Here is a 57,671-nt window from a genome sequence, read left to right on the forward strand (position 1 = left end):
AAAGGCTCGGCGCACGCGCCTCGCACCTCGACCATCGGGGGAAAGTCCTCGACCAGCGCGGGTGAGGGCCTGGACCAGCGCGGGTGAGCGCCTGCACCATCGGAGGCAGGCGTCCGACCACTACCGGGCGCGAAGTGACAGCGCCACCACCAGTCGGGTGGCGGGGTCGTCGAGGTCCATGTCGGTGAGGTCGCGAATGCGACGGATGCGGTAGCGCAACGTATTCGGGTGGATGTGGAGTGCCTCGGATGCTGCGCGGACGTCGCCGAAATGATCGAGATAGGCGCGCAGTGACGCGGTGAGATCGCCGCCGGAATCGGTGTCGCGGTCGGCGAGTTCGACGACGCGTCTGTCGATCAGGTCGGGGTTGGCCGAGAGCAGCGCGACGATCTCGCCGAGCAGCACCCCGGTCTGGGACGCCGACACCGTCGTCACCGGGTCGATGAGGTCGGACTCTCGTTGTGCCGCATCGAGAACCCGATCGGCAAGTCGGCGTAGTTCGGGGACTTCGGACAGTCCTGCTGCCGGTCCGGCGACGACGGCGCGCACCGATGTCTGAAATTGCCGGTCGGCGGCCTCGACCGCCGAATGGGCCCACGCCAGGACCGAGTCGACGCCGGGCCCGTTTGCCTCCGGCCCGTCGCCCGGCAGCACCACGTAGGCACGTGCCCCGAGGGTGGTGGTCACCGACAGCGGACGCAAGGCGCTGGCGTGCAACGTCAATGCCGACACGACACCCGCCGGAATGCCCGAACCCGCGACCTCGTCGACGCTCGGCCCGCGGCCGGCGAAGCCGACAACGATCACCGGTGCGTCGGACGCGATGCCGAGTTGCGCCCCCAGATATCCCGCGTCGATGCTCTCGCCATGTGCGCCGAGGAGCCGCCGAACGATCTCGTCGTGACCGGTCCCCGCCGCCCGGCGTTGCGAAATCACCCGTGCCGCAACGGCAGCGGCCCCTCGAAGGATGGTCTCGGCGTCGGTGGCGAACTCCGAGTCGCCCTGCTGTAGCCAGACGACTCCCAGGAAGTCCGGACCGGAGCGGATCGGTGCCGCCATCCGCGGCCGTAGACCCAGGTCGGTGCGCGCGGCCACCCGCACGACCCCGTGCGAGGTACGCAGGGCGTCCATCACACCCCACTGGCGCAGCCACGCCAACATCTCCGGTGGCCCCTCGCGACCGAGAATCGACAATCGCCGTAGCTCGTCGGCCTCGTCACCGGCGCGACTGTAGGCCAACACGTGTGAACGTTGATCCTCGATGCTGACCAGGCCGTGAGTACGTCGGGCCACTTCGGCGGCGAGTTCGAACAGGTCGCCGCTGGTGCCCGACGCCCACGCCCCGGACGCCAATGCATCGGGGTCTCCGACACCTGCTGCGGTGTCGAGGACGCGAATCAACAACTGGTAGATCCGCTCCCACCGTGCGTGCGGGTCGACGTCGATGACCGCGATCCCCGCTGCGGCGAGCGCCTCGGTCACCCCCGAACCCGGGGATTTGAGCATCACCGCAATCGGCGGTGCGGCAGTGATCGTCGGAAGCCAGTGCACCACATCGGCTTCCGATACACCGACCATCAGGAACACGTCGGCGCCGCGCGCGGCCGCACCCAACGGCAGACGCAGGTCGTCGGGGTCGAGCAAAGCCACCGATCCGACGGTGACGTCGAGACCCCGTGGTGCCTCCACCAGCGTCACGAGCGTCGCGTCGAGGGCGAGCACCAGCCGCCCCAGCCCGATCCGCGCCTCGTCCATAGCTCGAATCTACGGCCCGGCCGATGAATACACACGTGCCCGCCGAGAACGAATCCCGGCGGGCACATGCGGGGCTGCAGAGTGGATCGGTACGAGGTGGATCGGTACTAGGCGATCACAGGATCGTGAGCATCTCGTTGTAGGTGGGCAGCGGCCACAGATCGTCGGCGACGATGGTCTCGAGCTTGTCCGACGCGGTCCGGACCTCGGCCATCGGCGGGATCAGCGAGGTGAGCGCGTATTCCGACTCTGCTTCGACGGTGTCGCCGTGGAATCCGGCGATGGCCTCCTCGAGGGCGTCCATCTTCTTGTTGAGCGCCTTGACCGAGGTGGTCATCGTCAACAACGCCGGGGTTTCCATGTCGATGCCCGCGGCCTTCAGACTCGCCGCGGTGGACGCCAACTCGCCCATGTAGCGGGTCGCGGCCGGCAGGATCATCGTCTTGGCGATCTCCAGTGTTTCCTTCGCCTCGACCAGCAGCGCAAGCGCGTACTGCTCGAGCACGACCTCCTTGCGGGCCTTGAGTTCCCGCTCGGACAGGATGCCGTACTTGGACATCAACTCCTTGATCTCCGGCTCGTCGAGCTGTGCCATCGCGTCGACGGTGGTCCGCAGGTTCAGCAGACCGCGAGCGGCTGCCTCCTCCTGCCAGGCATCGGAGTAGCCGTCACCGTTGAACACGACCTTGCCGTGATCGGTGACGATCGCCTCGAGCAACTTCTGCACTGCCGCATCGAACTTCGTACCCGCTGCGGTCTCCGTCTCCAGGAAGGTGCACACGTAGTCCAGCGAGTCGGCGAGCATCGCGTTGATGGCGACCATCGGGTCGGCGATCGACTGGTTGGAGCCGGGCGCACGGAACTCGAAACGGTTGCCGGTGAAGGCGAACGGGCTGGTGCGGTTGCGATCGCCCGCGTCGGCCTTGAGCGGGGGCAGAGTGTCGACGCCGAGTTCGAGGACGCCGGTCTGCTTGCTCTCCTTGGCGCCGCCCTTGGCGATCTGGTCGAAGACGTCGGCGAGCTGCTCGCCGAGGAAGATCGAGATGATCGCGGGCGGTGCCTCGTTGGCGCCGAGGCGGTGGTCGTTGGACGCCGAGGCGACCGACGAACGCAGTAGGCCACCGTATTTGTGCACACCGCGGATGATGGCGGCGCAGAACACCAGGAACTGCTCGTTCTCGTGCGGGGTGTCGCCCGGATTGAGCAGGTTGCCCTGATTGCTGTTACCCAGCGAGAAGTTGACGTGCTTGCCCGAACCGTTGACGCCGGCGAAGGGCTTCTCGTGGATCAGACAGACCATGCCGTAACGTTCGGCGACCTTCTTCATCGTCGTCATCATCAGCTGCTGATGATCATGGGCGAGATTGGACTTCTCGAAGACCGGCGCCAATTCGAACTGGCCGGGCGCGACCTCGTTGTGCCGCGTCTTGGCCGGGATGCCCTGCTTGAACAACTCGCGGTCGAGCTCGATCATGAACGCCAGCACACGATCCGGGATGGATCCGAAGTAGTGGTCGTCGAACTCCTGGCCCTTGGACGGCTTGGCGCCGAACAGGGTGCGGTTGGCGGTCATCAGGTCGGGTCGGGCGAAATAGAAGTGACGGTCGATCAGGAAGTACTCCTGCTCGGCTCCGGCATAGGAGACGACGGTGTCGACGTCTTTGTGTCCGAACAACTTCAACAGCCGCATGGCCTGCTTGCTCATGGCCTGCTGGCTGCGCAGCAGCGGGGTCTTCTTGTCGAGGGCCTCACCGGTCCACGAGATGAAGATCGTGGGAATGCACAGCGTGTTGCCGTTGGGGTTCTCGAGAATGTAAGCGGGGCTGGTGACATCCCACCCGGTGTAGCCGCGGGCCTCGAAGGTGCCGCGCAGACCGCCATTGGGGAACGACGACGCATCCGGCTCGCCCTGCAGCAGCGTCTTGCCCTGGAATTCGGCGAGCGAACCGTCGGAACCGTCGGGCTCGAGGAACGAGTCGTGCTTCTCGGCGGTGAACCCGGTGAGCGGGTAGAAGACGTGGGCGTAGTGCGAGGCGCCCTTCTCGATCGCCCAGTCCTTCATCGCCGAGGCGACGTAGTCGGCGAGAGTCGGGTCCAGCGGCGCGCCCTTGTCGATGGTGGCCGAGACGGCCTTGAACACGTGCTTGGGGAGACGCGATTTCATCACCGACAGGGTGAAGACGTTGCGGCCGAAGGTGTCGGCCAACGGCTCGGGGAAGCCATCGGTCTCCATCTCGTAGGTGGTCACGGCCTCGATGGCCTGACGGCGCGACATGCTGCCACTCATGGGGTACTCCTGGGTTCGTGCCCCGGATCGTCGACTGGGTGTCGTGGTCGGGCCGGGGCGTTGTACGAGCGATACGAAGCTATGAGTGACAGGTACCCGCATCGTTGCGCCAATGTGACGTACGTGAAAACTCGGTTCAGTTTCCTGTTGTGTGCAGGTCACGCGAGGTGATGGCGAGCGCGGCGACCACGATTCCCACGACGATGCCGATGCCGGTGTCGAGTACTCGATCCACCGCCATCTCCGGTGACAAGCCCGCGCCCAGCCCGGTGAGCAGCAATGCCATCGGCGTCACCGCCAGTGAACAGATCGCATAGTTGACGGTGGAGAAGACCTCCGCGCAGGTCTGAAGGACCACGATCGCCGCCACCGCGCCCCAATAGCCGAGGGGCAGCGCGAGCAACACCGCAGCGATCGCCGCGCCGCCGATGTTGCCGAGTAGCCGGGCCACCCCGCGACTGACCGTGTGGTGATAGCTCACGCCCTGCATGGCGGCCATTGCGCCCATCGCGGCCCACATCGGGTGCGCGAGCCCGGCTGCCGCGGCGCCGCCCGCCGCCGCCGCCGCGGCCACCGTGATGCGTGCCGCCCAGATCAGCAGATGGCGTCGGGTGTGCGAGGAGTGACCCCCGGCCAGTTGCGTCCACAGCGATTCCCGTGTGGCCGATCCGGTGATCCCGGCGCGGCCCCGAAGAGTCGACATCGCGATCAGCCAGGGTGCCAACGCGGCGAACATGCCGATCACCGAGCCCAGGGCGGTGGCCGCGACAGCCCGGCCGACATCGGTGAGGTCGCCCGCGAAGCCGGCCGCGCCGGTCGCCGCGAAGACGAAGATGATGCCTCCCGGGCCGACGATGTGCAGTGCCGACACCAGATAGGCGGCGGCTCCGGCGAGGGCCGAGATGACGCCGATCTCGACCAGCAACGGCGCGGAGAATGCGCCGAGCGCGGCGCCGATGCCGACGGCCGTGGTGATCGCAACGGCAAGCACGCCCAGCCGCCCGGCGCGCACCGGATAGGGATCGGGCCGGCAGAACGCCGAGATCAAGGTGCCGAGGGCGGCGAGGCCGGCGATGTCCCGATGGCCGGTCAGCCCGCCGATCACCAGGACCACTCCGACGGCCATGCCCACCCGTAGTGGAGCGGCATAGCCGATCCGGCTGGTGTCCATCGACAACGCGTCCCGCCACGCCCGAACGCTGACCGCATGGCGCAGTGCGGCCCGGCGAGAGGGACGAGCGGGCAGGTCGAGATAGGGGGAAGCCGTGGACATGGAACTACTTTATCACTATTTTACTAGTGAAATATGTGAGCGGGGCTACGATGAGCCGCGTGACCGATGCCGCAGACGCCGCGCGGGATGCGGGTCCACGCGACCTGGTCGACCGGATCATCGACGAGTGGGCACAGGCCTTTCCCGGCATCGACGTCGCGCCCATCGGCGTACTCGGTCGGGTTCAGCGCATCGCCGCGATCTCCAACGCCCAACTCGACCGCAATCTCGAGGAGCACGGGATCGGTCGATCGGAGTTCGACGTCCTCGGTGCGCTGGTGCGCGCCCGGCGGCCGCTGCGTGCCAGCGAGGTCGTCTCGACGACGACACTCAGCGGTGCGTCGATCACCAAGATCAGTGAAAGTCTTTCTCGGCGTGGACTCTTGGAGCGCAGGAAGTCCGAGCGGGACGGGCGGGTCGTGCTGCTGCGGCCCACCGAGGCCGGCCGCAGGCTCGTCGATGCCGAGTTGCCACGCCGCCTGCGTGACGACGAGGACGCACTGGCGGCATTGACCGAGCGGGAACGAGCGACGCTCGCGGCGTTGCTGCGCAAGATCTCACTCGTCGTCGGCGGCTGACCGCCGCATACGCGCGAGTTCTTGACACAATCGGGAATCACTGTCTAGTTTTCTCGAGATACTCGACGACGCCGTTCGACAGGGGTTTCATGCGCACATTCTCTCGCCGTCAGGTGCTCACCGGTGCCGTCGGCGCCGGGGTCACCGGGGTGATCGCCTCCACCGCAGGGGTCGGCCGCGGCTTCGCGACGCCGGGCCGAGCCGTCCCGACCACTCGCGAGGAACACCGCGTCGTGGTGATCGGCTCCGGATTCGGTGGGGGAGTCACGGCCTTGCGGCTGACCCGCGCCGGGGTGCCGGTGGTCGTCCTCGAACGCGGACGACGCTGGCCGACCGGACCGAACTCGACGACGTTCCCGAGCGCGACCCATCCCGACAAGCGCATCCTCTGGCACCAGTCGACACCACAGGTCTTCGGTCGTCCGCTGTCGGTGGAACCCTATGTGGGACTGTTCGAATCGATTGCCGGACAGAACATGACACCCATGGTCGCGGCCGGCTGGGGCGGGGGCTCACTGGTCTATCAGGGCATGACCCTGCAACCGTCGGAAGAGGTGTTCGGCGCGCACTTCCCCGCCGGCCTCGACTGGCCGTCGATGAACGGCACCTACTACCCGCGGGTCGCACGCATGCTCGGTGCGCAGGTGGCCCCCGACGCGCTGATCCGCACCCCCAACTACCGCGTTGTTCGCGAGTTCGCCGCCCATGTGCGGCGCGCCGGCCTGCCGCTGCAGAAGATCCCGATGCCGATCGACTGGAACTATGCACTGGCCGAGGTCGCCGGGAAGATGCGCCCCTCCTACACCAACGGCGACGGCGCGATCGGCGTCAACAACGGCGGCAAACACAGCGTCGACGTCACCTATCTCGCGCAGGCGCAACAGACCGGACTCCTCGACGCCCGAATCCTGCACGACGTCACCGAGATTCACCGCGAACCGACCGGCCGCTGGCGCGTGACGGCGAACCGGACCGATGAGACCGGACGGGTCCTCGAGACCGTGATCATGTCCACCCCGGCGTTGTTCCTCGCCGCCGGCTCGATGAACACCACCCGAATGCTGGTGCGCGCCGGGGCAACCGGAGCGATCACCGACCTCCCGGACGCCGTCGGCACCGGCTGGGGCACCAACACCGACCGGATCTACATCTGGAACGCCCCGACCGCCGATTTCGGTGCGGCACAAGGAGGCCCGGTCGTCTACGGCAGCCTCAACTGGTCCGACCCGCAGCACGCGTTCACCGTGATCCAGGCGTCCATCCCACCGATCCCGGTCGACGCCCACTCCACGATGATGGTCGCCTACGGCGTCAGCGCCGGGCGCGGGCACTTCACCTACGACGGCACCACCGACCAAGCGGTCCTGCAATGGCCGCACGAAGGGGACTCGGTCCTCCAAACCCGCCACATCACCCCGGCGGTGAACCGCATCGCCGGGCCGGACTCCACCCTGATCGACACCAACGCGGTGTTCCCGTCGACCTGGCATCCCCTCGGCGGCGCATCCATGGGCACCGTATGCGACCTGGAAGGTCGGGTACACGGCCAGCGCGGACTCTACGTCGTCGACGGTGCGCTGATGCCCGGCACGTGCGCCGCGTGCAACCCGTCGATGACCATCGCCGCAGTCGCCGAACGCGCACTGGACCGCATCGTCGCCGCCGACGTCGGCTCACTCATCTGAGGGCGCCGACGCCGCCGCGGCGGGCATGGCCTCGAGGGCGGGCCGCAGCCAGCGGTCGAGGAACGTGCGCAATTCGGCATCGGTGCGGTCGGCGTCGTCGACGACGACCAGCGACAGACTCAGCAGGGCCGTCATGTCGACGATGTCATCGACATGCGGTGCGTACTGCGGCGCCGCGACGATGATCGGCTGCAGGATCTGCGCGGCGACCTCGCGGGTCCTCGACATCGCGCCGGAGTCGAAGAACGGATGGCTTTCCTGCGAGGTCATGAGCATCGACAGAGCCGGATCGGCCGCGGCCATCGAACGGCCCGCGACGATGAACTCGACGAGATAGTCGGTCAGATCGGTGATGCCCTCGAGCCGCGCGTGAATGGCACCCATCGCGGTGATCGCGAGTTCACCGAGCGCCTGGGAGACGAGATCCTCCCGGGAACCGAAGATCGAGTACACCGTCTGCCTCGACACGCCCGCCGACGCGGCGACGGCCGCGATACTGGCCCCGGCAAAACCTTCTGCGGCAATCAGGCCGAGCGTCGCGTCGATGATCTTCCCTCTCGAACGCATGCCCTCGATTATGACGTCGCGTCCACACCCGTCTGCCGCGCCACGCTGGGCCGGTGGGCTGTGTGCCGGGCCTGCGCGCCGACCGCCTACTGTGGGCTGCACGACCTGCCGCCGTCGGCGGGTCGCGGCTCACGTCGACAGGGGAGGTTCAACAACGATGAGTGTGGTGCGTCATTCGTCCACGATCGAGGTGGCACGCGATCGCGTGTTCGCCTACATCAACGACTACGAGAACGTTCCCGAGTACATGTTCGGGATTCACAAGTTCACCCCGCGGACAGATCAGACCAGCGGTAAGGGGTCGGTCTTCGACGTCGCGATCAAAGCGGGCCCGAAGACCCTGAAGTCCACCATCGAGACCATCGAGTGGGTCGAGAACGAACTCATCGTGCTCAAGGCCATCGAGGGCTTCCAGGCCAACACCACCTGGCGCTTCGCCGACCTCGCGGACGGCGGCACCACGGTCGACGCCGAATTCGAGTACATCCTGCCCGGCGGCCTGGCCGGAAAGGCGCTGGGCGCGATCATGGATCCGTTCGCGGCCCAGGCGATCAAGCACACCGACGCCAAGCTGCGCTCGGCGCTCGCGGGGTAGGCGCGCGTGGTGGATGTCGCCGCGGCGCTGTTCGACCTGGCGCAGCGGCGGTCGCTACTGCCGGGTGCGGTGGAGAACGTGGTGTCCGGACCCGGTCGCGACGTCTCCGGCCTGGCCGTGCTGGTGACCGGCGCCTCGGAGGGGATCGGGCGGGAGGCGGTCCGTGCGCTCACCGCGCGCGGCGCCCATCTCGTCGCCGTCGCCCGACGCTCCGACGAACTGCGGTTGCTGGCGTCGGAGACCGGGTGCGACCACATCGTCGCCGACCTGTCCGACGAGGCCGGCGTGGCGGCGCTTCTCGACGAACTCGGTGATGCGCGGATCGACGTCCTGGTGAACAACGCGGGCCGCTCGATCCGGCGGTCGATCCTCGACTCCACCGAGCGGCTGCACGACTATCAGCGCACGATGTCGCTGAACTACTTTGCCGCCGTCCAACTCTCGCTGGGCCTGCTGCCCGGCATGGTCGAACGCGGATCCGGTCAGATCGTGAACATCTGCACCTGGGGCCTGATGGCGGGGACGTTCCCACGTTTTTCCGCCTACGCCGCGTCCAAGAACGCCCTCGGGATCTTCGGACGCAGCCTCAACGCCGAACGCCCCCACCCGGGCGTCTGCGCCACCAACGTCTACTACCCCCTGGTGCGGACCGAGATGATCGCTCCCACAGCGGAATACGACGACCTCCATGCGCTGGATGTGACCGAGGCGGCGAACTGGATCGTCCGCGCGATCACCCACCAGCCCGAGGAGGTCGCGCCCGCGGCCCTGCGAGCGGTGCTGCCCGTCCTCGACTACCTCTCACCGGCGGTCGCCGACCGCGCCATGCGCGCCCTCACCTGAGCCCGAGTTCGACAAAGTCCTCGCGCCGGGCGTCGTCGTGCGCTAACCTCGGCAGTGCGACTGGCGCAGCCGGAATCGACCGGCAAGGAGCACGTTCGGAGACATCGTCCGCCTGGGTGTCGATCCCCGACAAAGGAACGTGCCATGGCCCACTCACAACCCACCGATGCCGCCCACTCCACCGCTGCCGCATCCTCCGCGGAGACCGGCCGCCACCGCGTGGTGATCATCGGCTCGGGCTTCGGTGGGCTCGCCGCGGCCCGGCGACTCGCCCACGCCGATGTCGACGTCACCGTCATCGCCCGCACCACCCACCACCTGTTCCAGCCGCTGCTGTACCAGGTGGCCACCGGCCTCATCTCGCAGGGCCAGATCGCCCCGCCGATCCGGGTCATCCTGCGCAATCAGCGCAACGCGCGGGTCGTCCTCGGCGACGTGGAGAGCATCGACCTCCAGCAGCGCAGGGTCACCTCACGCCTCCTCGACCGCGAACTCATCACCGGTTACGACAGTCTGATCGTCGCCGCGGGTGCCGGCCAATCCTATTTCGGCAACGACCATTTCGCGGAATTCGCGCCCGGTCTCAAGACCATCGACGACGCCCTCGAACTCCGCGGACGGATCCTCGGCGCCTTCGAACAGGCCGAGTTGTCCACCGATCCCGACGAGCGCGCCCGCCTGCTGACCTTCGTGGTGGTCGGCGCCGGTGCCACCGGGGTGGAGATGGCCGGGCAGATCGCGGAGATGGCGGCCAAGACGCTACGCGGCGCCTTCGACTCCATCGATCCGACGCAGGCGCGGGTCATCCTGCTCGACGCCGCGCCGTCGGTGCTTCCGCCGTTCGGGCGCAAGCTCGGGGGGCGGGCCGAAAAGCGTTTGCGGTCACTGGGAGTCGACGTACAACTGGGATCGATGGTGGTCGACATGGATTACGACGGGCTGGTGGTCAAAGACCCCGACGGCACCACCCGACGTATCGAGAGCCAGTGCAAGGTGTGGTCGGCGGGTGTCGCGGCCAGCCCACTGGGCCGCCATCTCGCCGAGCAGAGCGGAGCCGAGACCGACCGCGCCGGCCGGGTCCGGGTGCAGCCCGATCTCAGTCTGCCCGGCCACGCCGAGGTGTTCATCGTCGGCGACATGATGGCACTCGACGGAGTGCCGGGGCAGGCCCCGGCGGCCAATCAGTCCGCGCGGTACGCCGCCGACACCATCACCGCCCGCCTCAACGGCAGCCTGCGCGCCCGAAAGCCGTTCTCCTACTGGGACAAGGGATCGATGGCGACGGTCTCGCGGTACTCGGCCGTCGCCAGCGTGCCGATCCCCGGCACGTCACGGCACATCGAGTTCTCCGGTTACCTCGCCTGGCTCGGATGGCTGTTCCTGCACCTGATCTACCTCGTCGGATTCCGCAACCGCTTCACCACGCTGATCGACTGGCTCTTCGCGTTCACCTCGCGCAGCCGCAACCAACTCGCGGTCACCGAACAGCAGGTGTTCGCGCGCACCGTGATCGACCGACTCGAGGAGATCGAGGAACGCGGCGCCGCCTGAGGCGGCGCGGGTCCGGCGCGTCTACAGTCTCGCCAACGCCGGCGTCAGCTTGTCGACCGCCCACGGCACCGAGTAGATCGTGGGCGCGCTGAACGCCGCCGCGGTGTCGTTGGTGAGGAACACCGTCGTGCCGCGGCGCACCGCGGGCAGCGAATCCCAGCCGGGGATCGCATCGAAGGCCTCGGGCCCGCCGACCAGCGGCCAGAAGATCAGCAGGTCCGAAGCGAAGATGTCGATACGTTCGGGAGACACGACCGTGCGTGCGCCACCGGGCGCGAGCCCCTTGACCGCCGGGTCGAGAACCAGTCCGAGCTCGGCGAGCAGTTTCGCGGAGGGGTCGGTGTCGCTGGTCACCACACCGAACTGATTCTGCGGGGTCAACTGTCCGAAGGTGAACGTCTTGCCCTGGCTCGCCGGGTATTTCGCCTTTGTGGTCGCGATCTGCTGCTCGACCTCGGCGACGGCCTCATCGGCCTGCTGCTGCTTGCCGAAGATCCGGCCGGCCGTCGTCATCACCTCCTGCCAACTGTCGGTGACGGTGTTCTTGGCCATCACCGGAATCGTGGGGGCGATCTGCGTCAGGCGGTCGTAGGCCGCGCGGTCGGGCAGGTATCCGGCGAGGATGACCTGCGGGGCGAACCGCGCGATCGCGGCGACGTCAGGGGGACCGGCCTCCACGTCATAGGTGACGATCGTCGACGAGTGCTCCGGCGTCCAGGCGAAGCGATTGTTCGGGCCCGAATACCCCTGCGCGAGGAACTCCGCCGTGATCGGGACCCCGAGGCGGATCAGCGAATCCGACCACGCGCCGCCGAATGTCACGACCTTGGTCGGATCGCTCGGAATCGTCGTCGATCCGTACTGGTGCTCGACGGTCACGATCTCACCCGTGGATCCGGCCGGGTCGTCGGGGGACGAACATCCGACAAGGGCGACGAACACCAGGGTCAACAGGCCGGCGAGGACTCCACGAACACGCATTTCGTTAGGTTAGGCTAAATCGCCGGTATCGGACAAGACCGACGTGGGCGTTCCGACGACGCGGCCCGTCATCGACGCCGTCCGGGCGTCCGGGTTAATCCCACGGTGACCGAAAGTCTGTGCCGCATACACGCCCGGACGCCGTCGACGTACCCGGGTGACTCCTGACTTTCTTGCCGTGCGCCGCGCCGTCGACCTACCGTGAATCGACCATCTGGAGCGACCGAGAGACCCGGCTCGTCGACGTCGCAGCAACCCCCAGAGGAGGGTGCTAACGCCGGGATCGATGGGAGTCGGCTCGTGCCATTTCATGACCATGCCCCGTTGTCGGTGCTCGACCTCGCACCGATCAGTGAGGGCTCCAATCCTGCTGCCGCACTGGCCAATACGATCGGCCTCGCGCAGCACGCCGAGCAGTGGGGCTATCGCCGCTACTGGGTCGCCGAACATCACTTCGTCGCGGTGGCCGGCTCCAACCCGGCCGTCCTGATCGGTCAGATCGCCGGTGCCACCACCACCATCCGGATCGGGTCGGCGGCGGTGCAGGTCGGCCAGACGACCGCGGTCTCGGTCGTCGAGTCCTTCGGACTGCTCGACGCCTTCCATCCCGGCCGCATCGACCTGGGTCTCGGACGCTCCGGTCAACGGCGCGCGGAAGCGGTCACGGCGACCCCGAAGGCTTCGACATCGACGGCTTCGGCACCTGCGGTGACCCTGCCGAGCATTCCCGGCCCGAGTCGCGTCGTCGACGGTGTGGTGCTCCCCGAACCATTCGATGTGTCGGCGCTGCTGGCGAATTCGCGCCTGGCGCGCGGCTTCGAGGTACTCACCCAACCCGGTGCGCAGACCCCGGACTTCGCCGAGCAGGTCGCCGACATCGCCGCACTGCTCGAAGGCACCTATCGCAGCCCGTCCGGTCTCGAACTGCATGCGGTGCCCGGTGAGGGCGCCGACGTCGAGCTCTGGATCTTCGGCAGCAGCAAGGGCCAGAGCGCCCAGGTGGCCGGCGCGCGCGGACTCCCGTTCGTCGCCAACTACCACGTGAGCCCCGGGACCACGCTCGAAGCGGTGCAGGCCTACCGCGCCGCCTTCCGGCCGTCGGCGGTGCTCGCCGAACCGTACGTGGTGGTCTCGGCCGACGTGGTGGTCGCCGAGGACGACGACACCGCACGCCATCTCGCCTCCACCTACGGGCACTGGGTGTACAGCATCCGCAGCGGCCACGGCGCCGTCGAGTATCCGGATCCGGCCACCGCGCCACCACTGGCCGACGAGCAGCGCGCACTGGTCGCCGACCGCCTCGAGACCCAGTTCGTGGGCAGCCCCGACACGGTCGTCGAGCGTCTCGCCGCACTCGGAAAACTCACCGACGCAGACGAACTCGTCATCACCTCGGTCACCCACGATCACGGTGACCGGCTGCGCTCGCACGAACTCCTCGCCAAGAAATGGGGCCTCATCTGATGCGTGGCATCACCACCACCGTCGCCCGTACCGCGACGGCAACCGTTGCCGCGCTGGCCGTCTTCGGTCTCGCCGCATGCGGCGGGGGCTCCTCACAGTCCGAGGACGCCGGTCCGCCGGTCTCCGGCGGCACGCTGCGCTACGGCCTCTCCGACGCGCCCACCTGCTCCGACCCCGCCCAGAGCGCCACCAACCAGACGATCTACGTGACCCGTCAGATCGTCGACTCACTGACCGACCAGGTACCCGGAAGCGGCGACCTGAAACCGTGGCTGGCGCAGAGCTGGGAGGTCAGCCCCGACGCCAAGACCTTCACCTTCCATCTCAAGCCCGACGTCACCTTCAGCAACGGCACCCCGCTGACCGCCGACTCGGTCAAGAAGAACTTCGACGCCATCGTCACCACCCTCGGCGGCGCCAAGGCGCCCTTGGCCGCAACCTATCTCAGCGGCTACACCGGCACCACCGTCGTCGACCCGTCGACCGCACGGGTCGAGTTCTCCGCGCCGAACGCACAGTTCCTGCAGGCGACCTCCACCCCGCAGCTCGGCATCCAGGCCGACGCGACCGTCGCCGCCACACCCGAACAGAGGTGCCAGGGCACCAACATCGGCTCCGGGCCGTTCGTGTACTCCGCATGGCAACAAGGCCGTTCGGCCGCCCTGCGCAAACGCACCGGATATCAATGGGGCTCGGCGGTGTTCACCCACACCGGCGACGCCTACCTCGACGGGATCGACTTCACCGTCGTCCCCGAGTCGGGTGTGCGCACCGGCTCACTGGGCTCCGGTCAGCTCGACGCCATCAGCGATGCCCTCCCCAACGACAAGGCACAGATCTCCTCGGCCGGTGGCAAGGTACTCACCGCGGTGAACCCCGGCGTGCCATTCGGCCTGCAGCCCAACGTCTCCCGTGGAGTGCTCGCCGACGAGCAGGTCCGCACCGCACTGCTCCCGGCGATCAACCGCACCGAACTCGTCGACACCGTGCTCGACAAGGACTTCCACCCGGCGACCGGGGTGCTGGCCGCCAACACCCCGGGATTCCATGCCGAGACCGCAGCCCTGGCCTTCGACGCCGCCAAGTCCCGGCAGCTACTCGACGCCGCCGGCTGGCGGCCCGGCGCGGACGGCATACGCGTCAAAGACGGCCGGCGCCTGTCGTTCTCGGTGCTCTACAGTCCGGTGTTCGCCGGCAACCAGGCGATCCTCGAACTCGTCCAGCAGCAGCTGAAGAACGTCGGCGTCGACATGGCGCTCGACGTGGTGCCCGCAGCCGAGGCCACCGTCCGACAGAACTCCGGCGACTACGACGCGATCTACTACAACGTGACACGCGCCGACGGTGACATCCTGCGTACCCAGTTCGGGTTGACCACCCGAAACCTGAACCGGCGCGGGCCGATTCCCGCGCTGGATACCGCACTGGCGCAACAGCAGAGCACCACCGACACCGCCGCACGCAACGCGGATCTTGCCACCGCCCAGACCCAGATCATCGAGCACGGACTGTTCCTGCCCACCATCGAACTCTCGCAGGCCATCGGTACCGCGAGCACCGCACACCAGGTGTCCTTCGACGCCTCGGCACGCCTGCAATTCCACGACACCTGGCTCTCGGGTCGGTGACCGGCGATGATCCGCTATCTCGCGATCCGCATCGCCTCGGCCATCGGGGTGCTGTGGGCGGCGTTCACCGTCGCCTTCATCATCCTGATCCTGCTGCCCTCGGATCCGGTGTCGATCGCAACCTCGGATGCCTCGATCCCCGCCGACCCGGCCGCCGTCGCCGCCCTCAAAGCCCGCTATGGCCTGGATCGTTCGGTGTGGCAACAGTATTGGTCGGCGCTGACCGGCGCGCTGCACGGTGATTTCGGTCTGTCGATCTCCCAGGGTCGCCCGGTCACCGAGGTGATCGCCGACGCCCTGCCCGGCACCGTGGCGCTCACGCTCACCGCGGTGGCGCTCGCCGTCATCGGCGGGGTCGGACTCGCGGTGCTCGCGACCTGGACCCGCTCGATACTGCTGCGTCGTGTGCTCCTCTCCATTCCACCGCTGGTGGTGGCCCTGCCCACGTTCTGGGTGGGACTGGTCCTGTTGCAGGTCTTCGCCTTTCGCCTGCCGTGGTTCCCGGCATTCGGCGACACCCGGCCCGGGTCGATCGTGCTGCCGGCGGTGACGTTGGCCATCCCGTACGCCGGGGTACTCGGACAGGTCCTCGTGACCAGCATGACCGCCACCGATGCGGCGCCGTTCGTGCAGACGGCCACCGCGAAGGGTGCGAGCCGCGGGCGCGTCATCACCCGACACATCCTGCGGGTCTCGTCGCTGCCGGCGCTGACGGTGGCCGGCGTCGTCGTCGGCAACCTCCTCGGCGGGGCGGTCGTCGTCGAGACGGTGTTCTCCCGGCCGGGTGTGGGCAAGCTCGCCCAATCCGCCGTTCTCGCACAGGACATCCCTGTCGTGTTGGCGCTGGTGACCCTCTCGGCGCTGGTTTTCGTCACCATCAACCTGCTCGTCGACGTCGTCTACCCGTTCCTCGATCCCCGCATCCTCAGCGGTGCACGCCGACGGAAGCCGACGGTGCGCGACAACGATTCCCGGACGGAGCTGATCAATGTCTGACTCATCCGACACCGGTGTGTCGGTGCCGTCCTGGTCGTGGAGTCCGGAGGCGGTGCGGCCAGCGGCGGTGTGGGCGTGGCTGCGGTCCAATGCGGCGGTGACCCTCGCGGTGATCGTCCTGGCGCTCGCCGTCGGATTCGCCGTGGCCCCGGGCTTGTTCACCGGGCGAGACCCGCTGCTGGCCGTACCCTCGGAGAAACTCTCACCACCGAGCGCGTCGCACTGGTTCGGCACCGACAACCTCGGCCGCGACGTCTACGCGCGATTCGTTCACGGGGCGGGTCTGTCGCTGACGGCGACCATCGGTGCCGTCGGGGTCGCGCTGCTCATCGGGGCGATCCTCGGGTTGGTCGCGGGTACCGCAGGCGCCATCGCCGACGGGGTGATCATGCGGGCCATCGACGTGATGCTCGCGGTCCCCCAACTGTTGCTGGCCCTGGCCATCGTCGCGGCCCTGGGGTTCGGCACCACTAAGGTCGCGATCGCGGTGGCGGTGGTGCTCATCGCGAGCTTCGCGCGGGTCATGCGGGCCGAGGTGCTGCGGGTCCGCCACGCCCCGTTCGTCGAGGCGTCGCGCGCCTTCGGGGTCCCGGCCCCGGTCGTGCTCGTGCGGCACGTGTTGCGCAACTCCTCCGCCCCGGTGCTCGCGCTGGCGGCAGCCGAATTCGGGATGGCGATCCTGCTCATCTCGTCACTGTCGTTCCTCGGCTTCGGCGCGACCCCGCCGACCCCCGAATGGGGATCCCTGATCTCCGACGGCCGTGACTATCTGGCCACGGCCTGGTGGATGACCACGCTGCCGGGACTGGCGATCGTGGCCGTCGTGCTCTCGGCACACACCGTCGGACACCGTATCTCGGCAGGAGATCACCGATGAGCCCCGTGTCCACCATCCCTGTCCTCGACGTGACCGATCTGCATGTGGCATACCGGATCAACGGCGCCGAGACCGAGGCGGTCCGCGGTGTCGATCTCACGGTGGCGCGGGGCGAGACCGTCGCCGTGGTCGGGGAGTCCGGCTCCGGGAAATCCTCGGTGGCGCACGCGATCATCGGACTCCTGCCGCGCACGGCGCACTCCACGGGCCGCGTGCACCTCGGAGATCTGCGGATCGATGAGCTCGGCTCCCGCGCCATGAACCGGATTCGGGGCGCACGGATCGGCCTGGTCCCGCAGGATCCGGGCACCGCGCTCAATCCCGTGCAACGCGTGGGCGATCAGGTCGCCGAAGTCCTGCGAATCCACGGTCGCGCCGCCCGCAAGACGGCCCGCATCCACGCGCTCGAGCACCTCGCCGACGCCGGCATCGACGATCCGGAGGTGCGTTACCATCAACTACCGCACCAACTCTCGGGCGGACAACGGCAACGTGTGCTGATCGCGATGGCGATGGCGTGCGAACCCGAGCTGATCATCGCCGACGAACCCACGAGCGCCCTCGACGTCACCGTACAGCGCCGCATCCTCGATCATCTCGCCGCCCGCGCCGCCGATACCGGCACCTCGATCCTGTTGATCACCCATGACATCGGGGTGGCCGCCGACCGCGCCGATCGGCTCGTCGTCATGTCCGGCGGACAGATCGTCGAAAGCGGCTCGACCGCACAGGTTCTCACCGAGCCTCGCCATGCCTACACCCGGCGACTGATCGCCGACGCACCGGCACTCACCTCGGGCACGCTGGCCCCACCCCGCGACGACGATGCACCGGTCGTCGCACGTGCCGAACACATCTCGAGGTCGTTCCGGATCGGTCGCGGCAACGGGTTGACCGCCGTCGACGACGTGTCGCTGGCGGTACGCGCCGGGCAAACCCTGGCGGTGGTGGGGGAGAGCGGGTCGGGCAAGACGACCACCGCCCGCATCCTGGCCGGTCTGGAGACCCACGAATCCGGCCTCGTCGAGGCCGGTGATCGTCGCGGCGATGTCGGCTTCGTCTATCAGAACCCCTTCTCGTCGATGAACCCGAAACTGACTGTCGAACAGATCATCTCCGAACCGTTGCGTGGGGTCCCCCGAGCACAGCGCCGACATCGCGTGGACGAACTCCTCGCGGCGGTCGCACTCGAACCGGGTCATGCGCGCCGCCTGCCCACCGCGCTGTCGGGTGGGCAGCGGCAGCGGGTGGCGATCGCGCGTGCCCTGGCCACCACCCCGAAGCTGCTCATCCTGGACGAGCCGGTCTCCGCGCTCGACGTCACCATCCAGGCGCAGGTCCTGCGACTGCTCGCCGATCTCCAACGCCACCATGGCATCGCCTATCTGTTCATCTCGCACGACCTGGCCGTCGTCCGGCAGATCAGTCACCGGGTGGCGGTCATGCGTGCCGGCCGCATCGTCGAGGAGGGGACGGTCGAGGAGGTCTTCGACGATCCGCGCCACGACTACACCCGTGCGCTCCTCGCCGCCATCCCCGGAGCGGGCCGTACCCCCGGTTCCGCCACCAACCTCCCCAAGGAGTCCGCTCATGCCTGATCAGATCCACCTGGCCGTCGCGTTGTCCGATGCCGGCTGGCACCCCGGCGCGTGGCGAGAACCCGGTGCGCGCCCCACCGAACTGTTCACCGGTCGCTACTGGGCCGATCTGGTGCGCGAGGCCGAATCCGGTGCCCTCGACCTCGTCACCATCGACGACGGACTCGGATTGCAACGCGACGACCATGTGCGCCCCGACGACCGGACCGATCGGGTCCGTGGCCGGGTGGACGCGGTACTCGTCGCCAATCGGGTGGCGCCCACTACGCGTGCGATCGGCGTGATCCCCGCGGCGATCACGACCCATACCGAGCCGTTCCACACCGCCAAGGCGATTGCCACCCTCGACTACGTCGCGCACGGACGTGCCGGGGTGCAACTGCGAGTGGACGGATCGGCCGCCGATGCGCGGCTGTTCGGCCGTCGTACGCTGCCCGACCTGGTGCCCGGAGATCCCGACCCGGTGATCATCGAGGCCCTGTTCGCCGAGGCCGCCGACTACGCCGAAGTACTGCGCCGACTGTGGGATTCGTGGGAGGACGACGCCGAGATCCGCGACGCCGCCACCGGTCGCTTCATCGATCGCGACAAACTGCACTACATCGACTTCGAGGGCGAGTACTTCAGTGTGCGGGGACCGTCGATCACCCCGCGCCCGCCGCAGGGGCAACCGCCCATCGCCGCACTCGGACACAACAGTTCGGCCTACGACCTGATCGGCCGGGTCGCCGACCTCGGATTCGTCACCGCGTCCGACGCGACCGCAGCGGCTGCGACCGTCGCCGAGATCGACGCCGTCCGGGTGTCGGCGGGGCGCGCCGATCCGGTGCGGGTGTTCGACGATCTACTCGTCATCCTCGGCGACACCGACGCCGAGGCGGCGGGCCGCGCACAACGACTCGACGAACTCGCCGGAGCCGAATTGCGCAGTGATGCACCGATCTTCGTCGGGACCGCCACCGGGCTCGCCGACCTCATCGAGGAGCTTGTGCCCACCGACGCCGACCCGGGGCGAGCGCTTGCCGGGGTGCGGCTGCGCCCAGCCGTGCTGCCCGACGACCTGCTCGCGATCACCGGCCACCTGGTTCCGGAGTTGCGTCGCCGCGGGCGTTTCCGCACCGGGTACACCGCAACCACCCTCCGCGGACATCTCGGACTCACCCGCCCCGCCAACCGCTACGCAGCCTGATCGGAGACCGCCATGACCGCACCCCGCAAGGAAATCCATCTCGCCGCGCACTTTCCCGGCGTCAACAACACCACGGTGTGGAGCGATCCCGCCTCCGGCAGTCACATCGAGTTCGAGTCGTTCGAGCATTTCGCCCGTACCGCCGAACGCGGCAAATTCGACTTCCTGTTCCTCGCCGAGGGGTTGCGGCTACGGGAGCAGAACGGTCTCATCTACGACCTCGACGTCGTCGGGCGGCCGGACACGTTCTCGATTCTCGCCGCACTCGGTGCCGTCACCGAGCGGCTCGGTCTGACCGGCACCATCAACTCCACCTTCAACGAACCCTACGAGGTGGCGCGGCAATTCGCGAGCCTCGATCACCTCACCGACGGGCGTGCGGCCTGGAACGTGGTGACCTCGTGGGACGAATTCACCGGGGAGAATTTCCGCCGTGGCGGATATCTGGCGAGCTCCCAACGCTATTCGCGTGCCAAGGAGTTCCTCGACACCGCGATCGAGCTGTGGGAGTCCTGGCGTGGCGACGAGATCGTCGCCGACAAGGAGTCCGGCCGGTTCCTGCGGGACGGCGCGGTCGGCGAGTTCGAGCACCGCGGTGAGCAATTCGACATCGAGGGACGATTCTCGGTGCCACGTAGCCCGCAGGGTCGGCCGGTGATCTTCCAGGCCGGTGACTCCGAGGACGGACGCGAATTCGCCGCGGCGAAGGCGGATGCCATCTTCTCCCGGCACAGCGCCTACGAGGAGGGGCGTGAGTTCTACCGTGACGTCAAGTCCCGACTGGCCAGGTACGGGCGTCGGCGTGAGCAGCTGCTGATCCTGCCGGCCGCCACATTCGTGTTGGGCGACACCGACGCCGAGGCGGCCGACCTCGCTCACGAGGTGCGTCTCGCACAGGTCAGCGGTGCCACCGCGCTGCGTTTCCTGGAACAGGTGTGGAACCGGGATCTGTCCGACGTCGACCCCGACGGTCCACTGCCGCAGTTCGATCCGGTGGTCGGCGAGCACACCATTGCCCGCGGACGGGCCAGCGTGCGCTCCTACCGTGATCCGCTGCAGACCGCGCGCGAATGGCGCGAGCGCGCCGAGGCCAACAATTGGTCGATCCGCGAGCTCATCATCGAGGTGACCGGCCGGCAGGCCTTCGTCGGCAGCGCGCAGACCATCGCCGAGCGCCTCGACGATTCCGTGCAGAACGATGTCAGCGACGGTTTCATCCTGGTCCCGCACATCACGCCCGGCGGGCTCGACCGCTTCGTCGACGAAGTGGTGCCCATCCTGCAGGAGCGCGGGAGTTTTCGCGCCGACTACACCGGTACGACGCTGCGCGACCATCTCGGGATCGACCGCGTCGCGCAGGGGTCGGGGCGCGCCGCGTCCTGAAGGAACTCAGGGGAGGTCGAGCAGTTCCTCGCAGAAGCCGCCGAACCGGCGATCCGGGGTCACGAGGTGCACCTCGAGAATCCAGTGGCATTGTCGGCCGGCGCGGTCGGTGCGACGCATCGGCCCCTCGGAACCGGGGGCGATGTAGCTCTCGATCTCGGCGGCGTCGATGTTCTCGTGCGGGAACTCGCCGACGAGATGCCCGGCGATGTCGCCGCCGAACTCCCAGCCTGCCTCGCGGGACAGTTCGACCACGCGGTCGTAAAGCTGCGCTCCGGTGATGTCGGGGTGGGTGCGGAAGTGCTCGCGGCCGGCCTCCCACACCTGGCTCAGCGATGCGCGCAACGCATGTTTTGTCGGGTCATCGCCGAGGACGAACGTGCGGCCGAAGTCGGCCTCCCACTCCTCGAAGATCGGACCGAAGTCCAGGAAGAGGATTTCGTCGTCGGCGAGGATGTGGTCCGGCGGATTGGCACGGTAGGTCTGCAGGGTGTTCTCGCCGGCGCGCACGATCCGTTTGTGCCAGTGCCGGGTCACGCCGAACATGTCGGCGGCGAGGTCGCGGATCTCGTTGGACAGTTCCCGTTCGCCCACACCCGGTCGGATCATCCCGCGATCGGTGATCTCGGCGAAGAGTTGCTCGGCCTTGGCCTGGGCGTCCAGAAGCCGACGAACCCTGGCGTCCTCATCCGGGGAGTCGCCGAGTTCGGCGGAGGCGTCGACTGTCGTCACCCGTCCATGCTCGCACACCCAGGCAACTCTTGGTCGTGAGCGACTCATTCCCGTTCCGCTGCCCATTGTCCCGATGGTCTCGATGCTCGCCGCACGCGGCTCGGACCTCAACCAGCGGGGGGTGACGATGCTCTCGAAGGATGCCCCGCTCTTCCCATACCCGCTGGCACTTCCCGCCCGACGGCCGTCCCATCCCGATGGTCGAGGTGCCGAGGAGCGCCAGCGACGAGCCTCGAGACCCCTTGTGCGGACAGGCTTCCGGGCCACCGTGACCCGAATCCAGCGCTGCCGCTGGCGGTCTCGAGGCTCGCCGCACGCGGCTCGCACCTCGACCAGCGGGGGAAGACGATGTCGCCGAAGGATGCTCGCGTCTTTCCCCGCCTGCTGACGCCCTTCCCACCCGGTGGCCCATCCCACCCGGTGGCCGACCACACCGGCGACCCTCCCCTTCCGATGGTCGAGGTGCCGAGGAGCGCCAGCGACGAGCCTCGAGACCCCTTGCGCCGAAAGGCTTCCGGGCCACGGGCACGACACCTCGACCATCGGGTGGGATTTCTCTATGGAGTTCTCAAAGATCAGATGCGCTCCAGCCAGGCCGGGTGCGGGAATCAGGCTGCCACGTCGTCGAGTCGCATGGTGCGTCGGTGATACGACGGTATCGGTCGTCGTTGCGGATCGACGCTGGCGGGTGGGATCAGCCAGGGGTGCCGGTCGAAGCCGATGATGATGTCCCACCCGTGGTGGTGCACATCGTCGTGACAACTGCTGCAGAGTAGGCAGCCGTTGTCGAGGTCGGTGGGACCGCCATCGGCCCAATGGTGCACATGGTGTGCTTGGCAGCGTCCGGCGTGTGCACCGCACTTGATACACCCACGATCACGCACCAACAACGCTTTGCGTTGTCCGGGGGTGAAGAAGCGCTCTTTGTGTCCGACGTCGAGGGGCACGCCCTCGGTGTTGAGAATGATTTTGGTGATGGTGGTGTCGCACGACAGCAGTTTCGCGGTGGCTTCGGTGATGGCACCCATATTCTGCAGATCCCCACCGAGTGCCGGGTTGTCCGCCGACCACGTCCACAACAGACCGTTCGTCGGTTTCGCCGAGAACGTGGTGTCCGCCAGGCCTTGTGCCGCCAACTCCACGATCGTTTCGAACGCGGCAGCGCAGATCTGTTCGGGTGTCCGAGGATCGGGGGATCCGTCGGGCTGGGGCTTGGGCGCCGACAAGGTTTCCATCAAGGTGCGGGTTTTCTCGCCGGCGATGATGTCGAGGTTCGCCGAGATTTCCAACCGTCCGTCGTCGGTGATGCGGTCGCTGTAGGAGTTGATCGACTTGTCCTCCGCCGCTGGTAACCCACCCGGTGTTTCGGCCGCCAACTCGTTACCCAACTGCCGCGCGTAGAGGTTGATCTCGGCGGGGGTGAATCCGGCGAAGTAGTGCGACAGCAGTTTCCGCAGGTATTCGCAGCGTTGGACAGTGTCGAGGGATTCGGGGGAGCGGGTGTCGATGTGCGCCAACCCACGCACAATGGCATCGGTGTGTTCGGAGGAGATGGACCCGTCGGCGGCGTGCGCCAACAACAGATCAATGTCGGTGGTGGCGGCGACCCGCACATACCGTGAAGCGATGGCGGGTGCGAAACCCATGCTGATCAACAGTTCTCGAAGTCGGGTGGTCTTGTGATCGGCGACGCCCAGCCGGTCCATTTCACCGGTGAGGGTGGTGGCGTGGTGATCAACCAGGTTCCGCAGTAGCAGGACTTGTTTCATCGCACCGAAGGCTTGTGATCCGGTCATCTCCGGATTCCATTGCAGGTCGCTGAGTCGGCTGACGATGTCGGCGAAGAGTGCTTCGGCGTCAACGTCTTTGATGTCAAGAGTTGCGGTGGTGTCGATCATGGGCCCCTCCCCGGTGGCTGATCGGTATGATGCCTCCATCGTACTCGAACATATGAATGACGGCAAGGATGTTCGATATTTCTGGGGAGGGGAAGATGCTTGTGGACAACGGGTTTCAGTGGCGGGTCGGCGGCAGTTTTCTGTCGGTGGGGTGTGGTAGAGGTGCGGGTTCCGTGACCTGAGTTGCCGATATGGTTGGGACGCTTGTTGCCTCTCGCTACGCGTACAGCCGAAGCGCGCCGGGCGCGTGGTCGGGAACAGTGGGATGCTGCGGTGCCACAGCGGTGATCCGGCGATACGGTGCGCCGAGCGGCGGTCGCGGGTCGGCCTCTCCGGCGTTGGGCCAGAACGCCATGGCGCGTTCGGCCTGGGCGGTGATGGTGAGCGACGGGTTCACGCCGAGGTTCGCCGAGACCGTGGATCCGTCCACGATGTGCAGTCCCGGATGACCGAACGCGCGGTGATAGGCGTCGACGACGCCGTCGTCGGGATCGTCCCCGATGGCGCAGCCGCCGAGGAAGTGGGCGGTCATCGGGATGTCGACGAGGTCGAGGATCGACCCACCCGGATCGCCGTCGATGCGGCGCGCCGCGGCCCGGACGGCCGTGTGTCCCTCGGGAATCCATCGTGGGGGCGGATCTCCACCGCCCGGTCGGCTCCGGAGGATCGGGCCGAATCGTCCTCTCCGCGCGTGTAATTCGATCGAGTTGTCGACGGTCTGCATCACCAGCGCGATGATGGTCCGCTCCGACCAGCGGTGCACCGACATCGAGCGGGCGGCGGTGATCGGGTGCGCGAGCATGGTCAGAACCGCGCGCAGCAGCCGTGGCATGCGTCCGCCGCCGTCGACGAGAACGGCCTGCAGGAGTCCGATCAGGTTGCTGCCCTTGCCGTATCGGACCGGCTCGATGTGGGTGTGATCGTTGGGATGAAACGACGACGTGATGGCGACACCCTCGGTGTAGTCGACGTCGGTGGTGTGGGCCGTCGCGGCGAGGACGGCCTCGGAGTTGGTGCGCACCACCGTCCCGAGGCGGGGCGACAGGTTCGGCAGTCGGCGTGAGCGTGCCATATCGAGCAGTAGTTTGTTGGTGCCGTAGGTACCGGCGGCCATCACGACCTGGTCGGCATACAGCGTCCGGCGTCCTCTCCATGGAGCGCCGGTGCGGTGGGTGCTGACCTCATAGCTGCCGCCGCGCTGGTGGAGGCCATCGACCATCGTCATCGGGATGATCTGCGCGCCGGCCTGTTCGGCGAGGTACAGGTAGTTCTTGACCAGGGTGTTCTTCGCGCCGACACGACATCCGGTCATGCACGCGCCGCACTGTGTGCATCCGGTGCGTTGTGGTCCGGCTCCGCCGAAGTAGGGGTCGGCGACCGTGACGCCGGGCGTCCCGAAGAACACCCCGACCGGGGCCGCGACGACGGTGTCGACGACTCCCATCTCGTGGGCGACCGACCGCATCACGCGGTCGGCGGGGGTGACACCCGGGAAGCTCGTCACGCCGAGCATGCGGGAGGCCTGGTCGTAGAAGGGGTCGAGCTCGGCAGCCCAGTCGGTGATCGCGCTCCAGTGCGGATCGTCGAAGAAGGCCGCGGGCGGGCGGTAGAGCGTGTTCGCGTAGTTGAGCGATCCGCCGCCGACGCCTGCGCCGGCCATGACCAGCACGTCGCGGAGCGGATGGATGCGCTGCACGCCGAACAGGCCCAATGCCGGCGCCCAGACGTAGTCCCGGAGTCGCCAACTGGTCGTGGGCAACTCGTGGTCGGCGAATCGGCGTCCGGCCTCGAGGACGCCGACGCGATAGCCCTTCTCGGTGAGTCGGAGTGCGGCGACCGAGCCGCCGAAACCCGAGCCGACGACGAGGACGTCGAAGCGTTCGGGGTCGTGCGCGGGTGCGTCGGGAGGCGTCATGGGATGTGATGCTAACGACAATCATAGAAACAGTCCAGACTGCTTGTAAGCCCGACCTGAACCGGACAAGTGCGACATCGAGGCTGTCCGGTCGGGTAGGTGGTGGCCTGGTGTGGTGGCCCTACTGTGTCCGAAGTGCGCGATTCGCTCTTGCGGCGCAGGGGATCTGTGGAGAACAGTCGGATCTCGCTCGCCCGAAACGCTCACGTCCGGGCAATTCATCTGTTGAGATGAACAGATCATCTGATGAGGAGTTCGGCTGCATGGCAACGCAATTCGCTCAACAAGGACAAACCGGACGTCCGACGTTCGGTGGTCGACTCGCTCAGCTCCGCCGGTCGCTGACCCCGGCGGAATGGGCCAGTATCGGCGGCATGGTCGCCGTCGTGGCGGCCCTGCACATCATCGGATGGGTGACCCTGATCGTCTTCGTGGCACCGCACGACTTCAGCGTCGGGCAGAAGACCCTGGGCCTCGGCGTCGGGCTGACCGCCTACACCCTGGGGATGCGTCACGCCTTCGACGCCGACCACATTTCGGCGATCGACAACACCACCCGCAAACTCCTCGGCGACGGACAGCGGCCGATGACCGTCGGATTCTGGTTCTCGTTGGGGCACTCCACAATCGTCTTCGGGCTGGCGTTGTTGCTGTCTTTCGGTGTGCGGGCACTCGCGGGGCCGGTCGAGGACGACTCGTCGGCGCTGCACCACTACACGGGTCTCATCGGCACCACGGTCTCCGGCGGCTTCCTCTACCTCATCGCCGCGATCAACATCGTGATCCTGTTCGGGATCGTCAAGGTCTTCCGCGCGATGCGTCAGGGCGACTACTCCGAGGACGAACTCGAAAAGCACTTGAACAACCGGGGTTTCATGAACCGCATCCTCGGTCGCTTCATGAAGTCGGTGACCAAGCCGTGGCAGATGTACCCGATCGGGGTCCTGTTCGGGCTGGGCTTCGACACCGCGACAGAGGTCGCCCTGCTCGTCCTCGCCGGCAGTAGCGCCGCCGCCGGACTGCCCTGGTACGCGATCCTGTGCCTGCCGGTCCTCTTCGCCGCGGGTATGAGCCTGTTCGACAGCATCGACGGCACGTTCATGAACTTCGCCTACGGTTGGGCCTTCGCCAACCCCGTGCGCAAGGTCTACTACAACCTCACCATCACCGGACTGTCGGTCGTGGTCGCCTTCGTCATCGGCACCATCGAGATCCTCGGACTTCTGGCCGACGAGTTCGGCTGGAGCGGCCCGTTCTGGGACGACGTCTCCGGGATCGACCTGAACATCGTCGGCTACGCCATCGTCGGTCTGTTCATCGTCACCTGGCTCGTCGCCGTGGTCATCTGGCGCGTCGGGCGAATCGAGCAGCGGTGGGCGCTGGCGCCGGCGACCGTGGCCGAGCGCGTCGAGTAGTCGCGGTGCAGCGGGTCCGGTGAGGTTCGGTGCGTCGCCCCACGAGCGCTGACGTAGACTTCCCGTGGCGTCGACCGCTGCGTCTGGGTGTCGCCGCCCGCCTCAGTAGCTCAGGGGATAGGCGGAAGTCCCGTCGCCCGTAGGGAGGGAAATGGCGGGAGGGGCCGAGAATCGCGATCAAGCATAGCGGTAACGTATCTGCGACGAGTGGCATCGACGATTTTCCCCGCTTCCAGGCGCATTCCACACAAACCTCGAGATTGTGGCTCAGCGTCGTCGAGGTGGTTAGCGACAATCGATCGACAAGCGATCCGCTGAGATCTGAACAGCGTAAACGACCTCCGACAATCTACTACGGTCTGGAACAACCGTAGCCCCATTTGTCTGGATCAAGATCGCGAGGACATCCTCAAAGGCGAGTCGTCAACTAACCAATTTCAGAAAAAACCACCGGAAAGTGCGCGCCACCCGGACGAACGTGCATAGAACCTGAGGACTTCAATCTTGTTGCAGGGTGTGTCAGGGCGAGGTCGACAGCGTCAGCCTGTGGACTCATTTCCACTGGCCGACCCGCGACCCATTCGGCCAAATATTTTGTCTGGTGGGGAAACCAAATCCTCATTCGGCGTGCTCCATACGTACAGCATTGCCTTCTTCGGTACTGCGAAATCAAGGTGAAGGGACGCAGATTCGCCGGGCTCCGCCGCCTCCGAGCGGTTCTCACCTACGCGTAGCTCGATCACTTGACCCCAACGTGCAGTGGAAGCGCTTACGGGCGTCCACACGAAATCTCCGCACTCGATCCTGCAGGTCAGGTCTACCAATGCCACGCGATTGTTGATGTATCGCCGCGTGACGGTTCCGATGGGAATGCTATCACCGTGTCGAGATGACGCATCGAGAATCTGTGCGCTCAGAGTGGCGACTAGTCCCAGAGAGATAGCCTCAATGTACTCGACCTTCTCCAGCAATTCGTCGCGAGAGAGGATTTCGATTGGGATGCCGTTGTGTGCGAGGTCGTTCCGTCGCTCGACTAGGTCCTCAAGCTCCGCTGTCAAGCTGCTCTCAGAAACTTTGGCGCCAGCAGTTGACCACGCAGCGACCGCGTCGGCACAAGCGACTCTTGCTGTAAGGTCGGGTATCGCCCAGTTAAACATCTCTTTGATAGTGGGCCATCGTACGTTTGCGGAGTGGTGCGATATTACCTCTTTTCGCAGCTGGTAGGCATTTCCTCGTTTGCCAAGGCAAGATGCTAGACTAGTTGCAACATCATTCCGCGTTAGATCTCGGAATCGTCCGCTCCCCAACTGTTGGCCAAGTAGATGTGCGGCATGCCTTGTATATCGGTCTTGTAATCTGCTTATTTGGACTTCTTCGAGCTTGTCGCTGTACTGCAGAAGGGCGGTTGAGAAGTTGAACAGGAGCTGTTCGATAAACCTCTCGAACGTTGCATACAAAGAGGAAATGCATGCAATATACGAGAACCTTCGATGGTCGAGGGTCTGGACGTCGGTAATTCCGTCCAGATAGCGGCGAATGAGTTTGAGATCCTCATCAAGCTCGTAGTAAACGGGTAGCATTGACGGTTTGCCTTACCGTTCTTGTAGTGTCGAACGTAGAGTTTCGACGGCAATCCGGTTTCTATCTCTTGCCTGATTCGTATTCGTTTGGCGCCCGCCAAACGCGAGTTTGTGTGCACTGTGCATCTCCGCTATTGCTGCCCGCAGCCTCTCAGGGGACCTCAGAAGGCTGGCCCGCTGATCCTCACTGAGGGTCGAACTCGCATACATGAGGGCATCGTATGCAATCTTGCTGAAGTGTCGGTTGCTATTGGGTACTTGGAAAGCCGTTGGGCCGTTAATCTCGTACCAAAAATTGATATTAGATAAAAAAAGATCGCGATAGCCCTTAATTGTCGCCTCGGGGAATCGATTAGCCTTGTTAAGAAACTCGTCGAGAAAGTCTGATATGCGATTCAAACCTTGGCTAAACTTGTCGAGATGTCGAAGCGCAAAGAATCGCAGAACCATCTCGACGTCTTCCATCTTCTCGAACATGACACGCCCCTGATTGGTGACGCTGATATCGCCGCTAGTGGATGTCTCCAATTCTGATGATTCGTTGTTCTCTCTTGTGTCGTCATCGGAAAACTTGTCATCCTGTTCTGCTGGTGTGCCGAGTACAGCCCTCATCGCGGGGACGCTGGAGAGTTCCAGGCAGAGTTCGTTCAGTGGTCCGTCGTAAACGGCATTGCGCGTTTCTTGTCCACTGAGGCGTACACCGCCGGAGTTCAGGCGCTCGAATACTAGTTTCTTGAGCGGTGCGCCGTTCTCGATGTCACCGGTTTCATTGAGCAAAATGATTGAGGACAGATATCGTCTGTCGATTCCGTCGCGAATCAGTGCGGGAAGGGTTGAGTATGTGCGTCCGTGGAGTTCAGGCCAGTGCTGGAGTTCGGATAGGGGGAATCCGTCCGAGTAAAATTCCATTAGTGCCGTTAGTCGCTGTCTTCCATCCATAACTTCAAACCTAGCCAGGGCATATTCATAGAGGAACACCGGTGGAACCGGGACATTCATTAAGAATGACTCTATTAGCCGAGATTTTCGGCCTTCGTCCCATCGATGTCGGCGTTGGTACTCGGGATCTCGCTTGTACTTCGGTATGCGATTTCCCGTCTCGTCCTCGTACGTATCTGTGAACATCGACAGAATCTGGTTAAGTGGGTACCGGGCCTGCTCAGTAACAATACGGACGCCTTCCTGCGAGTACCGCTTGTTTAGCTCCGCGTCGGTTTGAGGGTTTGGTTTAGAAATTGAGAGGTCTTCAATTAGTTCGCCCGGCAGGAGTTGCGGCCTCACAGGGGACGTTATTTTACGGGACATGCCACGTTGCTCTCTCGCTAGGATCTGCCGCAGTAGCGGTGGGAGGATAGTTTACACGTAGTCGGATCGCACTGGCGAGGTTCGGTAGAGTCGTCTGTTAGGGCAGCAGTCGCGTTTAAACTGGTGGGTATGGGGCTGGCGGTCGAGGCCATGGGCGGCGTAACGCGCATTTCGGTAGGTTCGTTCGCACGGTGATCTCGATCGATGATAGATTTGAGAGACGCACCGAGAGTGGATTGACTTGCTGCTGCTTCGCTGACTAGATGGTACGGTTGATTGGTGGTCGTCAAGTCTTCCAGTGTTCGTAGTGTGACAGTTCCCCCGCTGCATCAACGACTGAACACGGCGTGCCCGTATTTCACAATGTTCCCTCTCGAATTTCCGCTCCAACGCCTTGCAAGGGCAACAAGGGGACAATGGGTCTTGGACCCATTTTGCGGGCGAGGCACGACAATGTTTGCAGCCCGTCTTCGAGGCCTCAATTCGGTTGGAATCGACGCCAGTCCGGTTGCTGCCGCGATTGCGGCTGCAAAGGTAGCACGAGCAGATCGTGACGAGGTGCTTTCGCTTGCCTCCGATCTTCTTAAAGGCTCATTCGAGCCAACCCAGATTCCTGAAGGGGAATTTTGGGATTGGGCGTACGAGCCATCAACTCTGCACGATATTTGCAAGCTGCGCGAACAGCTGGCCAAGCGTGACAGCTCCGATGACCCGGCGACGGTGCTTCGTGCAATCGTGTTGGGAATACTGCATGGTCCATTGACCAAAGGCATGCCGACGTACCTTTCTAATCAGATGCCTAGAACTTATGCAACGAAGCCCTCATCGGCTGTCCGTTTCTGGCAAAGACGTGATATGAGGCCTCGGGAGGTGGGAGTCTTTGACGCTGTGACTAGGCGAGTTCGTTATACGCTCGCAGATGTTCCTTCGGTGCATGGGGGTCTTGTTCTGTGCGGAGATTCACAGCAGTTGCTGCCTGCTGTCAAGCAGCGATTTGATTGGGTTATCACGAGTCCGCCGTATTATAGGATGTATACCTACATGCCTGATCAATGGTTACGATCATGGTTCGTGGGCGGTTCTGAGACGGTTGACTATAGCTGCGAGAATCAGCTTCGCCACACTGGTGTCGAAGTCTTTACGGCCGACTTGGCTGGGGTCTTTTCAGCGGCCGCGGATAGGTGTAATTCTCGCGCTCGGTTAGCAGTCAGGTTTGGGGCTTTGCCGAGTGTGAAGACTTCACTCTCTCCTGAGACAATACTTCGCTCAGCACTGGAGATTTCTGGGCGGTGGAAGGTGACCAAGATTAGTGATTCGGGTGTGCCGAGTGGACGAGGTCGACAGGCTCTCCACATGAGGGGGGCAGGTCCGCACGCCGACGAGGTCGACCTTCTTGCAATTCTCGCCTGACTGACAACAGGCGACCGATCGAGCGCGATCGAGCGTCGACGGGTGCCAATATGTGTGGAACTACGGCGTCGATGTATTGTCGGTGTCAAGCGGAGGGTTGTGGACGGCGGTGGTCCGCTGCTGCCGCATCTAGGCGCTGAGGAGTCCAGAGAAGACTATTGACGCCTGATGCGGGCTAGCTGAAGGTTAGCGCACGCCGTCGTCAGACCGGCCACACCGATTTGTGTTAGCCTCGATGTTTCGCGGGGTGACGCCCGCCGTGTGAGTCCGTCCGGGTTGGTGGTCTGAGGACCGGATTCCGGACCGAGGCCGTGAGTGTGTGGCCGAGCGTCGGTGGGCGTCGGGGTTCACGGCCCCGAGGTAGCGTTTTCCTTTCAGTCGATGGTCCAGGACGGCCGGGGTCGGGAAGTGCTGCGAGTCGGGCGAGTCCGTCGAGGAGCAACTGGAGGTGGGGTGCGGTGGCGGCGAGTTTGAGTCGGGTCCGTCTCGAGTGGCGGGTCAGCCTGCCGGCGATCGAAAACAGTTGTAGTCGTAGCTGTTTGGGTTCCCAGCGTCGTGCGGGGGTGGTGTCGAAGGCGAGGATCTGGGTCCAGGCGATCAGCTCACAGGCCGAGGCGACGATGGCGCACCAAATGCGGTTCTAATCAAACCCGTGCAGCGGAAGGTTCGTCAGTCCGCAGTCTTTGGAGGTGCGGATGCGGTCCTCGCAGCGGGCCCGCCGGCGATGCCGCAACTCCAGCTCAGCCAGCTGGCCACGAACGGTATTGGTGGCGAATGCGGTCAGCCGCATCCAGTCGAGTCGGTGAACCGCAACTGCGCTCCCGGATGCGGTTTCTCTTTCCGCACGATGATTCACATCCCCTCGGGCCAGCCTGGAAGGTCCAGCATGCTCGTCAGCTCCGCGACCCACGCCCCGTCGTGTTCGTTGCCGTTGGCATTGGAGGCCGGGGTCCACGCCTCCGGTTGCAGTCGGTCGATGATTTCGGCGATGACCTCGGTCAGTCCGAACCCCACCGAGTAGGCCAGCCGCCGCCTGGTCAGATAGTTGAGGAATTCGTGGGTGCCGCCGGCCGAATCGGTTACGGATCAACACGGCTTTCCCGACCCGAAAACCGTCGACGCCGGGTATCTGGGCCAACGCGGACTCGACCATACTGATGTGATCGGCGGCGGTGTTCGACCCGGCATTCCCGGGCCGCAACGCGATGGCCAGTGGTTCCCCGGTTCCGGCGGCTTGGTGATCGGCGAACCCACACAACGGGTGAAACCCTAAGCCTTTCTTCCAGTTTGGCGTCGCCTGCTCTTTATCGGAGTGTGCAGTCACAAGGGTGGCGTCGAGGTCGATGATCAATGGATGCCGCGCATCGCGGTCGTGGTTGGGGGCTGCTGTTCCGGCGGAGGTCCACGCCTGAGCGCGGGCGGTGTTGATCGCCGACAAGGCTGCGGGTGCATCGGCGGCCAGCGTCGAGATCAACCGCGAGACCGTCGGGTCCGAGGCGACCGGCCCGAACACCGCCGGGTCGGCACGGACCTGGTTTATGTCAGCCAGACAGTCCCCGCCCAGGGCGACCGCGACGGCGAGGTCGAGCAGGATCTTGCCCGGATCGTGGGTGGCCAAGGGTTTGCGCCACGGTGCCAGGGCCGTCGACAATCGGCTGCTCACACCGCTTTTCTCGGCCGCCCCGCAGCAGTACCGTCGCCTCGGCGTGCGACACCACTCCGGTTCCGGAGCCATCTATAGACAACGAAGGGTAGCACGACGTAGACCTACTCACCTGAATGGTGCTCCTCGGTCTGCTCTGATTGCTACCTTCGCAAGTTCAATCATCCCAGGTGAGGGCGCCATTCTTCATTCACGACACGAAATCACGGTGAAAGGCCGACGTTTAGAGCATCGAGCCGTGCTTTGGGCTTCACCTGGCGGTGAAGATTCACGCCGAACAACCCTCTGGCTAGTGCGAGATCGAGCGCCTGAGGCAACCCACCAAGGACGAGAGCGAGTCGAATCCGAAGCGCCCAACGATCCCTTCCGGCGTGCGACGCGAAGACATCGAGTCGGCGAACGACCTCATTGAGCGGACGCTGCCCATCGGGTCTCGATCTTCCAAACCGCCGCGCACAGTTGCTCGTCATGCTTGGCCCGCACTCGGTCGCCCCGCCTTCGCGGACTTCCTCTGGTCGGACAGCAGAGCTGACACCAGGCCACCGAAGCGGCATGACTCGGCGCTACAGCGTGGAATACCCATAGACACCTCGGTCGGCGACAGATCCCGCCCATACGGCTATTGGGAGGCGATGCCGTGACACACGCCCGGAAACTCCTGACGTAGACTCGAGTATCGCAGGCCGACGACGCCGTGAGCGCGGCTTGCGCAGGACTGGACAAAGTGCTGGCGGCCTAGTCAATGCATTCCTCCATCACTTCACCCAGTTCCCGCCTCAGTAGCTCAGGGGATAGAGCATTCCTCTCCTAAAGGAAGGGTCGCAGGTTCGAATCCTGCCTGGGGCACCGTTCGCGCCGCGTCGACGGGTGACCTGGTCATCGAGGCGCTGCGCTACGGTGAGCATCGTGGACTCGCGGAAACCTCAGACAGTTCTCGTCACCGGCGCGACCAGCGGAATCGGCGCCGAGGTGGCACGGCAGATGGCGGCGCTCGGGCACCGCGTCTACGGCACCAGCCGTCATCCCGACAAGGTCTCCGACCCGATTCCCGGTGTCACCTACGTGCGCCTGGACAACGCCGACTACGCCTCGGCGGATGCCTGTGCCGCAGCGGTCGGTGACGTCGACATCCTCGTCAACAACGCTGGTGAGTCGCAGGCCGGTGCGCTCGAGGACACCCCGATGAGTGCCATCGAGGATCTGTTCCGCGTCAACGTGTTCGGGCCCGTCGCCCTGACCAAGGCGGTCCTGCCGGGTATGCGGCAACGGCGCCACGGCACGGTGATCATGGTCGGGTCGATGCTGTCGAGCTTCCCCGTCGCGTTCCGCTCGAACTATGCGGCGACCAAGTCGGCGCTCAAGGCCTTCGCGCTGGCGACCCGACGAGAGGTGGCGCCCTACGGAATCCGGATGATCAGCGTCGAGCCGGGGACCATCGCCACCGGTATCGGGGGCCGGCGCAGCATCCACATCGATGACGGATCGCCGTATGCGGCCGAGTACGAGACCCTCGCCGCCGCCACCCGACGTAACGAGGACGCAGGAATCGACGCGCCGACGATGGCGCGGGTCATCGTCGAGGCCGCGCTCGCCGAGCATCCGAAACCGTTCTACGCCAAGGGAAACAACGCGGCCATCGTCTTCGCGCTGCGGCGGCTGGTGCCGCGTCAGATCATCCTCGATGTCACCGCGCGCAAACACGGGCTGCCGCGGGTCAAGAGTTGAGCGCCGTGCAGGTCACCATCCGCGTCATCGGTATCGGACCGGGAGATCCGCGGCAGATCACGCTGCAGGCCATCGACGCCATGGCTGGCGTCGACGTCTTCCTCGCGCTCGAGAAGGGCGACGCCAAGGACGGCCTGCTGCAGGCTCGTCGCGACATCCTTGAACACCATGCACCGCAGGGTTATTCGCTCGTCGAGATTCCCGATCCGCCCCGCGACAGACGTCCCGCCGACTACGACGCCGAGGTCCGCCGCTGGCACGCCGCGCGTGCGGAACTCCTCGCCCGGGCGATCCTCGCCGACGTCCCCGACGACGGGGTGGCGGCATTTCTCGTCTGGGGTGACCCCGCACTCTACGACTCCACCCTGCGCATCGTCGACGACCTCGCCGCGCGCGACGACCTACAGGTGTCTGTGGAGGTGATCCCGGGCGTCACCAGCGCGTCGGCGCTCACCGCCGCACACGGGATCGTCGCCAACCGGGTGGGCGAACCCATCCACATCACCACCGGGCGTCGCCTCGCCGACACCCCTCCGGGTGCCGACGCCAACCAGATCGTCATGCTCGACGCCGATCTCGGTTTCCGCCACACCGCGGCCGCCGACGACGAGATCTGGTGGGGCGCCTACCTCGGCACGCCCGACGAGATCCTCATCAGCGGCCGGGTCGGCGACGTCACCGACGAGATCGTCGAGGCGCGTGCGGCCGCTCGCGCCCGAATCGGCTGGATCATGGACATCTACCTGCTCCGCACGGCGCGACAGGCGCCGGGGGACGCCCCCGGATAGGTCACCACCACACCTCGCCGACCACGTCGAGGATGTCCTCGGCGAGTTCGGGCCGGCAGATCACGAAGTCGGGCATGTACGGCTGCGGCTGGTTGTATACGATCGGCGTGCCGTCGAGCCGGCTGCAGTGCAGCCCCGCGGCGAGCGCCACACCGACCGGTGCCGCGTTGTCCCACTCGTACTGCCCTCCGGAATGGACGTAGGCGTCGGCGTCACCGCGCACCACCGCCATCGCCTTGGCGCCCGCCGAACCGATCGGCACCGGGCGTAGCCCGAGCCGCCGCGCCACCGCGGCCACCTCGTAACTCGTGCCCCATCGCGAGGTCGCGATCCGGCCCGACGCGTCGGCGGGAACGGCGTCGACGGTGTCGGTGCGAAAGACCTCACCCATCGCCGGCAAGGCGACGGCGGCGTCGGTGACCGCACCGTTGTCGGTGAGTGCGACGTGCACCGCCCACTGATCGCTGCCCGCGGCGAACTCGCTGGTGCCGTCGAGCGGATCGATGATCCAGACCCGCTGTGCCACAGCGCGGTCGCCGACGTCGGTGGCCTCCTCGCTCAACACCGCGTCCCGCGGCCGGTGCCTGCGCAGGACGGTGCCGATCCACGCCTGGGCGAGTGCGTCACCGGCATCGCCGAGCAACCGGCCGCCCAACAGGTCGCCGGAGCGCACCCCGAGCAGGATCTCCCCGGCCCCGACCGCGATGCGTGTGGCCAGCTCGGCGTCGGAAATACCGGAACTCATCTGTTCACTAGAGCACACTGGTGTCATGCCCGAACTGCCCGAGGTTGCCGCGATCGCCGATTTCGTGGACGGACGTGCCGCCGGACTCCCGATCCGGCGGGTGGACATCGCATCGTTGTCGGTGCTCAAAACCGCCGACCCCCCGTACACGGCCCTGACCGGGCGGCTCGTCGACTCCGTCGGCAGAGTCGGCAAGTACCTCATCATCCGCACCATCCCCGGTTCCGAGGCCGATCCCGAACCGGTCATCAATCTGGTCATCCACCTGTCCCGGGCGGGCTGGCTGCGATGGAGCGAGGACCTCTCACCCAAACCCCTTCGACCCGGCGGCAAGAGCCCGATCGCGCTGCGGGTGCACTGCGGGATTCCCAGCGCCACCGGCGGCGAGGGCTTCGACGTGACGGAGGCCGGAACGCAGAAGCGGTTGGCGGTGTGGATCGTCCGCGACATCACCGAGGTCGAGCGCATCGCGACATTGGGGCCCGACGTCCTCGCGCTCGATCGCGACGAGTTCGCCGACATCCTCGCCGGCACCGGCGCGCGCATCAAGAACGTGCTCACTGATCAGCGGGTGCTCGCCGGGATCGGTAACGCCTACTCCGACGAGATCCTGCACACCGCGAAGCTCTCGCCGTTCGCCACCGCGAAAACCCTGACCGGCGAACAGATCGACACCCTCTACGAGGCGATGCGCGACGTGCTGACCGACGCGATCGGGCGTCTCGAGGGCCAGGGCGTCGCAAAGCTCAAGTCGGAGAAGCGAACCGGACTCAAGGTGCACGCCCGTACCGGTCTGCCGTGCCCGGTGTGCGGGGACACGATCCGTGAGGTCGCCTTCAGCGACCGATCCTTCCAGTACTGCCCGACCTGCCAGACGGGTAGCAAGGTCCTCGCCGACCGCCGGATGTCGCGACTCCTCAAGTGAGGCAAGAACTGTCCGAAGACGGTGTGGTCGCGCAACTGCGGGCGGCCGGGTGCGTGTTCGCCGAGGAGGAGGCGACGATCCTGCGCGAGGCCGCCGCCGACGACGCGGATCTGAGCCGGTTCGTGGCACGCCGGGTGGCCGGTGAACCGATCGAGCACCTCGTCGGCTGGGTGGAGTTCGCGGGTCGGCGCCTTGCGGTCGGGTCCGGGGTCTTCGTGCCGCGCCGACGCTCGGAACTGCTCGCCGCCGTTGCCGTCGGCGCCGCCGCGTCCCGGCAGCGCCCGGTGATGGTCGAACCCTATTGCGGCGCAGCACCACTGGCGGCCACCGTGGGCGCCTGGATGCCGACGGCGCGCGTGTACGCCACCGACATCGACGACGTCGCGCTGCGATGCGCCCGGCGTAACCTCGGAGCCGATGCCGGAGTGCTGCGCGGCTCGGGTCTGGCCGGACTGCCCGCAGCGCTGCGCGGACGGGTGGACGTGATCGCGGCCGTTCCACCGTACGTACCAGACGCGGCGCTCGCGTTGTTGCCGCACGAGGCCGCCGACCACGAACCCCGCCGGGCACTGCTGGCGGGCGCCGACGGACTCGACCACATCCGCACCCTCATCGCGCAGGCACCCGGATGGCTGGCCTCCGGCGGTGTGCTGGCGATCGAGATGAACGAGGAGCAGGCGCAGATGGTCACTGACCCGGACGACCGTTTCCCAACGGCGGCTCTCGCCCGCCAGGTTCTCTTTGCCCGCCCCGTCACCTTCGCCACCGACGACTCCCGCACCGTGGTGCTGGCGCTGACGATGCCCGGTTGATCTGACCCTCGGGTAAGTTGGCGGATGTGACGCACCGCGACAAGATCCTGATCACCGGCGCGAGCTCGGGACTCGGCGAGGGCATGGCCCGCGAATTCGCCGGCATGGGCCGCTCACTGGCGTTGGCCGCACGACGCCTCGACCGCCTCGATGCCCTCGCCGCCGAACTGCGGCCCCACGCAGGCACGGTCGCGACCGCGGCCCTCGACGTCACCGACGTCGACACCGTTCCCGTCGTGTTCGGGGCTCTGCGCGACGAGCTCGGCGGCCTCGATCGCGTCATCGTCAATGCCGGGCTCGGTAAGGGTGCACCGCTGGGCACCGGCAAGATGCACGCCAACATCGAGACCGTGCAGACCAACCTGATCGGAGCGCTCGCCCAGATCGAGGCGGCACTGGAGATCTTCCGCGCCCAGGATCACGGCCATCTCGTGCTGATCAGCTCGATGAGCGCCGTCCGCGGGCTACCCAAGGCGCAGACGGCGTACTCGGCGTCCAAGGCCGGGTTGACCGCGATCGGACAGGGGTTGCAGGCCGAGTTCGCGCACTCGCCGATCACGGTGTCGATCGTGCTGCCCGGCTACATCGAGACCGACATCAACCGCGGCGTGAAGACCGCACTCATGACCGACACCGACACCGGGGTGCGTGCCATGGTCGCGGCCATCGAGGCCGAGAAAGCCTCGGCGCCGGTGCCCGCCTGGCCGTGGGTGCCGATCGCCGCGGCACTACGACTACTCCCGGCATCGATCACGCGTCGACTGATCTGATCCGGTCTCAGCCCGCTGCGGTGGTCGAGGCCGGGGCGGTCGACGAGGCCGGGGTCGGGGTGCCCCACACGACCGGCGAGGCCTTGAAGTCGAAGCCGTCGGCGGTGGTCGTCTCGGCCCAATAGATGACGCTGGTGAGTTTGTGCCCGGCGTCGGCGTAGGCCACCAGGCAGGTGGCGTAGGAGTCGCCGCGCTTCATCTGCTCCGGCGGCGACGGATTGCCGCACGCCTTGAGGGCCACCGGCGGCGGCAGCGTCAGAGCCGGAGTCCGGCCGTCCACGCTGCCCGCCAGCCCCACGACCGTCGGTGCGGCAGACGAGTGCGCGGCCAGCGACGTCACCGTCACATAGACGAAGAATGCCGTACCGCCCTGTGTCGCCGAATCGGGAACTCCCTCACCGGGTGTGATGCCGGTGACCGTGTACATCGCGGTCGGGCCGGACGGGCGGAACGCGTCGGCGGGCAGCACCGCCGAATCGCCGAAGCGCAGCGCGGTGCCCGGCGGCGTCCGCGCCGGGGCGCCGGGCGGGACCGACACCGCGACCGAGGTCGGGAACGACGAGGTGCCGGGCGCCGACGACGGCGTCGACGACGAACAGGCGGTGAGTGCCGAGCCGACCGCGGCAGCCGCGAGGAGCGCACCGGATACGCGCATGGGCATCGAACTGCGGGCTCGTCGGGGCCGGATCAGGGCTCGTGGCAGGCGCTTGGCGGATCGCGGCGCGCGCGACGACGGTGACGTACTCACCTGCGTAAGGTAACCGATGTGTCGATTCACCACAGTCAAGCGGTCGCCCATGGTGCCTTCCAGGTCCTCGGAACCGGGGACGCCGAACCCGTCGACGAACTGCTCCGCGATGTGTTCGGGCGGAACGACATCGCGACGATCGGCGCCGATTGGCGCGGCATCGTGTACTTCACCCTGGCCGACGACGACGAGATCGACGCCTCGACCGTCATGGGCTTCGACGCGTCCAGCGGCAGCTCCGGGCCACTGGCCACCCTCGACGAGGTCATGGCCGCCGTCGCCGACGGTGACATCGCCGAGGCGGTCGACGCCGAGAGCTTCGACGCATGGCGCGCGGCGACCGGGGTCGACGGCATCGCCGTCGGCGACTGCGTGCCGCCGTCGCTGCCGGAGTTCATCGGTGGTGACCCCGCCGAGCGCGCCGTCGAACCGCTGTCGCTGGTCTCCCACATCGCCAGCTGCGCAGCGTTGATGGGCCGCATCGAGCATCTCGGTCTGGCACCCGGCGACGACATCCCGGACGAGGTGTTCGACGCCACCCGGTGGGAGTGAGCGCGCGCCATCCGGGGACGCTCAGGCCTGCCGGCCGCGCCGCGACCGATACCACCGCACCAACTCGTCGGTCGACGAATCGCCCAGTGCCGCAGGCGGTTGCGAGTCGGTGATCGATCCCAGCAACTCCATCGCCTGGGTCTTGCCGAGTTCGACGCCCCACTGGTCGAAGGGATTGATACCCCAGACGGTGCCCTCGACGAAGACCTGGTGTTCGTAGAGCGCGATCAGCTGGCCGATGACCGACGGGGTGAGTTCGGGCGCGAGGATCGACGTCGACGGCCGGTTGCCGGGCATCACCTTGTGCGGCACCACATGTGGGTCCACGCCCTCGTCGGCGATCTCGTCGGCGGTCTTGCCGAATGCCAGCACCTTGGTCTGCGCGAAGTAGTTGCTCATCAGCAGGTCGTGCATCGACCCGGTGCCGTCGGCGGTGGTGAGATCGTCTGTGGGCTCGGCGAATCCGATGAAGTCGGCCGGGATCATCCGCGTGCCCTGATGCAGCAGTTGATAGAACGCGTGCTGTCCGTTGGTGCCGGGCTCCCCCCAGAAGACCTCGCCGGTGTCGGTGGTGACGTGATGGCCGTGCGCGGTGACCGACTTGCCGTTGGACTCCATGGTCAGCTGCTGCAGATAGGCCGCGAACCGCGCCATGTCGTTGGAATAGGGGAGTACCACCCGTGATTGGGCATCCCAGAAGTTGGAGTACCACAGCCCGATCAAGCCCAGGATGACCGGCGCGTTGCGCTCGAGCGGTGCGGTGCGGAAGTGTTCGTCGACGAGGTGGAAGCCGTGCAGGAACTCGCCGAAACGGTCCTTGCCGATGGCCGCCATCACCGACAGGCCGATCGCCGAATCCACCGAATACCGGCCGCCGACCCAGTCCCAGAAGCCGAACATGTTGACCGTGTCGATGCCGAACGCCGAGACCTTGTCGGCGTTGGTGCTCACGGCCACAAAGTGTTTCGCGACGGCGTCGTCGGCAGCGCCGAGGCCGGCGAGCAGCCACCGCTTGGCGGCGGCGGCGTTGGTGAGCGTCTCCAGCGTGCCGAAGGTCTTGGACGCCACGATGAACAGCGTGGTCTCGGCGTCGAGGTCGGCGAGAGTGGCCACGAGGTCGGCGGGATCGACGTTGGAGACGAAATGGCAGCGAATGGGCGAATCGACGTAGTGGCGCAACGCCTGATAGACCATCACCGGTCCCAGATCGGAGCCGCCGATGCCGATGTTGACGACGTCGGTGATCGCTTTTCCGGTGTGCCCCTTCCACTCTCCGCTGCGGAGCTTGTCGGTGAAGGCGCCCATCGCGTCGAGCACCTCGTGGACGTCGGCCACCACGTCCTGGCCGTCGACGACCAGCTCGGCGTCGGCAGGCAGGCGCAGTGCCGTGTGTAGGACGGCGCGATCCTCGGAGGTGTTGATGTGGACACCGGCGAACATCGCGTCGCGCTTGTCCTCGAGACCGGCCTCCCGGGCCAGGCTGAACAGCAGTTCCAACGTCTCGCGCAGGACGCGATGCTTGGAGTAATCGATGTGCAGATCACCGACGTCGACGGTCAGTTCGCGGCCCCGATCGGGGTCGGCCGCGAAGACCTCCCGCAGGTGCATCGAATGAACGTGATCCTGATGCGCCGAGAGCGCCTGCCACGATTGCGTGCCGGTGATGTCGTGCTCGTTGTCATCGAGGTCACTCATACGACCACCCTATGTGGTGGGCGGCCCGTATGCACCGGCGCAACCGGCACCGGCGCACACCGTCAGCGGCCGAGCGGGCCCCGACCCAGACGCAGCAACAGCATCGCGAGCGTATGACCCTCCTGACCGAGTTCGGCGAACCGGTCGAGCACCTTGACCTCGCGGCTGTGCACCAGGCGCGGTCCGCCCGAGGCCATGCGGGCGGCTCCGACCTTCTTCGACACCGCCGACCGGCGCTTCACCGCGGCGAGGATGATCGCGTCGAGGCGGTCGATCTCGTGTCGCAACACCTCGATGTCGTCGGGCAGGCCCGACACATCGTGTTCCAGTTCGTAGGAGGAGAGATCGATCGAATCGGCGAAGGACGCGCCGCCCGTGCGTGCGGGTGTGGTGTTGTCCGGGCTGGTCGACGAGTCGCTGGGGTCGGTCACCGTGTCGATTTTGCCACGCAGACACCGTGCCGTGGACACTGGTGGCCATGCCGAGACCCCGGGCAAGCATCGACCCCTCCCGAGATCCCGACGACACCGGTCCGACCCGGTCCGCCGGATCCGCGAGCGCCGCGGCGAGCCGGGTGGCGCAGATGGTCGTACCGGTCGTGATCACCCTGATCGTCGCGCAACTGATAGTCCGCGGATGGCTGGTGGCCACCGGCAACTTCTACTGGGACGACCTCATCCTCGTCGGCCGGGCCTCGACCATGTCGATCTGGTCGTGGGACTACCTCGGCCACAGCCACGACGGTCATTTCATGCCCGCGGCGTTCCTCATCGCCGGGATCTCCACGGTGCTCGCGCCGCTGAACTGGTTGGCGCCGGCGATCACTCTCGTGGTGCTGCAGGGACTCGCCTCGGTGTGCGTGTGGCGGATGATCCGGGTGCTGACCGACCCCGGGGAGGGCCGGTCACGCAGCGCTGCCGTCGAGATCGCCGCGGTCGGCGCGTTGGCCTTCTACCTCTTCACCCCGCTGACGGTGTCGTCGTTCTTGTGGTGGGCCGCCGGCCTCAACACGCTGCCCATGCAGGCGGCGATGGCCTGGATCGTCGCCGACGCGGTGCTGCTCGCGCGCGGTGGCGCCGACTGCCGGCGCACGCGGCTGATCGTCCTGCGCTCGTCGGTGATCTTCGTGCTGTCGCTCGCCTTCTTCGAGAAGTCGCTGTTCATCCTGCCGGTGGCATTCGTCGCCGCGGTTCTGGTCAGCCGCACAGGTCTGGTGAGCCGCACAGGGTCCCGGTCGGCGGCCGTTGCCGATGCCGATACATCTGCCGCTGCCGACACCCCCGCCGTCCAGATGGGACCGCTGGGAACGGCATTCGTTCACGCCCGTCGGCTGTGGGCACCGCTGTTGGTGATCTTCGTGGCGTGGGCGCTGCTGTTCTTCTCGGTGTCGGACGCGACCGCCGGGCAGCATTCGGTGTCGCAGACCGCGCAACTCGTGTGGCGGTCGATCAACCGCGGCGTCATCCCGTCTCTCGTCGGCGGCCCGTGGGACTGGGAACGCTGGGTGCCGAGCCCGCCGATGGGTTTCTCCGCGGTGTGGATGGTCGTACTCGGCTGGCTGGTGGCGGCCGCCGTGGTGATCTGGGCCGTCCGTACCCGGATCGGTGCGGTGGCGGTACTGGTCTGCGCCGCGCTGTATGTCGTCCTCGCGCAGATACCGGTGATGTGGAATCGCTCATCGGCCAACACCGCACTCGAACTCGCCCAGACCCTGCGGTATCTGCCCGATTCGGCGGTCGTGCTCACCGCCGCGCTCGCCCTGCTCCTCGCCGCGCCCCGGCGTTCGGTGGACTCGGTCGGACCGTCGGGTGGGCGCCATGCCGCTCCCGAGCCCGATGAGACGGTGGGCCGCGGTCGGACGGTGGGTACGGCAGTCGGCGTCCTGGCCGCAGTGGCCGCGGTGTTGGCGTTCGCGTCGTCGTTGATCTCGACCGCGTCGTACCAGTCGTCCTGGACCGACGACCCGACCGGCGCCTATCTGGCCAACGCCAAGCGTGCGCTCGCCGACAACCGGGACCACACGATGTTCGATCAGGCGCTACCGCTCGAGGTCCTGCTGCCGGTGGCCTACCCGTACAACCAGATCAGTGCCACCTTCGGCCGCGTCACCGACCGTTCGCCGTTCGGCGACACCACCGACCGGCTCTTCATCCTCGACAACGCGGGCAACCTCACACCCGGTGCGGTGACCCCGCGACGGACCATCGCGGCCGGACGCGGGACATGCGCGCGACCGGAACTCACCGGACCGACGTCACTGCGGCTCGACGGCCCGCTGATCAACTGGCGGTGGACCATCGCGCTCGGCTACTGCGCCAACACCGCAGGCGACGTGGAGATGTCCCTCGACGGCGGACCAGCCGTTCGCGTTGCGCTGCAGGCCGGACTGCATGTGGTCTACGTGCAACTCGACGGTCACGGCACCGAGCTCCGAATCCGCCCGCTCACCCGGGGTCTGGCGCTGCACACCGGTGACGGACGGGTCGGTGAGGTGGTCGACGCCCGGCTGCTGGGCCAGTGAGCGTCGCCGCGCCGGTGACGTCTCAGCCGCTCGTGTCGGACGACTCCGGCGCGTCGTAGTACACCGAGATCTTGCTCGAGTATCCGGCCTGGGCCACCAGAGCGGTGAGCGCGTCACTGGTCGACTGCTCGGCCACGTAGTACGCGATGCGGCCGTCGTCGCCGATGGCCTGCACCTGCTTGCTCATCTGATCGCGCAGGGTGGCCGTGCCCGCCCAACTCGGGTCGAAGGTGCCATTGGTGACATGCGCGGCGTAACCGGGTGCGAAGGTCACCAGGTAGGCACCGGCCGGGCCGTAGCCGTCGAACAGATAGTCGCCGCGCTTGACGGCATAACTGCTCGGCAGGCCGGTGTGTTCGGAGGCGTAGGTCGCCGCTGCGGGCTGCTTGGTCCCGGTGCGCACCATGGTGAACTGACGCTGCGTGGCCTGCGTGTTGTCGTCGAGGTAGTCACTGAGGGTATCGGCGCCGTAGTCGATGAACGGGAGGTAGGAGAAGGTCACGTTGGGTCGGATCGAACCGCCTCCGGAACCGAGATTGGTTGCGGTGCAACGAGTGGTGGCGGTCTTGTCGAAGTCGACCCGGATCACCGGGGTGCAGGTGCCGCCGACGGCCCCGGCCGGCTGGCCGTTGACGATGAAGTTGACCGTCAGGCCATAGTTCACGTGTCCGGGCTTGTTGTCGGAACCGCGCCGCGGCGTGCCGTTGACGGTGAGGTCATAGCCGCACGCCACATTCGAGCAGTCGCCGGTCTGCTTCCAGCCGACCTGGTCGAGCTGCCCGCCCGGAAGGTCGTCGATCGTCATGCCGGGAACCGGCACCGACCCGAGATCGCTGGTGAGACCCTTCTGCTGGGCGAAGATCGGTGAGACCTGATCGAAGGACAGCGGGGTGACGTCGGTGTCGATGGTGGTGGTGACGTCACCATCCTTGTACTGCCCCTTGAGATGACTGATCGCCTTGGTGTCGGTGGCGAAGGTGATCTCCCAGTCACCGGCCTTGACCTTGTTGTCGGCCAGCGAGGTGATCGCCGGATCCGAGGTCGGCCAGTAGCGGGCGTCGGGGGTGTCCTTGTTGGGTGAGGGCAGTTGGGCGCCCAGCGTCGGCGGATTGACGAGGTCGTTGTTGCCCAGCCGTCCGGCCAGCACGATCGGCGACAACGCATACCCGAGGTTCGGCAGGCTCCACTCCGCGCTGGCCCACTTGTTGTCGACCGGCGACATGTCGACGTTGTCCGGGGCGGTGCCGCCCAGGACCGCCTTCCAGAAGGAGGCGGGGGCCTTGGTGAAGTAGTAGTTGCCGATCTGGGTGTAGTCGCCCTGCTGACCGTCGACGGTGATCGAACCACTGACGTTGCCCGACAGCGCCACCTGCAGGTCGGAGAACTCGACGGTGAGGGTGACGCCGTCGCTGTACTTGCGCGTCAACGTCCCCTTGTACTTGGCGCCCGGACTGCTGCCGTACTGAAAAGCGGTCTGGTCCAGGTTGTTCTGTGCCCGGAACGCGGCGGTCGGCTCGGCCGATCCGGAGTTGCTCCACGGGATGAACGACAGGATCAGCGCGATGATCACCGCCACCGCCCCGACACTGGTCAGTACCAGCGCAATGACCTTCGAGGTGTTCTTCATCGCTCGCTTCCCGGGGCAAGGGGCATCGGGCGTGAGATCGCGGCGATGTCCGTTTTCGGCCGAATGATGTCAACACTAGACAGCACCGGGCCGGCTTCGGGAGACCGCATGGGACGAATGAATGACACATCGCTGAGCACCGGTCGCACCACGTCTCCCCTGACCACATGGGGGCGGTCCCACACCATCTCGCACCGCGCGGCCCCCCCCGGATTCGGTGCGAGGTCATCGTAACCGGTGGAGGTGACCCACCGAAGGTCTCTCGGCAGCCTTCGCCCTCACGAATCCTGTCGGTGGGCCGGAGTAACCTGAGATACCGATGACCACCAGCTCTGCACCCAGTTCCGCACCCGCCACCGCGTCCGCAGCCACCACGTCCGCAGCCACCACGTCCGCAGCCACCACGTCCGCAGCCACCACGTCCGCAGCCACCACGTCTGCAGTCACCGCGCCGCCCGCCGCGTCGTCCGCCGCCGATGAGCGCATCGAACGGCTCCTCGACGGGCTGAATCCCCAACAGCGCGCGGCGGTGGTGCACAGCGGTCCGCCGCTGCTGATCGTCGCCGGTGCCGGCTCGGGCAAGACCGCAGTACTCACCCGTCGCATCGCCTATCTGCTCGCCGCACGCGATGTCACCCCCGGCCAGATCCTGGCGATCACCTTCACCAACAAGGCGGCCGCGGAGATGCGCGAGCGCGTCATCGGACTCGTCGGCCCCCGCGCGGCCTACATGTGGGTCTCCACCTTTCACTCGACGTGTGTGCGCATCCTGCGCGCCCAGTCGGCGCTGCTGGGCAATCGCAACTCCAACTTCTCGATCTACGACTCCGACGATTCGAAACGCCTGCTGGGCATGATCATTCGCGATCTCGACATCGACCCGAAGAAGTTCAGCCCGCGTGGCGTCGCGGTGAGCATCTCGAATCTCAAGAACGAACTGTCCGACCCCGACGATGCGCACGCCGCCGCCGGCGAGGAACCGACCGCGCGCACCATCGCCGAGATCTACGCGGAGTATCAGCGTCGGCTCTCCGCGGCCAACGCCTTCGACTTCGACGACCTGATCGGTGAGACCGTCGCCCTGCTGCAGAGTCACCCCGACGTCGCCGAGTACTACCGTCGTCGATTCCGCCACGTCATGGTCGACGAGTACCAGGACACCAACCACGCGCAGTACGTGCTCGTGCGCGAACTCGTCGGCCGCGAGACCACGTCATCGGGGCTGGCGCCGTCGGAACTGTGCGTGGTCGGTGACGCCGACCAGTCGATCTACGCCTTCCGTGGGGCGACGATCCGCAACATCGAGGAGTTCGAGCGCGACTTCCCGAACGCCGAAACCATTCTGCTGGAACAGAATTACCGCTCGACGCAGACCATCCTCTCGGCCGCCAACGCGGTCATCGCCCGCAATCCGAATCGGCGGGACAAGCGGTTGTGGACCGACTCCGGCGACGGTGAGCTCATCGTCGGATACGTCGCCGACTCCGATCGGGAGGAGGCGACGTTCATCGCCACCGAGATCGAGCGGCTCACCGACCACACCATCGGCGGTGCTCAGTCCAACAGTTATTCCGACATCGCCGTGTTCTACCGGACCAACACCGGATCGCGCGCGCTGGAAGAAGTGTTCGTCCGTCACGGCATCCCGTACAAGGTGGTCGGCGGCACCCGATTCTACGAGCGCAAAGAGGTGCGCGACGTCGTCGCGTATCTGCGGGTGGTCGCCAACCCCGAGGATTCGGTCAGCCTGCGGCGCATCCTGAACACGCCGCGTCGGGGCATCGGGGACCGGGCCGAGGCGTGCGTCGCCGTGCACTCGGAGAACCGCGGGATCTCGTTCTACCAGGCGCTGATCGAGGGGGCGCAGGGTCAGGTCGGGCTGTTGAACACCCGCGCGGTCAAGCAGATCGGCGGCTTCGTCGACCTGATCGAGGGTTTGCGCAACGACTTCCTGACCACCTTCGGTGAAGGCGGCACGGAGGGCTCCGACGTCGCCGTCGCCGATGCCACCGAAGAGGGCGCCGACATCGGTGAGCTCGTCGACGCCATCGTCGATCGCAGCGGGTACCGCGCCGAGCTCGAGGGTTCCCACGATCCGCAGGACGGCGCCCGGCTGGACAACCTCAACGAATTGATCTCGGTGGCAAAGGAATTCAGCCGCGATGCGGCCGAAGCCGTGCAAGCCGAGGTGGACAACGGTACCGACGCGGAAGCGGCGCAACTGCGCGAGGGAGAGCCCGAACCCGGTTCGCTGGCCGCCTTCCTGGAACGGGTGTCGTTGGTCGCCGACGCCGATCAGCTCCCCGACGACGGCGAGGGGGTGGTCACGCTCATGACCCTGCACACCGCGAAGGGACTCGAGTTCCCGGTGGTCTTCGTGACCGGCTGGGAGGACGGGCATTTCCCGCATCTGCGGGCTCTCGGAGATCCGGCGGAGCTCAGCGAGGAACGACGCCTCGCCTACGTCGGCATCACCCGGGCCAAGCAGCGGCTGTATCTGACCCGCGCGGTCACCCGCGCATCCTGGGGTCAGCCGGTGTCGAACCCCGAATCGCGTTTCCTGCAAGAGATTCCGCAGCATCTGCTCGACTGGCGGCAAACCGAACGGCGGCGTCCCGGACGCGGCCTCGGATCCTCGGGTGGGGTGTTCGGCCGTGGCGACGATCGTGGTTCCAGTGGTGCACTGGGGCGTTCGTCGTTCTCCGCGGACCCGAATCGAGGGCGCAACAAGCAGATTCAGCTCGACGTCGGTGATCGGCACAATCATCCCAAGTACGGGATGGGCAAGGTCGTCAGCAAGGAGGGCAGCGGGGCGACCGAGCGGGTCGTCATCGATTACGGCGGCAACACCGGCCGCATCACCCTGCTGACGATCGGCGGAATCCCCGGCGAGAAGCTCTGAGGGACGCCGAGAGGTGCGGGCGGGTCAGCCGACGTAGTTCGACAGCCGCACACCGTGCTCGGCGAGCCACGGTGCCGGGTCGATCTTGGTCTTGCCGTTCAGCCACACCTCGAAATGGCAGTGCGGGCCCGTGGATTGGCCGTCGCTGCCCACCAGGCCGATGACCTGCCCGGCCTTGACGGTGTCACCCTTCTGGACGAGGACGCCGTTGGAATACATGTGGCCGTAGACGGTGACGGTGCCGTCGGGTGCCTTGACCTGAATCCAGTTCCCGAAGCCCGACGCCGGCCCGGCCTCGAGGACCACTCCATCGGTGGCGGCGTGGATCGGGGTGCCCAGCGGCGCCGCGAAATCCAGACCGGCGTGCATGACGCCCCAGCGCATCGCATACAGCGAGGTGAGCTGATACTGGCCCAGCGGCACGGGCGAGACGAACTCCGGCGGCAGCGAGGCGTTGATTCGTGCGGCCTCGGCGTCGGCGAGTTGCTTGCCGACCTGCAGCTGCTGGCCGTACATGCTCGTGTCGGGGGTGTTCGCCGACGCGGGTGCGATCCCGGGTCCGGTGTCGGCGGCTGCGGCGCCCCCGACATCGGCGGTGGGTACCGGCGCGGCCGACCCGGCGTCGTCGTCGGAGTTGACCTGCACCGCGGCGGCGGCCAGTGCGGCGCCGGCGGCGACAGCCACCAGGGCGACGCGTCCGCTGCGCAGCGCGGTCGGCGGAGCGGCGATGCGGTGCTTGCCGCGCGAACGCCGCGTCGCACCCGCCGGCACGCGACGGAACGTCGGCTCCGCGGTGACCGTCCCTACCCGCTCGTCGGTCTCGTGCTCATCGACTGCGTATTCATCGACTGCGTATTCGTCGACTGCGTATTCGTCGACTTGGGCGCCGAGAACGTCGAAGGGCTCGTCGTGGCGGTACTCGTCGAACTCACCCTCGGGGATGAGGATGTCCTGCGTGATCTCCGAAGTGGTGGTGCGGCGCGTGGAGCGTCGGCGACCGACCGAGGTCGAGCCGTCTTCGATGGGAGCCCAGTCATCGACGTCCCACTCGAAGTCGGCGGTGTCGCCGTACGTGGTCTCGTCGTTGTAGTAGATGTCGCTGCGGTCGACGGGGATGATCGTGGTCATCTCCTCGGCGGTGAGATCGTCGATCCGCTCGTCGCGGCGTCGACGTCCGCCGACGACCGCGGTGCCGGATATCGACCCGCCTGGAAAACCACGTTCCGCCAAGTCGTCCACCTCACCTCATGGTTGCGATACACCCAGGTGCCCGCGTTCTTTCGGCGTTACGGATGTGGCGCAATGGACCACTACGACCTGAGACTGCCTGCCGACGGTAACGAAATGATTGCGGCAAGTCCAACCCTGGGGAGTGAAAACCCGGGATAAAGTGAGCTGGGTCACAGGCTGGTGACATCATTCGCATTGTGCTGAATTCTCTGTGGTGGCTGGCGGATTTGTCGCAACACGCTCTCTTCGCCGGGCCGATGGTGCCCGGTCGGCGTCCGCCCGTTCACCGACCGAGCGAGTGATCTGTCGCACAAGGTGAGGAGGTGTACTCAAACCGGATATGCGGCAGGTTTAAAGTCCCGTATGGCCCGCGTTACACCCAGACGAGCGGGCAAATCTACGAAATGGTGAGCTGAATGGATCTCTTCGAATACCAGGCGAAGGAACTGTTCGCCAAGCACGGAGTTCCGACCACACCCGGTCGTGTAACCGACTCTGCCGCCGACGCGCGCACGATTGCCGAGGAAATCGGCAAGCCCGTCATGATCAAGGCGCAGGTCAAGGTCGGTGGACGTGGCAAGGCCGGCGGCGTGAAGTACTCCAAGGACGCCGACGAGGCGCAGGCGAACGCCGAGAACATCCTCGGTCTCGACATCAAGGGCCATGTCGTCAAGAAACTCCTCGTCGCCGAGGCCAGCGACATCGCCGAGGAGTACTACATCTCCTTCCTTCTCGATCGCGCCAACCGCACCTACCTGGCCATGTGCTCGGTCGAGGGCGGCGTGGAGATCGAGGTGACCGCCGAGCAGAACCCCGACGCTCTCGCCCGCGTCCCGGTTGACGCCGTCAAGGGCGTCGATCTCGCATTCGCCCGCGAGATCGCCGAGAAGGGCAAGCTGCCCGCCGAGGTGCTCGACGCCGCCGCCAACACCATCCAGAAGCTCTGGGAGGTGTTCATCGCCGAAGACGCCACCCTCGTTGAGGTCAACCCGCTGGTCCGTACCCCCGACGACCAGATCCTGGCTCTCGACGGCAAGGTCACCCTCGACGAGAACGCCGACTTCCGGCATCCCGATCACGAGGCATTCCAGGACCGTGACGCCACCGATCCGCTGGAGCTCAAGGCCAAGGAGAACGACCTCAACTACGTCAAGCTCGACGGACAGGTCGGCATCATCGGCAACGGCGCCGGACTGGTCATGAGCACCCTGGACGTGGTCGCCTACGCCGGTGAGAAGCACAAGGGTGTCAAGCCCGCGAACTTCCTCGACATCGGTGGCGGCGCCTCGGCCGAGGTGATGGCCGCCGGTCTCGACGTCATCCTCGGCGACGAGCAGGTCAAGAGTGTCTTCGTCAACGTCTTCGGCGGCATCACCGCTTGCGACGCTGTCGCCAACGGCATCGTCGGCGCGCTGAACAAGCTCGGCGACGAGGCCAACAAGCCGCTCGTCGTCCGCCTCGACGGCAACAAGGTCGACGAAGGCCGCAAGATCCTGGCCGATGCGAATCACCCCCTGGTGACGCTCGCCGAAACGATGGACTCCGGCGCCGACAAGGCCGCCGAACTGGCGAGCAAGTGAGGGGCTAGAGAACATGTCGATTTTCCTGAACAAAGACAACAAGATCATCGTCCAGGGCATCACCGGCGGTGAGGGCACCAAGCACACCGCACTGATGCTCAAGGCCGGTTCGAACATCGTCGGCGGTGTCAACGCCCGCAAGGCCGGCACCACCGTCGCCCACACCGCCAAGGACGGCTCCGACGTCGAGCTGCCCGTCTTCGGCAGTGTCGCCGAGGCGATCAAGGAGACCGGGGCCGACACCTCGATCGCCTTCGTCCCGCCGAAGTTCGCCAAGGACGCCATCATCGAGGCGATCGACGCCGAGATCCCGCTGCTGGTCGTCATCACCGAGGGAATCCCGGTGCAGGACAGCGCTTATGCGTGGGCCTACAACGTCGACAAGGGGAACAAGACCCGCATCATCGGGCCGAACTGCCCCGGCATCATCACCCCGGGCGAATCGCTGGTGGGCATCACCCCGGCCAACATCACCGGCAAGGGTCCGATCGGCCTGGTCTCCAAGTCCGGCACCCTGACCTACCAGATGATGTACGAGCTGCGCGATCTCGGCTTCTCCACCGCCATCGGCATCGGTGGCGATCCGGTCATCGGGACCACCCACATCGACGCCATCGAGGCGTTCGAGAAGGATCCTGAGACCAAGGTCATCGTGATGATCGGTGAGATCGGCGGCGACGCCGAGGAGCGTGCGGCCGACTACATCAAGGCCAACGTCTCCAAGCCGGTCGTCGGCTACGTCGCGGGATTCACTGCGCCCGAGGGCAAGACGATGGGCCACGCCGGCGCGATCGTGTCCGGCAGCGCCGGCACCGCGCAGGCCAAGAAGGAAGCCCTCGAGGCTGCCGGCGTCAAGGTCGGCAAGACGCCGACCGAGACCGCCACGCTGGCCCGGGAGCTCTACGAGGCTCTCTGATCTGATCGTCGGATACCCGTCTGCGCACGAGAACTCGTGTGCAGACGGGTTTTTCGTTGGTCCAACAACGATGAATGGTTGCCGGTGACGATCATTCGAGCGCTCCGGAGCCTGGTGCCTTCCGGTACAGGCGGTCGACGTCGTGCCGGCGGCAGGGTTCGGTTCCCGGGGTGAGTGTCGCCGCGGCGCCGGCAGCGGCACCGTATCGGACGGCGTCGGGCAGCGGCCATCCGCGGGCCAGGGCGACGGTGATCCCGGCGACCATGTTGTCGCCCGCCCCGACACCACTGCCGAACTCGGATGCCACCGGGACGCCGGCGACGTCGGTCACCTTATCGGCGGTCACCACCAGCGCGCCCGCCGCCCCACGCGACACGACGACGGCGTCGGTGATGCCCCGGGCGATCAGGGTACGGGCCGCGTCGATCTGTGAATCGGTGTCCGGCAGCGGCAGATCCAGTGCTTCACGGAGTTCACGAAGGCTCGGTTTGATCACTGCCGCGCCGCGCACGCGCAGCAGTGCCGGGCCGTGGGTGTCGACGATCAGTGTGCACCCGTGCCGCTCGGCGATGGCCGGCACCGCCGGGAAGAAGCTGTCCGAGCATCCCGGTGGGAGGCTGCCACTCACCACGAGATGTGTTGCAGTGTGGGCGTACTCGTCCAGGGCGGTGAGGCACTGCTGCTCCTCGGTGGCGGTGAGGTCGGGGCCGGGCAACACGAAGCGGTACTCCTGGCCGGTCCGGTCCTCGCGGACGGTCAACGATTCCCGGCTTCCTCCGGTGATGTCGAGGGGCCCGGTCGCGATGCCCTCGGCGGTGAGCAGTGCCTCGATGCGCGCTCCGGTGGGGCCACCTCGGGTGAAGACCGCGGTGGCCGGCACGCCGAGCCGAACCGCCGCTCGTGCCACGTTGATCCCGCCGCCACCGGGATCGTATCGGGGGCTGGTGCATCGCATCTTCTCCGTCGCCTGCAGGATCGGCACCGAGCTGTGGATGTCGAGCGCAGGATTCATCGTGACGGTCACGATGTGTGGTGCGGCTGGTGAATTCATCTCCTCTCCATGGTGCCCCGCGAATGCCTCGGACGGCAGATGCTTTTGGCCCTTACGTCACCACCGTGCGGTGGTGTCCAATGGAAGCGACGAACTCGGGTGGCGAGTTGGTCGACGAGAAGATCGGCAAGGAGCGGGTCATGGCAGTGAATGGCCCGATAGTGGTGGCGGTCGACGGGTCGGACACGGCGCTCGAGGCGCTTCGGTGGAGCGCGCTGGCCGCGGTTCGTGAGAACAGATCCCTGCGCGTGATCGGCATCGTCGAGACCGTCGCGGCGGGATATGCGCCGGGTGTGTTGATGACCCCGGCGGTGGCAGAGGCGCTGCACGCCGATGCCCGCCGAGCGGTGGACGAGGCGATCGCCGTGGCCACCAAGGTGTCGGCGGACGTCGACGCCGAGGGCGAGGTCCGTGAGGGCAGGCCGGCCCTCGTCCTGCGCGAGATATCCAGTGGTGCACACCTTCTCGTCGTCGGTCGTCGTGGTCGTGGGGGAGTGGCCGGGTTGTTGCTCGGTTCGGTCAGCTCCGACGTTGCCGCACACGCCGACTGTCCGGTGGTGGTGGTCTCGGGTCCCGGACCCGAGACCGGGCCGGTGGTGGTCGGCGTCGACGGATCGGCGATCTCGCAGGCAGCCCTGGGGGCCGCCATCACCCAGGCCACCGAACTCGAGACGACGTTAGTGGTCGTCAGCACCTATCCGGGATTCTCCGGCGAAGGGTTCTACGACCAGGACGAGGTGATGGCCCAATTCCGGGACGAGGCCACCGCATCCGTCGGACGTCAGCTCGCCGACCACCGTCGCGACCATCCCGCCGACACCGTGTCCGTCGAGACCGTGGTCGTCGCGGGCGACCCGGCGCCGCGCATCATCGAGGCCGCCGGGGATGCCCAGCTGATCGTGCTCGGGAGCAGGGGGCGCGGCGGCTTCCGGGGGCTACTCCTCGGATCGACCAGCCAAGCCGTCCTGCACACCGCACCGTGCCCGGTGACGATCGTGCACTCCGAGGTCAGCCGCTGAAATGCGTTGTGACCGTGGGGTGATGCGACACCCCGGGGCGGAGCTCACGATTCGCTGACGGCCTTGAGCTGCGCAAGTCCTTTCTCGAAGTCCTTGCCGAGCAGTGTGTCGAAGAAGCCCAGCGGAGCGGCCACCCGGCTGAAGAGCGAATGCTTGCCGGTCATCGTCCACGTGACCTCGCTGACGCCGGCGTTCTCGGTGATGTCGAAGGCGCTGAGGCTTGTCGATTTCATGGGCTTCTCGAACTCGACCCGGATCGCCACGTGCGCGGGCGCGACGTCCTCGAGGATCTCCATGGTGCCCCTGCCCGCCTTCCGATTTCCCGACCACGCGTAGCGAGCACCCACGCCGAGCTCGGCTCCGGAATAGGTTCGCGACATATCGGGGTCGAGGCCCTCCCACGGCGACCAATCGACCCAACGATGCAGATCATGAATGTGAGCGTGGATCTCGGCGGCGGGCGCGGCGATCGAGGTGCGTCGCACCACGGTGTAGTTCTCGGCCATCGGGCTTCCTTTTCTGTGGATCGGACTGAGAGTATGACCCCCGATCACCACGAAAGTCATCGCGGCAATCCCCTGGGTGCGGTCGCGGTGCGTGCGATAATCCGGCGGTGAGCGACACGGGATCCCGGCCGGGCGGGTTGGCGGCGATGCTGCAGATGCCCTGGCACGTGGCGTCCGCCGCGGCCGACGCCGCCGAGCGAGTACCGGTCGCCGGCGACGTCGTGCGCGTCGCGCGGCGCACCACACACGAGGTCCTCGACGGCGTCGGTACCCTCGCCACGGCGGCGGCGGGCACCTCGATCGGGGCGGTGATCCACGCCGTGGTCGACGAGCTGAGTTCGATGGACCTCACGCCGCTCGTCGGTGCCATCGATCTGAATCGGGTCGTCGACGCGGTGGATCTCGACGCGGTGCTCCGCAACATCGACATCAACGCCCTGATCGCGAGTCTCGACCTCGACGCGGTGATCGGTCGCGTGGACATCGCGGCGTTGCTCGACGGCCTCGACCTACCCAGGATCGTGGGGGGACTCGACCTTCCCGCCGTCATCGCGGCCGTCGACCTCGCAGCCGTGATCGACTCGGTCGACATCGCCGCGATCATCGACCACCTCGACATCGACGCCATCCTGGACAAGATCGACATCGATGCCATCGTCACGCGCGTCGACCTCGATGGCGCCGTGGAGCGGGTCGACATCGACGCCATCATCTCCCGCATCGATCTGATCGGTCTCGCCGACGAGATCATCGACGGCGTCGACCTGCCCGACATCATCCGCGAGGCGAGTACGTCGGTGACGACCGAGGTGATGACCGACGTGCGCAGCAGCAGCGAACGCGCCGACGACGCGGTGGCCGACCTGGTGAACCGGTTGTTGCGACGCAAGGTGGCCGCCCGGGTCGCCGACGCCGCGCTTGCCGATGAGTCCCAGAACGGTGAGTCCCAGAACGATGAGTCCCAGAACGGTGGTGCCCAGAACGGTGGGGCCCAGAACGGTGGGGAACGAAACGGTGCGCCGCGATGACGTCGCAGTCGGAGAATGATTCGGCGTCGCACCACGATTCGGCCGGGCATCCGATCGTGCGTCCGCACATCGTCCTCGACACCGATCGTTCGGCCGGGATCGTCAGCCGAGCGATCGCGGCCGTCCTCGACCTGCTGTTGGTGCTCGCGGTGATGGGCGGACTGTATGTCGGCTGGCTGATGGCCCGTCTGATCTACGACGTGCACCAGTTCTCGTTGCCGGCCGCGAACCCGTTCTTCACCGCGACGACCTTCGTCGCGGTGTCGGTGATCTACCTGACCGGTTGCTGGTGCGTCTCCGGCCGCACCCTGGGGTCGGTGGTGATGGGTTTGCGTCTGGTCAGCCGGAAAGGCAAACCGCGCGTTCGGCTTCCGGTGGCGCTGATCCGCGCCTTGATCTGTGTGTTCTTCTCGGTCGGGTTGCTGTGGGTCATCGTCGATCCACGTCGTCGCTCGGTCGCCGATCTGGTGGTGCGTACGCGCGTGGTGTATTCGCGGTGAGTGGGCGTGCAGAACATCCCTCGGCGACGCAACTGATCGACATGCTCGCCGACCCGAATTCCTGGGAGCCGTGGGACGATTCACCGCCGCCCACCGTCGTCACCGACACCTACCAGGATCAATTGCGCCGCGCCGCCGAGAAATCCGGGGTCGACGAGTCGGTGCGGACCGGGCTCATCCGGATCGGCGGGACACCGGTGGTGGTGATCGTCAGCGAGTTCGGCTTCCTCGGCGGTTCGATCGGACACGTTGCCGGCCATCGCATCACCACGGCGATCCGACGCGCCACCGAGCACGGATTCGCCGTGGTGGGCCTGCCGTGCTCCGGCGGTACCCGCATGCAGGAGGGCACCCCGGCCTTCCTGCAGATGGCGGCGATCAGCGGGGCGGTGACCCGGCATCGAGCGGCCGGTCTGGCCTACCTCATCTACCTGCGTCATCCCACCACCGGTGGGGTGTTCGCGTCGTGGGGGTCGCTCGGCGCGATCACCTGGGCCGAGCCCGGCGCGCTCGTCGGCTTCCTGGGGCCGCGGGTCGTTGCCGGACTCGTCGGCACGCCGATCCCCGACGACGTTCAACGCGCCGAGAATCTCGCCCGTCGTGGCATCGTTGACGACGTCGTCGCACCGGAAGACCTCCGCGACCGGTTGCGCGGCGTCCTCGACGCGCTCGCTAGCGAGCGCGCGACCGATGGTGCTGTCGAGTCGCAATCCGTTGTTTCACAGCATGATCCGGTGAGCCCCGCGGTGCGAGATACCGCATCGGTGTGGTCGGCGGTGACCGCGACCCGGCGTCCCGGACGCGTCGGGGTCCGCGAACTGATCGCGGTGCCGGGGTCTGCTCTGGTGGGAGCAGGCGGGCCG

48 protein-coding genes, 1 tRNA gene and 2 riboswitches (1 of these 51 running past the window's edge) are annotated in these 57,671 nt (G+C 66.5%); of the genes, 29 read left to right on the forward strand and 20 right to left on the reverse strand.

The window, feature by feature from the left end:
* Nucleotides 1–120 precede the first annotated feature (120 nt).
* From QNM97_RS03505 to QNM97_RS03515, 3 genes are all read right to left on the reverse strand, one after another.
* Nucleotides 121–1,755 carry a PucR family transcriptional regulator gene (locus tag QNM97_RS03505; protein ID WP_283821606.1) on the reverse strand — a complete coding sequence of 545 codons (1,635 nt, stop codon included), beginning with the start codon at nt 1,753–1,755 and terminating at the stop codon, nt 121–123.
* 115 nt (nt 1,756–1,870) lie between these two features.
* Nucleotides 1,871–4,042: a glutamine synthetase III family protein gene (locus tag QNM97_RS03510; protein ID WP_283821607.1), complete on the reverse strand. Its 2,172-nt coding sequence runs from the start codon at nt 4,040–4,042 to the stop codon at nt 1,871–1,873.
* Between the two features lie 136 nt (nt 4,043–4,178).
* Nucleotides 4,179–5,315, reverse strand: coding sequence for an FUSC family protein (locus QNM97_RS03515; protein ID WP_283821608.1), 1,137 nt, complete (start codon nt 5,313–5,315; stop codon nt 4,179–4,181).
* A 50-nt stretch (nt 5,316–5,365) separates the two neighbouring features.
* Between QNM97_RS03515 and QNM97_RS03520 the strand changes: the two genes are divergently transcribed.
* Both QNM97_RS03520 and QNM97_RS03525 read left to right on the forward strand, forming a co-directional pair.
* The gene (locus tag QNM97_RS03520) at nt 5,366–5,893 is read left to right on the forward strand and encodes a MarR family winged helix-turn-helix transcriptional regulator (RefSeq protein ID WP_283821609.1); all 528 of its coding nucleotides are present in this window, start codon (nt 5,366–5,368) and stop codon (nt 5,891–5,893) included.
* 89 nt (nt 5,894–5,982) lie between these two features.
* A complete protein-coding gene (locus QNM97_RS03525; RefSeq protein ID WP_283821610.1) occupies nt 5,983–7,578 on the forward strand; it encodes a GMC oxidoreductase in 1,596 nt (531 codons plus the stop codon).
* On the opposite strand, the gene QNM97_RS03530 is transcribed toward QNM97_RS03525, so the two are convergent.
* Nucleotides 7,567–8,145 (reverse strand): TetR family transcriptional regulator, encoded by a 579-nt coding sequence (locus QNM97_RS03530; RefSeq protein ID WP_283821611.1) that lies wholly within the window; start codon nt 8,143–8,145, stop codon nt 7,567–7,569. The genes QNM97_RS03525 and QNM97_RS03530 overlap by 12 nt on opposite strands.
* A gap of 157 nt (nt 8,146–8,302) precedes the next feature.
* Between QNM97_RS03530 and QNM97_RS03535 the strand changes: the two genes are divergently transcribed.
* From QNM97_RS03535 to QNM97_RS03545, 3 genes are all read left to right on the forward strand, one after another.
* Entirely contained in the window at nt 8,303–8,740 is a 438-nt protein-coding gene (locus tag QNM97_RS03535; RefSeq protein ID WP_208792367.1) for an SRPBCC family protein, read from the forward strand.
* A gap of 6 nt (nt 8,741–8,746) precedes the next feature.
* On the forward strand, nt 8,747–9,583 hold the full coding sequence (locus QNM97_RS03540; protein WP_283821612.1) for an SDR family NAD(P)-dependent oxidoreductase: 837 nt from the start codon (nt 8,747–8,749) through the stop codon (nt 9,581–9,583).
* 46 nt (nt 9,584–9,629) lie between these two features.
* Nucleotides 9,630–9,708, forward strand: a riboswitch (ZMP/ZTP riboswitch).
* Nucleotides 9,709–9,727: 19 nt separating this feature from the next.
* A complete protein-coding gene (locus QNM97_RS03545) occupies nt 9,728–11,134 on the forward strand; it encodes an NAD(P)/FAD-dependent oxidoreductase (protein WP_283821613.1) in 1,407 nt (468 codons plus the stop codon).
* A 21-nt stretch (nt 11,135–11,155) separates the two neighbouring features.
* Here the strand turns inward: QNM97_RS03545 and QNM97_RS03550 are convergent, their stop codons facing one another.
* Nucleotides 11,156–12,115: an ABC transporter substrate-binding protein gene (locus QNM97_RS03550; protein WP_283821614.1), complete on the reverse strand. Its 960-nt coding sequence runs from the start codon at nt 12,113–12,115 to the stop codon at nt 11,156–11,158.
* 207 nt (nt 12,116–12,322) lie between these two features.
* Nucleotides 12,323–12,408, forward strand: a riboswitch (SAM riboswitch).
* 7 nt (nt 12,409–12,415) lie between these two features.
* Between QNM97_RS03550 and QNM97_RS03555 the strand changes: the two genes are divergently transcribed.
* Genes QNM97_RS03555 through QNM97_RS03585 form a run of 7 tightly spaced genes read left to right on the forward strand, consistent with a single transcriptional unit; the run spans nt 12,416 to nt 21,250 of the window.
* Nucleotides 12,416–13,579, forward strand: coding sequence for an LLM class flavin-dependent oxidoreductase (locus QNM97_RS03555; protein WP_283821615.1), 1,164 nt, complete (start codon nt 12,416–12,418; stop codon nt 13,577–13,579).
* The gene (locus QNM97_RS03560; RefSeq protein ID WP_283821616.1) at nt 13,579–15,207 is read left to right on the forward strand and encodes an ABC transporter substrate-binding protein; all 1,629 of its coding nucleotides are present in this window, start codon (nt 13,579–13,581) and stop codon (nt 15,205–15,207) included. The genes QNM97_RS03555 and QNM97_RS03560 overlap by 1 nt, the downstream gene beginning before the upstream one ends.
* A 6-nt stretch (nt 15,208–15,213) precedes the next feature.
* On the forward strand, nt 15,214–16,203 hold the full coding sequence (locus tag QNM97_RS03565) for an ABC transporter permease (RefSeq protein WP_283821617.1): 990 nt from the start codon (nt 15,214–15,216) through the stop codon (nt 16,201–16,203).
* On the forward strand, nt 16,196–17,080 hold the full coding sequence (locus QNM97_RS03570; protein ID WP_283821618.1) for an ABC transporter permease: 885 nt from the start codon (nt 16,196–16,198) through the stop codon (nt 17,078–17,080). The genes QNM97_RS03565 and QNM97_RS03570 overlap by 8 nt, the downstream gene beginning before the upstream one ends.
* Nucleotides 17,077–18,678, forward strand: coding sequence for a dipeptide ABC transporter ATP-binding protein (locus tag QNM97_RS03575; protein ID WP_283821619.1), 1,602 nt, complete (start codon nt 17,077–17,079; stop codon nt 18,676–18,678). The genes QNM97_RS03570 and QNM97_RS03575 overlap by 4 nt, the downstream gene beginning before the upstream one ends.
* Nucleotides 18,671–19,867 (forward strand): LLM class flavin-dependent oxidoreductase, encoded by a 1,197-nt coding sequence (locus QNM97_RS03580; protein WP_283821620.1) that lies wholly within the window; start codon nt 18,671–18,673, stop codon nt 19,865–19,867. Before QNM97_RS03575 ends, QNM97_RS03580 begins: the two co-directional genes overlap by 8 nt.
* A 12-nt stretch (nt 19,868–19,879) precedes the next feature.
* On the forward strand, nt 19,880–21,250 hold the full coding sequence (locus tag QNM97_RS03585; RefSeq protein WP_283821621.1) for an NtaA/DmoA family FMN-dependent monooxygenase: 1,371 nt from the start codon (nt 19,880–19,882) through the stop codon (nt 21,248–21,250).
* A 6-nt stretch (nt 21,251–21,256) separates the two neighbouring features.
* On the opposite strand, the gene QNM97_RS03590 is transcribed toward QNM97_RS03585, so the two are convergent.
* From QNM97_RS03590 to QNM97_RS03600, 3 genes are all read right to left on the reverse strand, one after another.
* Nucleotides 21,257–21,982, reverse strand: a complete 726-nt coding sequence (locus tag QNM97_RS03590; RefSeq protein WP_283821622.1) for a M24 family metallopeptidase — start codon at nt 21,980–21,982, stop codon at nt 21,257–21,259.
* 608 nt (nt 21,983–22,590) lie between these two features.
* Nucleotides 22,591–23,880 carry an HNH endonuclease gene (locus QNM97_RS03595; RefSeq protein ID WP_283821623.1) on the reverse strand — a complete coding sequence of 430 codons (1,290 nt, stop codon included), beginning with the start codon at nt 23,878–23,880 and terminating at the stop codon, nt 22,591–22,593.
* A gap of 217 nt (nt 23,881–24,097) precedes the next feature.
* The gene (locus tag QNM97_RS03600; RefSeq protein ID WP_283821624.1) at nt 24,098–25,795 is read right to left on the reverse strand and encodes a GMC family oxidoreductase; all 1,698 of its coding nucleotides are present in this window, start codon (nt 25,793–25,795) and stop codon (nt 24,098–24,100) included.
* Between the two features lie 263 nt (nt 25,796–26,058).
* On the opposite strand from QNM97_RS03600, the gene nicT reads away from it, so the two are divergent.
* On the forward strand, nt 26,059–27,210 hold the full coding sequence (nicT, locus tag QNM97_RS03605; RefSeq protein ID WP_283821625.1) for a Nickel transporter NicT: 1,152 nt from the start codon (nt 26,059–26,061) through the stop codon (nt 27,208–27,210).
* 539 nt (nt 27,211–27,749) lie between these two features.
* Here nicT and QNM97_RS03610 read toward each other — a convergent pair.
* Together QNM97_RS03610 and QNM97_RS03615 are read right to left on the reverse strand one after the other, a co-directional pair.
* Nucleotides 27,750–28,790, reverse strand: a complete 1,041-nt coding sequence (locus QNM97_RS03610) for a HEPN domain-containing protein (protein ID WP_283821626.1) — start codon at nt 28,788–28,790, stop codon at nt 27,750–27,752.
* Nucleotides 28,791–28,802: 12 nt separating this feature from the next.
* On the reverse strand, nt 28,803–30,056 hold the full coding sequence (locus QNM97_RS03615) for a GmrSD restriction endonuclease domain-containing protein (RefSeq protein ID WP_349632358.1): 1,254 nt from the start codon (nt 30,054–30,056) through the stop codon (nt 28,803–28,805).
* Between the two features lie 402 nt (nt 30,057–30,458).
* Here QNM97_RS03615 and QNM97_RS26595 point away from each other — a divergent pair, with 402 nt between their 5' ends.
* Nucleotides 30,459–31,505, forward strand: a complete 1,047-nt coding sequence (locus QNM97_RS26595; RefSeq protein ID WP_502875044.1) for a DNA methyltransferase — start codon at nt 30,459–30,461, stop codon at nt 31,503–31,505.
* A gap of 226 nt (nt 31,506–31,731) precedes the next feature.
* Here the strand turns inward: QNM97_RS26595 and QNM97_RS03620 are convergent, their stop codons facing one another.
* Together QNM97_RS03620 and QNM97_RS03625 are read right to left on the reverse strand one after the other, a co-directional pair.
* Nucleotides 31,732–32,139, reverse strand: coding sequence for a transposase (locus QNM97_RS03620; protein ID WP_349632359.1), 408 nt, complete (start codon nt 32,137–32,139; stop codon nt 31,732–31,734).
* A gap of 6 nt (nt 32,140–32,145) precedes the next feature.
* Nucleotides 32,146–33,168, reverse strand: coding sequence for a transposase (locus QNM97_RS03625; RefSeq protein WP_283821627.1), 1,023 nt, complete (start codon nt 33,166–33,168; stop codon nt 32,146–32,148).
* 773 nt (nt 33,169–33,941) lie between these two features.
* On the opposite strand from QNM97_RS03625, the gene QNM97_RS03630 reads away from it, so the two are divergent.
* From QNM97_RS03630 to cobF, 3 genes are all read left to right on the forward strand, one after another.
* Nucleotides 33,942–34,014 (forward strand) — tRNA-Arg (locus tag QNM97_RS03630).
* A gap of 135 nt (nt 34,015–34,149) precedes the next feature.
* Entirely contained in the window at nt 34,150–34,893 is a 744-nt protein-coding gene (locus QNM97_RS03635) for an SDR family NAD(P)-dependent oxidoreductase (protein ID WP_283823090.1), read from the forward strand.
* Nucleotides 34,894–34,898: 5 nt separating this feature from the next.
* Nucleotides 34,899–35,681, forward strand: coding sequence for a precorrin-6A synthase (deacetylating) (gene cobF / locus QNM97_RS03640; protein ID WP_283823091.1), 783 nt, complete (start codon nt 34,899–34,901; stop codon nt 35,679–35,681).
* A 1-nt stretch (nt 35,682) separates the two neighbouring features.
* Here cobF and QNM97_RS03645 read toward each other — a convergent pair whose 3' ends face one another.
* Nucleotides 35,683–36,426 carry a 3'(2'),5'-bisphosphate nucleotidase CysQ gene (locus QNM97_RS03645; protein WP_283821628.1) on the reverse strand — a complete coding sequence of 248 codons (744 nt, stop codon included), beginning with the start codon at nt 36,424–36,426 and terminating at the stop codon, nt 35,683–35,685.
* A gap of 25 nt (nt 36,427–36,451) precedes the next feature.
* Between QNM97_RS03645 and QNM97_RS03650 the strand changes: the two genes are divergently transcribed.
* Genes QNM97_RS03650 through QNM97_RS03660 form a run of 3 tightly spaced genes read left to right on the forward strand, consistent with a single transcriptional unit; the run spans nt 36,452 to nt 38,933 of the window.
* The gene (locus tag QNM97_RS03650) at nt 36,452–37,351 is read left to right on the forward strand and encodes an Fpg/Nei family DNA glycosylase (RefSeq protein WP_283821629.1); all 900 of its coding nucleotides are present in this window, start codon (nt 36,452–36,454) and stop codon (nt 37,349–37,351) included.
* Nucleotides 37,348–38,163: a N5-glutamine methyltransferase family protein gene (locus tag QNM97_RS03655; protein ID WP_283821630.1), complete on the forward strand. Its 816-nt coding sequence runs from the start codon at nt 37,348–37,350 to the stop codon at nt 38,161–38,163. The genes QNM97_RS03650 and QNM97_RS03655 overlap by 4 nt, the downstream gene beginning before the upstream one ends.
* Nucleotides 38,164–38,189: 26 nt before the next feature.
* On the forward strand, nt 38,190–38,933 hold the full coding sequence (locus tag QNM97_RS03660) for an SDR family oxidoreductase (RefSeq protein WP_283821631.1): 744 nt from the start codon (nt 38,190–38,192) through the stop codon (nt 38,931–38,933).
* A gap of 7 nt (nt 38,934–38,940) precedes the next feature.
* On the opposite strand, the gene QNM97_RS03665 is transcribed toward QNM97_RS03660, so the two are convergent.
* Nucleotides 38,941–39,681, reverse strand: coding sequence for a hypothetical protein (locus tag QNM97_RS03665; RefSeq protein ID WP_283821632.1), 741 nt, complete (start codon nt 39,679–39,681; stop codon nt 38,941–38,943).
* An 18-nt stretch (nt 39,682–39,699) separates the two neighbouring features.
* Between QNM97_RS03665 and QNM97_RS03670 the strand changes: the two genes are divergently transcribed.
* Nucleotides 39,700–40,233, forward strand: a complete 534-nt coding sequence (locus QNM97_RS03670) for a hypothetical protein (protein WP_283821633.1) — start codon at nt 39,700–39,702, stop codon at nt 40,231–40,233.
* A 21-nt stretch (nt 40,234–40,254) separates the two neighbouring features.
* Here QNM97_RS03670 and pgi read toward each other — a convergent pair whose 3' ends face one another.
* Entirely contained in the window at nt 40,255–41,928 is a 1,674-nt protein-coding gene (gene pgi, locus QNM97_RS03675) for a glucose-6-phosphate isomerase (RefSeq protein ID WP_283821634.1), read from the reverse strand.
* Nucleotides 41,929–41,990: 62 nt separating this feature from the next.
* The gene (locus QNM97_RS03680; RefSeq protein ID WP_283821635.1) at nt 41,991–42,359 is read right to left on the reverse strand and encodes a chorismate mutase; all 369 of its coding nucleotides are present in this window, start codon (nt 42,357–42,359) and stop codon (nt 41,991–41,993) included.
* A 47-nt stretch (nt 42,360–42,406) separates the two neighbouring features.
* Between QNM97_RS03680 and QNM97_RS03685 the strand changes: the two genes are divergently transcribed.
* Nucleotides 42,407–44,449, forward strand: a complete 2,043-nt coding sequence (locus QNM97_RS03685; protein ID WP_283821636.1) for a hypothetical protein — start codon at nt 42,407–42,409, stop codon at nt 44,447–44,449.
* 22 nt (nt 44,450–44,471) lie between these two features.
* Here QNM97_RS03685 and QNM97_RS03690 read toward each other — a convergent pair whose 3' ends face one another.
* On the reverse strand, nt 44,472–46,076 hold the full coding sequence (locus QNM97_RS03690; RefSeq protein ID WP_283821637.1) for a hypothetical protein: 1,605 nt from the start codon (nt 46,074–46,076) through the stop codon (nt 44,472–44,474).
* Between the two features lie 319 nt (nt 46,077–46,395).
* Between QNM97_RS03690 and QNM97_RS03695 the strand changes: the two genes are divergently transcribed.
* Nucleotides 46,396–48,978, forward strand: a complete 2,583-nt coding sequence (locus tag QNM97_RS03695; protein WP_283821638.1) for a UvrD-helicase domain-containing protein — start codon at nt 46,396–46,398, stop codon at nt 48,976–48,978.
* 24 nt (nt 48,979–49,002) lie between these two features.
* Here QNM97_RS03695 and QNM97_RS03700 read toward each other — a convergent pair whose 3' ends face one another.
* A complete protein-coding gene (locus QNM97_RS03700) occupies nt 49,003–50,217 on the reverse strand; it encodes a M23 family metallopeptidase (protein ID WP_283821639.1) in 1,215 nt (404 codons plus the stop codon).
* 407 nt (nt 50,218–50,624) lie between these two features.
* On the opposite strand from QNM97_RS03700, the gene sucC reads away from it, so the two are divergent.
* Nucleotides 50,625–51,788 (forward strand): ADP-forming succinate--CoA ligase subunit beta, encoded by a 1,164-nt coding sequence (sucC, locus tag QNM97_RS03705; protein WP_208792341.1) that lies wholly within the window; start codon nt 50,625–50,627, stop codon nt 51,786–51,788.
* A gap of 13 nt (nt 51,789–51,801) precedes the next feature.
* Nucleotides 51,802–52,704, forward strand: a complete 903-nt coding sequence (gene sucD, locus QNM97_RS03710; RefSeq protein ID WP_208792340.1) for a succinate--CoA ligase subunit alpha — start codon at nt 51,802–51,804, stop codon at nt 52,702–52,704.
* Nucleotides 52,705–52,795: 91 nt separating this feature from the next.
* On the opposite strand, the gene QNM97_RS03715 is transcribed toward sucD, so the two are convergent.
* A complete protein-coding gene (locus QNM97_RS03715; RefSeq protein WP_283821640.1) occupies nt 52,796–53,755 on the reverse strand; it encodes a 1-phosphofructokinase family hexose kinase in 960 nt (319 codons plus the stop codon).
* 80 nt (nt 53,756–53,835) lie between these two features.
* Between QNM97_RS03715 and QNM97_RS03720 the strand changes: the two genes are divergently transcribed.
* A complete protein-coding gene (locus tag QNM97_RS03720; protein WP_283821641.1) occupies nt 53,836–54,774 on the forward strand; it encodes a universal stress protein in 939 nt (312 codons plus the stop codon).
* Nucleotides 54,775–54,818: 44 nt separating this feature from the next.
* On the opposite strand, the gene QNM97_RS03725 is transcribed toward QNM97_RS03720, so the two are convergent.
* Entirely contained in the window at nt 54,819–55,280 is a 462-nt protein-coding gene (locus QNM97_RS03725; RefSeq protein ID WP_283821643.1) for an SRPBCC family protein, read from the reverse strand.
* Nucleotides 55,281–55,387: 107 nt separating this feature from the next.
* On the opposite strand from QNM97_RS03725, the gene QNM97_RS03730 reads away from it, so the two are divergent.
* The 3 genes in view from QNM97_RS03730 to QNM97_RS03740 are tightly spaced (each overlapping or abutting the next) and all read left to right on the forward strand, a layout consistent with a single transcriptional unit that may run on beyond the window.
* Nucleotides 55,388–56,308 (forward strand): hypothetical protein, encoded by a 921-nt coding sequence (locus QNM97_RS03730; protein ID WP_283821644.1) that lies wholly within the window; start codon nt 55,388–55,390, stop codon nt 56,306–56,308.
* Nucleotides 56,305–56,808, forward strand: a complete 504-nt coding sequence (locus QNM97_RS03735; protein ID WP_283821645.1) for an RDD family protein — start codon at nt 56,305–56,307, stop codon at nt 56,806–56,808. The genes QNM97_RS03730 and QNM97_RS03735 overlap by 4 nt, the downstream gene beginning before the upstream one ends.
* Nucleotides 56,805–57,671, forward strand: partial view of a carboxyl transferase domain-containing protein gene (locus QNM97_RS03740; RefSeq protein ID WP_283821646.1) — the 5' portion only. The gene runs 1,038 nt beyond the window's last position; the window shows 867 of its 1,905 coding nt (coding positions 1–867); its start codon is at nt 56,805–56,807; the stop codon falls past the right edge of the window. Before QNM97_RS03735 ends, QNM97_RS03740 begins: the two co-directional genes overlap by 4 nt.

Source organism: Gordonia sp. L191 (assembly GCF_030077625.1).
In the GTDB taxonomy this organism is placed as follows: Bacteria; Actinomycetota; Actinomycetes; order Mycobacteriales; family Mycobacteriaceae; genus Gordonia; species Gordonia polyisoprenivorans_A.

Excerpts from the sequence above, each read along its gene's own strand:
- QNM97_RS03505 (WP_283821606.1), bottom strand. The coding sequence starts at position 1,755 with ATGGACGAGGCGCGGATCGGGCTGGGGCGGCTGGTGCTCGCCCTCGAC.
- QNM97_RS03510 (WP_283821607.1), bottom strand. The coding sequence starts at position 4,042 with ATGAGTGGCAGCATGTCGCGCCGTCAGGCCATCGAGGCCGTGACCACC.
- QNM97_RS03515 (WP_283821608.1), bottom strand. The coding sequence starts at position 5,315 with ATGTCCACGGCTTCCCCCTATCTCGACCTGCCCGCTCGTCCCTCTCGC.
- QNM97_RS03520 (WP_283821609.1), top strand. The coding sequence starts at position 5,366 with ATGAGCCGCGTGACCGATGCCGCAGACGCCGCGCGGGATGCGGGTCCA.
- QNM97_RS03525 (WP_283821610.1), top strand. The coding sequence starts at position 5,983 with ATGCGCACATTCTCTCGCCGTCAGGTGCTCACCGGTGCCGTCGGCGCC.
- QNM97_RS03530 (WP_283821611.1), bottom strand. The coding sequence starts at position 8,145 with ATGCGTTCGAGAGGGAAGATCATCGACGCGACGCTCGGCCTGATTGCC.
- QNM97_RS03535 (WP_208792367.1), top strand. The coding sequence starts at position 8,303 with ATGAGTGTGGTGCGTCATTCGTCCACGATCGAGGTGGCACGCGATCGC.
- QNM97_RS03545 (WP_283821613.1), top strand. The coding sequence starts at position 9,728 with ATGGCCCACTCACAACCCACCGATGCCGCCCACTCCACCGCTGCCGCA.
- QNM97_RS03550 (WP_283821614.1), bottom strand. The coding sequence starts at position 12,115 with ATGCGTGTTCGTGGAGTCCTCGCCGGCCTGTTGACCCTGGTGTTCGTC.
- QNM97_RS03560 (WP_283821616.1), top strand. The coding sequence starts at position 13,579 with ATGCGTGGCATCACCACCACCGTCGCCCGTACCGCGACGGCAACCGTT.
- QNM97_RS03565 (WP_283821617.1), top strand. The coding sequence starts at position 15,214 with ATGATCCGCTATCTCGCGATCCGCATCGCCTCGGCCATCGGGGTGCTG.
- QNM97_RS03570 (WP_283821618.1), top strand. The coding sequence starts at position 16,196 with ATGTCTGACTCATCCGACACCGGTGTGTCGGTGCCGTCCTGGTCGTGG.
- QNM97_RS03575 (WP_283821619.1), top strand. The coding sequence starts at position 17,077 with ATGAGCCCCGTGTCCACCATCCCTGTCCTCGACGTGACCGATCTGCAT.
- QNM97_RS03580 (WP_283821620.1), top strand. The coding sequence starts at position 18,671 with ATGCCTGATCAGATCCACCTGGCCGTCGCGTTGTCCGATGCCGGCTGG.
- QNM97_RS03585 (WP_283821621.1), top strand. The coding sequence starts at position 19,880 with ATGACCGCACCCCGCAAGGAAATCCATCTCGCCGCGCACTTTCCCGGC.
- QNM97_RS03595 (WP_283821623.1), bottom strand. The coding sequence starts at position 23,880 with ATGATCGACACCACCGCAACTCTTGACATCAAAGACGTTGACGCCGAA.
- QNM97_RS03600 (WP_283821624.1), bottom strand. The coding sequence starts at position 25,795 with ATGACGCCTCCCGACGCACCCGCGCACGACCCCGAACGCTTCGACGTC.
- nicT (WP_283821625.1), top strand. The coding sequence starts at position 26,059 with ATGGCAACGCAATTCGCTCAACAAGGACAAACCGGACGTCCGACGTTC.
- QNM97_RS03610 (WP_283821626.1), bottom strand. The coding sequence starts at position 28,790 with ATGCTACCCGTTTACTACGAGCTTGATGAGGATCTCAAACTCATTCGC.
- QNM97_RS26595 (WP_502875044.1), top strand. The coding sequence starts at position 30,459 with ATGTTCCCTCTCGAATTTCCGCTCCAACGCCTTGCAAGGGCAACAAGG.
- QNM97_RS03635 (WP_283823090.1), top strand. The coding sequence starts at position 34,150 with ATGGCGGCGCTCGGGCACCGCGTCTACGGCACCAGCCGTCATCCCGAC.
- QNM97_RS03645 (WP_283821628.1), bottom strand. The coding sequence starts at position 36,426 with ATGAGTTCCGGTATTTCCGACGCCGAGCTGGCCACACGCATCGCGGTC.
- QNM97_RS03650 (WP_283821629.1), top strand. The coding sequence starts at position 36,452 with ATGCCCGAACTGCCCGAGGTTGCCGCGATCGCCGATTTCGTGGACGGA.
- pgi (WP_283821634.1), bottom strand. The coding sequence starts at position 41,928 with ATGAGTGACCTCGATGACAACGAGCACGACATCACCGGCACGCAATCG.
- QNM97_RS03685 (WP_283821636.1), top strand. The coding sequence starts at position 42,407 with ATGCCGAGACCCCGGGCAAGCATCGACCCCTCCCGAGATCCCGACGAC.
- QNM97_RS03690 (WP_283821637.1), bottom strand. The coding sequence starts at position 46,076 with ATGAAGAACACCTCGAAGGTCATTGCGCTGGTACTGACCAGTGTCGGG.
- QNM97_RS03695 (WP_283821638.1), top strand. The coding sequence starts at position 46,396 with ATGACCACCAGCTCTGCACCCAGTTCCGCACCCGCCACCGCGTCCGCA.
- sucC (WP_208792341.1), top strand. The coding sequence starts at position 50,625 with ATGGATCTCTTCGAATACCAGGCGAAGGAACTGTTCGCCAAGCACGGA.
- sucD (WP_208792340.1), top strand. The coding sequence starts at position 51,802 with ATGTCGATTTTCCTGAACAAAGACAACAAGATCATCGTCCAGGGCATC.
- QNM97_RS03715 (WP_283821640.1), bottom strand. The coding sequence starts at position 53,755 with ATGAATTCACCAGCCGCACCACACATCGTGACCGTCACGATGAATCCT.
- QNM97_RS03720 (WP_283821641.1), top strand. The coding sequence starts at position 53,836 with ATGGAAGCGACGAACTCGGGTGGCGAGTTGGTCGACGAGAAGATCGGC.
- QNM97_RS03725 (WP_283821643.1), bottom strand. The coding sequence starts at position 55,280 with ATGGCCGAGAACTACACCGTGGTGCGACGCACCTCGATCGCCGCGCCC.
- QNM97_RS03735 (WP_283821645.1), top strand. The coding sequence starts at position 56,305 with ATGACGTCGCAGTCGGAGAATGATTCGGCGTCGCACCACGATTCGGCC.